This is a genomic window from Desulfurococcaceae archaeon (assembly GCA_038845865.1).
In the GTDB taxonomy this organism is placed as follows: domain Archaea; phylum Thermoproteota; class Thermoprotei_A; order Sulfolobales; family Desulfurococcaceae; genus UBA285.
This window is the reverse complement of sequence record JAWBQJ010000003.1, coordinates 57,672-114,603: the sequence shown is the minus strand read 5'-3', so window position 1 is coordinate 114,603 and position 56,932 is coordinate 57,672. Positions and strand designations below refer to the sequence as shown.

Genomic DNA, 56,932 nt, shown 5'->3' with positions numbered 1-56,932 from the left:
GAACATCGACATCGTATCCACGAAGTGCATAGTGCTGAAAAGAGAGGAGCTCGGGGAGTGCGAGATGATCGTGGATATGGGGAGAAGCGGGATATCGGACATCGACACGATCGAAGACGGGCTCAAGACCCTTGAACCGGTTAAAAACGTCGAAATAGTAAAGATGGTGTAGCGTTGGGAGGCCTAATGAAGCGCGTTCAAGTGGGGTGTTGTGGGTTCCCCACGGCGAGGAAAAGGTACTACGAGCTACTCGGCGTGGTTGAACTCCAAAATACCTTCTACGAGTTACCTAGCTTGGAATGGGCCCAGGAAATTAGGCGTGAAGCCCCTGAAAGCTTTGAATTTACCGTTAAAGCGTGGCAAGTCATCACTCACCCCTACACGTCACCGACTTGGAGAAAGATGAAGAAGAGGCCCGCGGGTAGCTTGGAAAACTACGGTTACTTAAAGCCCACGCGCGAGAACATTGAGGCGTTTGAGAAGACCTTGGAAATAGCGAAAGCCCTCAAAGCGAAGATAGTAGTTCTTCAAACGCCATCAAGCATGCCCGCAACGGAGCAGACAATTAAGCAGGTGAAGGAGTTTTTCGAAAATGCTGCGTCTTGTGCCGGAGGTAATGTAGTCATCGGCTGGGAAGTGCGGGGTCCCTTGCTCAAGCTACCGGAATTGAAGGTGGTCTTCGAGAAGTTCGATGTATTGCACGTAACCGATATATTTAAGAGTAAGCCGCTTTACAGGCACAACATGGGCGTGCTCTACACGAGGCTTCACGGAATAGGTCCAGGCGAGGTGAACTACAGCTACAACTACACTGACGAAGACCTGGTAAAGCTCTGCTCCATGCTACTAGAAGAGGAGTTTAAGACCGGCTACGTAATGTTCAACAACGTGAAAATGCTAGACAATGCTATAAGGTTCAAGGAAGTAGCGTCGCAAAAGTTCGCCTTAAAAACCGAAGGGTTCGCCTCTACGGTTTAAATAAGTTCAATATGTTTTCTGGAATTGGCGGGCGGATTACCCCTCGCTCAGTAATTATGGCTGACACCAGGTCGGGGTCCGTTACGTCAAACGCGTAATTGAGCACATTGACGTCTTTTAACGTTATCAGGTTGCCCTGCACACGCTTGACCTCCTCGGGGTTCCTCTCCTCTATGATAACCCGGTCTATCGTCCTCTCCAAGTCAATAGTGCTTGTTGGTGCAGCCACGTAGAACGGTACACCGTGCCTCTTGGCTACTAAAGCCACCATGTAGGTCCCGATCTTGTTAACGACGTAACCGTCTTTGGTTATCCTGTCAGCGCCAACGACTACGAGGTCTACTAAGTTCTTTCTAACCACCATGCCTACGGCGTTGTCCGTTATGAGCGTTACGGGAATGCCCTCTCTCATTAACTCGTAAACAGTTAAGCGCGCACCTTGCAAAACAGGCCGCGTCTCTGTCGCGATGACCCTGATTTTCTTGCCTTTGTACCAGGCTATTCTAATAACTGCTAGCGCTGTTCCATAAGCTGAAGTGGCCAACGCGCCGGCGTTACAGTGCGTTAGTATAGTAGCGTTATCCGGTACGAGCTCGGCACCGTATTCACCAATCCTAATATTGGCTTCCACATCTTCGCGGTACACGTTTACGGCTTCCCTGAGCAGGGACTCCGCCAAGTAGTGCGTGTCGTTCGACCTCGCCGCCGCGTCTTCTAGAGCTCTGCCAAGTCTCGATACTGCGTAGAATAGGTTGTATGCGGTCGGCCTGGTCTGTAGCAGCGTTTCCATGGCAGACCTCATGTACTTCATGAATACCTCTAGCGGGTAGTCGGAGATCTTGAGGGCATAGGCACCTAGTACGAGGGCAGCGGCAACCCCTATGGCAGGTGCCCCTCTAATTTCCATGTCTATTATAGCCCTTGCAACTCTGAAAGGGTCGTTCGAACACACTACTTCCTCTGTGTGTGGTAGTTTCAGGGTGTTCATCCAGCAGAGGGTTTTCGAAGACTCATCGAACCAAACGCCCTTCACGATTAAAGGGTACGAGTGCTCCATATTCAACTCCCAATTCGTTACTCATTGCAGTAGAAGGAAAATAGTGTTTTGTAAGGACTTTGAACTGTTTAAACGAGGGTATTGCCGCGCGAAGCTAAAGAATGAAGCCTCCTATTTTGTCACTAAACCTCATGATCTCCAGGAACACCAGCTTACCGTCCTTGAAGCCTAGCGCGATGTCGCCGTCTTCGCTCAAGACCTCCTCGTCAGCCACCCTCTCGTCGCCGAAGTATATGTACAATATGTCGTTTTGTCTATCATACTCCAACTCTATATTTGCGGGGACCTTAACCGTGTACAGCCTTTCCTCCAAGAACTCCACCTAGAGCGGCGATAGCACGACATCCGTGAAGTCCAATGGAAGCGGCTTGTTCTTGGCCCTGTACTCTTCGTACTTTCTTTCGAGGAAACTCTTAAATACTGGGCACGCGTCGAACTTCCCCTCCCTATCGCACCTGGCGCCCATCGCTATGAAGCACATTTTAGTCCTCTTGTCGAAGTATGGGCACATTTTGTGGTACTGCTTCGCGCTTTTAAGAATCCTATTTACCCATTTCTGCTTCTCGTCAGCCTTCTTCTCCTGCTTCTCCATCAAAGCCTCTACGAGGTCCTTTTCAGATATTCTCGTTGAAGACATCTTCGCATCACCTCATTGCTCAACTTCAATAATTTTCACATACTCCTAAATATAATTACCGGTAGGTGTGCTCTGCCGTGCTTAAGGACGGCGTGCTAAATCAGCTTAGAAGAGCGTATGGAAGCCTAGCGCTTAAACTCGTGGAGCTACTAGCACTCCCTTCTAAGAGGCTCTACGTGCGCGTGAACACCATCAAGGCCACTAGGGAGGCTGTGATCGGGTTACTTGGTAAAGAAGGCGTAATAGCGCACCCTGACGAGTACGTTCCGGACGCAGTGTACTTCGAAATCGAAGGTCCCTTCGCACTGGAGTGTCCTAGCAGTAAGACCATAACAGTAGACGTGAAGACGGCTGTATCACTACTACTTGGTGCAAACCTGTACAGACCAGGCGTGTTAAAGGCCAAGCCGTTTAAGGAGGGCGAGCTCCTGCTGGCCGTTACCGGGAAGGGGGTCCCCGTGGCCTGCATTAAGGCAGTACACTCGTACAGCGAAATACTGTACAAGCAGCGTGGCCTAGTTGGCATAAATGTCTGTTCTCCCTATAAAGCACCCAGAATAGCTGATACGGAGGCCTACATTAAGGGGCTGATCTACCCGCAGAGCGCTCCTAGCATCATCACGACGCACGTGCTTAAACCCCGTGCTGGCGAGCTGGTCATCGACATGAACGCCTCTCCCGGAGGCAAGACAAGTCACATCGTTCAATTAACGCGCGGAAGATCGCGAATAATCGCGATAGACAGGAACGAAAAAAAGGTCGAAGAACTGCGAACAACCCTCACTAAGCTCGGCCTCTTCGTAAACGTGATCGTGGTGCCAGCAGACTCCAGGTACGTTCACGTGGATTTTAACGTGCATAACGCGGACAGAGTACTTATAGACCCTCCGTGTAGTAACCTGGGGGTCCGGCCACTCCTAGATTATACTAGGACGCTCAAAGATGTAACCAGTCTATCGAGTTACCAGAAACAGTTCTTGAAGGCGGCGAGCGGCATCCTCAAGCCGGGAGGCGTGTTAGTGTACTCGACGTGTACCCTGACCGTGGATGAGAATGAGGAAAACGTCGTATACGCAGTGGAAGAGCTTGGTCTCACCCCTATGGAGCCCGAAGAACCCCCACCCTACGCCGAGAAGGTGTCGTATAAGGGAATAGTGGCTTACAGGTTTTCGCCCTTCACCGAGGACATGCCCGGGTACTTCATAGCAGTTCTTACTAAGTAGATCTTCTCCTCGAAATCTCTGTACCGCATAGCGGGCACGTCTCCTCGCCTGGCTTACCGGGTACGTAGCCGCACGTTGGACACATAGCTATGAATCTTCTCAGCTCTCGGATTCCATGCGTCCTTAATGGCTTGAAGCTCACTCCTAAGTGTGCAAGAAGGTTCTCGAGCTCATAGTCATCTGTTATGACCACGACCTCCGGATAGGAGCTCCGTAATTGTACTGCCAAGGCGGCTACATCCAAGTCAGTTATCGAGAGCTTGTGTACGCTACCTATTTTAACGGCAGCCTGCATTACTGTGCTTACATAGGGTTGCCGGGGAGCTACCGCTTTCACAAGGCCCAGATCGATAGCTTCCGCGAGGGCGGTCCTGTTCTCGTGGTCTTTGACTTCACAAACAGCGCTAGGAGTCGTATACGTGTCAATGTCCAGCCTCGGGATAAGCCTATAGTACTTCGCCAGTAGCGCCCCCGTATCCAGTACCACTGCTACTCTTCTGCTAGAAGATGTGTCTACGTGACTCAAAAACAGCCCTCATAAGGTCTCTGAAGGGTTTCAGCCTTATAACCTTTACGTAGCCCAGGTTTCCAGGCAAGTCTACACTATCGTCTCTTTCGAGGACCGAGAAGAGGTCTCCATCGAGGTACGCATATGCCCTGTTCCTCACCTTTATCGAAACGTTAGCGAAAGCCGGTATTACCATGCTAGTTACTCCGACCTGGAGGGGGTTTATAGGAGTTACTGTTAAGGCCTCTAGGAGCGGCGTTATTAAAGGGCCCCTGGCAGATAGGTTGTGCCCGCCTGAACCCCCCGCAGTGCTCACAATGACGCCGTCTCCTTCGAACGTTAGAGTCGTTCTTATTAGCGGCGACGTGATCTCAACCGTGTACTTGGAGACTTTGCCCAAGTCCGTGCTGACCACTACTAGGTCGTTGAGAAACGAAGCGCACTTCTGATCGTGGCAAGCACTCGGCATAGGTAAAAACTCCAGGTAAAAAGACCCACTTAGCGCGCTTTCAACCACATCGCCTATCTCCGGTAGCTCGTGTTCGTAGTAAACGTTCCTTCTACCGCAGGGGTACGGTAAGATGAGGGAAACGCGTGAAAACGCCTTGGCGGATCTCATGAACGTGCCGTCGCCCCCAATACTAACCACAAGGTCGGCGTCCTCTAAGCCGCTAAAAAACGTGCCTCTCGGTGTTGAGATGTCGTCTACGGTTAGCGTGAATACCTCGATACCACGTTGCTTAAACTCCCTTGCCGCTTTTTCTGCAATGCTCATGCACTTGTCTATAGGCTTGTAAACCACCACTACTTTGATGAATGGGCCCGCCAATACGAGCACCGCTACATCCTTTAAAATCTCCATTTAACAAATTATATTTGCGCCATTAACCATGTAGTATACTCCCAGAAGCGGGGTCGAGTCCGTGCAATGCCTCTATGTATAAGTATCGAGAGGACGCTTGCTGAGAGGGCTATTAAAGAACTACGAAGAAGGGGCATCCTCGACCGCGAGCACTTGATTACGAGAGCCGGTAATAGCGTAATCGTCCCAGTCAGGGTGAACGCGCCCGGCGAACTGGAATTATCGTTTACGAGACTACCCGTTTTTGAGTGCTCTCCCCCACTACGAGAAATCGTAAAGGCGCCCCTTCCATCACTCGACGTAGTTGGAAACGTCGTTATACTTAGAGAAAACGTACTGAAGCTCAGAAGAGCGGAAGACATCATTGCGGCCATTAAGCAGGTTTATCCACGCGTTAAAGCCGTGTGGGTTAAGGAGGAAACTAATGATGTTTTTAGAATACCCCTCCTAAAGCTCTTATGGGGTGAAGAGGTTAGGGAGATCACCGTGAAGGAGTATGGGATCGAAATGAGAGTCAAGCTGGGTGAAGTCTACTTTAATCCGAGGCTCGCGGAAGAACACCGCAGTGTAGCCCAGCTAACCAAGAACGGCGAAGTCGTGGTCGACGTGTTTAGCGGTATTGGGGGCTTTACGCTTCATATAGCCTCAATGAGAAGGTGCCTAGTAGTTGCCAACGATCTTAACCCAGTAGCATACGAGCTGCTCGTCGAAAACATTAAACTGAACCGGAGGAAGCTTAAGAGCACAATTATTCCATTAAACTCCGATGCGGTAGAGCTACCACATATCCTGAGGCAGGGTGTAGCCGACCGGCTGATAGCGGATTTCCCAATGAAAAGTACCGAATACTACGAGGTGTACGAAAAGCTTTTAAAACCACGAGGTATACTCCACCTGTACACGGTTTCAACGTGCTCTCCGGAGTACGCGAGAGCGAAGCTAGCCGGTGTTTTCGAAAACTGGCACATTGTACAGTGTAAACCGGTGCTCGAGTATGCGCCTAGAACGGAGATCTATAGATGCGATCTCGTTAAGCCCGATAACGTATAAATGAGCTGTGAGTACACTACCGGGATCCCTAAGCCTGTCTACCAGTTCACGTTTTAAGTCGGCAGCGGCTTTATTAGCCCTTATGCCTAGAGTTGCTGGTTCTATGTAAGCACTCTTACGGACAATAACCTTACTTCTATCACTTAAAATGAGGTCGGGGTGGCCTTCGGCTAGGACGAAGTCTTTGACGCCGCCGTTAACTTCGAGCACTATTACGAGTATGGAGTTAATCGTTTTCAAGCAGTTTTTAAACTCGTCACTTAGATCAAGGGCGCCCTTATCAGCCGCCAAGCCTATTATGCACTCTCCCCGCAACGTCAAGTGCGGGTCTTTTGTTATTTCCATGGTAGTCCTATGGGTTGCGGTGATGTTTTTATGACCCCTAGCTCGTATCACTTCGTAGCATATCATTGCGTACTCCGCTCGAAATCCCCAATTCTCGTACAGAGTATTAAGGAGGAATAACTTTATAACACTATAACGGTGTTAGGTAGTGAGTTTTGAAACGCAGAGAAAGAGAGTAGTGGAGCAATTAATTCTCATGGGGTACCTAAAGAGCCCGAAGGTGATAAAAGCGCTTCTAGCCGTACCTCGAGAGCTCTTCGTGCCTGAACACCTCGTTGAGTATGCATATGTAGACTCGCCCCTGCCTATAGGATATGGTCAGACCATAAGCGCCATTCACATGGTGGCGATCATGACGGAAGAACTTGACCCGGAGCCCGGCGATAGAGTGCTAGAAGTGGGTACGGGGTCTGGTTACCAAGCAGCAGTACTAGCCGAGATCGTGGCTAGGCATGATCCCAGCAAGCGAGGCCATGTATACACTGTTGAGAGAGTCCCGGGATTAGTGGAATTCGCGAAGAAGAACCTAGCTAGAGCGGGCTACGGCGAGTACGTTACAGTAATACATGGAGACGGAACCCTGGGATACCCGGACAAAGCGCCATTTAACAGGATAATAGTGACGGCGGCGGCCCCCAATGTACCGGGCCCCCTTGTAGATCAGCTCGCGGAAGGCGGCCGGCTCATAATACCCGTTGGCGATTTCTACATGCAAAGACTCTTGATCGCCGAGAAAAGGGGAGGCAGGCTACACAGGAGGTGGGGTATTGAGTGCGTCTTCGTTCCACTAATAGGTGAACACGGCTGGAAGATACGGGCCGAGTGAAGACCACTATTTCTTAGCGAACCACTTAGCCAGACCTTGCTGAGAACCCTTAATGTGCTCTCTATACGCTTTCATGAGCCTCTCTAAGGCATTCTTCACTCTCTCTTCGCTGAAATCGTGCTCTTTTACGAGGATCTCTACGACCCGGTTAGCGTCGGGCTCACCCCATTCAAGTTTATAGTTCCTCGTGACCGGTGGATTTAGGAAGTACTTCTTCACAGAAACCACGTCAACTTCGACGGGTGACCTGAGCATAGACTTGGGAATTTTCTCGAGGCCCCCATAGGCTTTCACTAACTGGTACGCTTTCTTCGGGCCCACGCCCTCAAACCCGTCCGGGTTGTAGTCCGTTCCAACGAGTATGCCTATGTCTATTAACGCTTCAAGCGTGATTCCCAGCTTTGAAAGCAGTTTATTCAACTCGATCACTTCGGGAAAGATCTCAACGTACTCCTCTTTCCTGGGTAGCTTTCTCTTGCCGCTGATTGTTAGGTTTCTTATCAGTCTCGGAGACCCGAAAAGTAAACTGTCATAGTCCTGCGATGCTGAAGCGTAGGTGTCACCGCACCTAGTCATGTAAGCTGCTTGGGCCTCGCCTTCTGCGGGGGCTTGCACCCAGGGTATGCTCATAGCATCTAGGAGTCTCTTGGCTTCTTCGACCATGTAGTCGGTTAATTTGGCTGCCATCACGGCATATCGGCGAGCTGCTTCGAGGTCGCCAGCTTTTATAGCTTCTTCGTATTTCTTACCGGCTTCCTCCCTTACAGCCCTACGTTTTTCTATCTCCTTAGCTTTCAGTTCAGGGGGCATGCCGTCGAAAACGTATACGGGTTTTATACCGTTCTCCACCAAATTTACCGTCCTGTAGTACAGTCCGCTGAGGTGGCTCGTGATCCTCCCCTGGCTGTCCATTAGAGGTGTGCCATCGGGTTGCCTAATGGCTGTTAGGAATTGGTAAAGGGCGTTGTAGGCGTCGATCGCTATGACCTTGCCGCGCAACGCCCTAAGATCACTTATAATTAGCTTGATGTCGGCTGGTATTAGGTCTTTTAAATCCACGCCCACGGATATCCCTCGATTCAAGTATATGCACTTAGACGCTTATTTAGCTACTCGTTGAGAACTGCTGGCGGGCGTGCGTCGTGAGCTTTATGAGAAATTCCTTGCCTACAGGCTCGACGCTAATTAGTCCTTGTAACTCCAGTTTTACGAGTACCTGGTAAAGTTCAGAGCGCGACGGCTCAACATCATACTCTTTCTTCAAACTCTCCACAAGCTTGGATTCAGTGATGCCCTCGGGTTTCGAAAGAACTATTTCTAGTACCGCTCGGTGTAAGGGCATCTTCTTCCACACATCTAAGTGATCTTTCACGAGGCACCCACCTCTACGTGTAGACGGAGGGTCTTAGGCCGACTTTGGGAGGACTACGTCTAACTCTCTCGCTCCACTCCACGTAGAACTTTACTAAGTCCTCGCTCAAGCTGGGCTTCACTGTTTCGAGTGCTTTGAGGAAATGCCTTCTTTCAATTCTCTTCACTGATATGTGTTCCCTTAAAGCCTGTATAAATGCCTCTCTGACCAGCGCTTCGAGGTCTGCACCACTATGGTTCTCTGTGAGCTTCGCCAATTCGTAAAGGTCTACGTCGGTGGATAAGGGTAAGTACCTAGTATGTATCTTCAAGATCTCTAGCCTAGCTTCAAAATCAGGTGGGGGTACGTAAACGAGCTTGTCGAACCGTCCAGGCCTCAGTAGTGCAGGGTCGACCAGGTCAGGCCTGTTAGTTGCCGCGAGGATAACCACGTTGTTGAGGTCTCTTATACCGTCGAGTTCCGTAATGAGTTGTGTAACAACCCTTTCCGTGACACCTGAATCGGCACCGAATCCCCGTACAGACGCTATGGCGTCTATTTCGTCGAAGAAAACTATGCTCGGGGCGTGTAGTCTCGCCTTCTTGAATATTTCTCTTATTGCTCTTTCGGATTCTCCGACCCACTTGCTCAGTATTTCGGGGCCTCTAATAGCTATGAAGTTAGCACCACTCTCAGTAGCCACAGCCTTTGCTAGTAGTGTTTTCCCGCATCCCGGTGGCCCGTAAAGTAGTACTCCGCGAGGGGGCTTTATACCAAACCTCTCGTAAATTTCAGGGTGCTTTAACGGCAATTCGATGTTTTCTTTCAACACCTGCTTCACTTCGTGGAGTCCCCCGATATCGTTCCAGGTGACATCGGGGGTCTCAACGTAGATCTCTCTAAGACCGCTCGGAACAACGCCCCTGTAAGCTGAGAGGAGGTCATCGTTCTTAACGACAATTCTTGAAAGTAGCGTCTCCGGTTCACACGTTTCGCACTCCTTTATTGCGCGTTTTACCGCTTTCATCGTAGCTTCTTTCACCAAGGCAGCGAGGTCTGCACCCGTGAAGCCGTGTGTTACTTCTGCGATTTTTTCTAGGTTTACGTGAGGATCGAGAAGCCCCAGTTCCCTTAGCCTCCTCGTGTGTACTTTTAGTATTTCAAGTCGGCCGTTCTTATCGGGCATCGGTATTTCTATTTCAATGTCAAATCTACCCGGCCTTCTAAGTGCTGGATCTATGGCATTAGGCCTATTCGTAGCAGCGATTACTATGACATTGCCCCTGCTTTCAAGCCCGTCCATTAGGGCTAGTAGCTGAGCTACTACCCTCTTCTCAACTTCGCCCGTAACCTCGTCTCTCTTAGGCGCTATGGCGTCGATCTCATCGATGAATATTATCGCGGGGTACTTCTTCGCCTTCTTCCTGGCTACCTTAAATATCTCTCTTAGCTTTTGCTCTGACTCGCCATAAAACTTGCTCATTATCTCGGGACCGTTAATTACTATGAAGTACGCGTTAAGCTCGTTCGCCAGCGCCTTTGCTAGTAGTGTTTTCCCGCATCCTGGTGGCCCGTAAAGTAGTACTCCTTTAGGGGGCTCTATGCCGAGCTTGTTGAATACTTTGCGGTACTTAAAGGGTAATTCAACTATATCGCGTAGTTTCTCAATGACGGGTTCCAATCCACCGATGTCTTCAAACGTGATGCGGGGTAGCTCCCCCACCGGTTCGTCGAAGACTATTACCTCAGTATCCTCTGTGACTATTGCAGGGCCTTTGGGCCTTATCGAGACAACTTTAAAGGGCACCTTTACGCCTTCAATGGTAACTAAGACTTCATTCCCTTCGTGCACGGGCAGGGTGATGATGCTGTGCTTAATTCTGCTCACAATAGTGGTGTCTACGGGGGCGTGGAAGCTCACCGGTGCCAGCTTAACAACTTTCGCGTATTTTCGCTCCACTTTTTCAACGTATACGAGGTCCCCTACATCTATTTTCGCGTTCTTCATCATTAGCTTGCTTAACCTGATCACACCTTTACCTCTATCTTCGGAATCTCCGGCATGGGCTATTGCGGCGGTTTCGTACTCTCCCTCTAATAGTAGTAAGTCTCCCAGAGCTATGCCGAACTTTTCCATGATTTCCGGGTCAAGCTTAGCTACACCCTCTAAATGCGCATCTTCAAGCTCTTCGGCCCTCAACACCAACCTCACGTGTTTTAACATAGCTTAAAACACCACTTTGACGTGTATGTATAGAAGCACTCTCATGGGCCCGCGGGGATTTGAACCCCGGACCTCCGCCTCGTCAGGGCGGCATCCTAACCAGGCTAGACGACGGGCCCACAACACCAATCCTTCAATTAACACTCTGGGTTAAAAAGTTAGTGCCGTGGAAAGGTTAGAGACTATGAAAGAGCAGTTCACAGTGGGCCCGGGGGGATTTGAACCCCCGACCTACGGGTCACCCCTTCCAGACTGATTTCATCCCGACCGGTCGACTGACCCGTAGTGGAGTCTGGAGCCCGCCGCTCTGCCTGGCTGAGCTACGGGCCCACCGCAGGTCATCCAATAAATTAGAGTTTACAACAAGGTATTAAAACCTTTAACTCAGTAGTTTTAGAAAGAGCGTTTAAGTAATGGTGTACCAGGAGTTGAAATACCCGTTAGACAAGATATGCATTAAGAGCGGTGTTTTCTGCCCCTCATGTCAACGCAAGATAGAATCTGGCGCAGTCACCGTCGACGACATTGAAGTGTTAAAGGCGCTTATAAACTTAGAAGATAAATTAAAGTTCTTAAAAAAAGGCGAATACCTGAGATCTCTCAGTATAGCGGACGAGGTGGTAGTCCTCGTAAAGAACGGCTTTGAAGGCGTTGAGATAGCAACGCTCGAAAAAGAGCTTTCAAGCAGCATAGGTAAGAGGGTTAAAGTCGTGGAATATACTAGTGACCTGAAGAAGCTCATAGAGCAAATTATAGCTCCAGCTTCGCTACTAGGAGTAAACAAAATATGGCTCCCCACGGGCGAGGAGATGATCAACATAAGGATATCTAGGAGGGACCGGAAGTACTTGGCGAGGTCAAAAGAGCAGTACGAGTTGCTCATAGAGAGAATTAGTGGAACAAAGGCTAAAATTATTTTTGAATAGCTCAGGCACCTATCCGGCTTCGAGCACTAAACCGTCTTTAAACAGCTCTCTCAAAATAACGGTAGCGTACATACCCGGCTCTAGGAAAAACTCGTAAATGACCCGGTCATGGTCGTCCCTAATAACGTTGTCAACGGGTCTAAATAAGCCAGTTCTATAGAAGCATTTAAGTTTACTAAGTAACCGCGGTTCTACATTTTCTACCCGTAAAATAGGCTCATAGTACCGTAACCCATCAATACATCCGGGCATGGGCAGCTCCGTGTCCAGGGAGCCTAGACCACTTTTCTCTATGAGAGTATTGAGGAGCATGTTGAAGAGAAAGCTAGAGTACGCATCCAAGAACATGTTATTTACTTTTGCATTTATTTCCTTAAAGCCCCTATCCAGGGGCATCTTCCTGTAGGTGTTCTCGTAAATTAGATGCTCGTACACGCCAAGGTACCTTTTAAGTGCACACTCGTAGTCTTCCCTGGGATAATGGCTTTTCAGAAACTCTTCGGCGAAGAGGTCTTCCCTACCGAGCAATATGTACTTGCCGAGTACGTGCGAATTGTACCTTTTCCAGCCGAATCGCTGATATCCATAGTACGCGGGCAACCCCATCTGGGAGATCGCCCTTACCATTTCTCCTAGCAGGGACAGAAGCCTAGTCTTATTGCCGGTGTCAGCGTCTATGAATACGCGGAACTTATTGCCCTTGAAGTAAGCCCTTTTAGGCCTCGTGCGTATGAACCCGATCAATTCTACCCTGATATTGTCCATTACCAAAGGGAGGCATTCTCTTTCCAATAGTTGTGACCTGATAAAGAGATGAGATACGGTGAAGGCATTCTTATCTTTCATACCGTAGAAGTATATGTTTGACCTCGGCACGTTCGTTCTCCTCGACACGATCTCAACGGCCTTGAGCATCTCAACGTCCTTCTTCCACAACCTTAATACGGCATATTCACCCTTCTCCTTATCAAACCCAGCTCTCTCTAGGTCGACGACCTCCAATACGTGGAAGGTTTCAGGTGAGAGCTTAAACTCATAAGGTAGCTTTTCATCCATTACGGTGTACTTCAATCCAGTCACGTAGTCGAGAAAGTGTGGGTATATAAGCATGTTTCTGCACTTTAAAGAGTCTTCAAGTGGCCGGTGATCTTATCAATTCTCTCCTCGGGTGCTGGGCCTATTGCTACGGCCGTTACCGTTCCGGGAGGAAGCTCTGTAAGGCCTGCATCAGCAATTAGCGCGGCTGGCAAGCCCGAATTCAGGGCCTTCTCGTATAGCTCTAAAAGCTCTTTCTCGTTGGATACCTTTAAGACGACTTTTCTCTGACCGCTATTCCACCACTCGTTAAACCAGTCTACACACCTATTGAGCGCTTCAATGGCTGCGGATACGGCCGCATGCGCTACTTGGACTGAAAGTTTGCCTTTGCTCATGTTAAGATCTGTCCTGACTATAATAACTTGCTTCAACTAGTTCACCATTGAGTGTAGAAGTGTTTATAAGCTCTTAAACGCATGAAAAAGCCAAGTAAGTATTAGTGCGGGGGTGTTTATAGTGAGCGGGGAAGCAAAAGAAATTGTTGCTACAGCAATCTGCACTAGTTGTAAAAAGCCCCTCATACCGGGGGAATATGGTGCGGAGTTCCCATGCCCGAACTGCGGTAAGGGTGTAATCAGAAGGTGTAAGAGGTGCCGTAAACTGGCAGTCGAGTATATTTGCCCGAACTGTGGTTTCAGAGGTCCTTGAGGTGGTGCAAGTGGCTAGAGTAGCCGTTGTATTAAAGATACTGCCCGAAGACGTGTCCGTGGATCTCGAAAATATAGTAGCTGAGATAAAGCGGAGACTACCGGCAGAGTACGGCCTTGAGGCCTGGGACGAAGAACCTATAGCTTTTGGTTTAAAGGCGCTCAGGGTCCTCGTAACTATGCCCGAAGAAAGTGAAGGAGGTACAGAACCCCTTGAACAGCTCATCAGCCAGGTACCTGGCGTTAGCCAGGTAGAAGTAGTAGTTGTCCACAGAGTTTTCTAGAATAGACGTTGCGTTGAGTGTCTATTTAATTTAAGCCCTGTCAAGGGGCTAGAAGCAGGAGCACTTGGAACCCTCTTAATGCGGGCCTTTTCAACACGTTTTCAGCGCATTAACCCGGGTTCTCTCTTCATCGGGTTCCATGTACATTTGAAAACTACGTCCTTTATAAGTAGACCTCGTGAAAGGGTGAGCTGAAGTACATTGTGCTCTTAGTGCTCTTAAAGCTCTTTACGTCTCCACAACTCTGTCATTCTCCTCCTTCTCAGCGAAAACATCTCGCGATCTACGTATTTATATACCGTTGAATGCATCCTGCCCTCTATTAACATTTCAACTGCACGTTTAACTATGCTGGCAGTTTCGTAGTCGCCTATTATGGCGACATAAGGCTCGTAAACCGATATATACGTACCGGTAAGTTCTTCGAGTATCCTCCGCGTCTTTCCCTCCTCGCCTATTATTCTACCGAGTACTCTCCTCAGATGATTGGGCTTGTTGCTGACGTACTGCCTCACGTCGACGACTTCCAGTATCTGGTCGTCCTCCAGCAACCTGAAAGCCCTCTCTGGGCTGAAGCCGTAGCCTACTGCCCGGACAACGTTCTGCGCTTTAATAAGCTCTAACGCAGTGGTGTTCGGGAATGCGGGTTCTATTATTACGGCCCCGGTGCCGGGGTCGATCGATACGATGGTCTTAGTTTTTTCTTCAATTTCCCTTTTAACAGCCCCATTACTGCCAAGTAGAACTCCTATACGCTCCACGGGAATTTTTTCATAGATTCTTGTTACACCCATTATTAAGCGGCCTTTTTCCTCTCCAGACACGGAATCACCTTGTTTAGGATTGCCTGTAAATCCCCAACTTCAAGTTTAGCTTCTTTGGTAAAAAACCTATAAATGTTCTCCACGTCTCGTTTTAGGAATTCAAACGCACTAGGGTGATTTATGTCGATTGCCTGGCTCACGTCGATTATCGCTATGTCCAGGTTGGGTTTCACCATAATGTTGTACTCCGAAAGATCGCCGTGTACCAGCTTTGCACTGCAAGTTATTTTTTCCACCTCCGCCACGACCAGCTTATATATCGAGTACAGTTCTTCTTCTGTAAGCTCCTTGAAGACTTCTATAAGTAACGGGTAGCGTACACGGTTCTCTCCGAGAAACTCCATCACGAGGACGTTGTTTAGGCAGGCTATGGGTTTTGGGACCTTGACGCCCGCTTCGTGCATTCTCGTGAGGTTTCTATACTCTTTACGGGCCCAGGCAAGTATTAAAGACCTCAAGCTCCTGGACTTTAGTTGTTCGAACCTGGGATCACCTATGATGTACTTGCGTATGCTTTTTCTAAACTCCGCCGTAGTAGTTAGGAATATCTTAATGGCTACGGTGTTACCTAACTTATCGTAGCCTAAGTATACCCGAGACTCCTTGCCTGAGCTTATAACTCCATTTATTTTCCTAAGCACGCCCCTCCTGTGTAGTTCGATAATAGTCATCAGGGTAAAGCTGTCAAAAACCTCATCCACTACTTCGAAGAGGTCCCTGTCCTTAATTCGTTCTTCCCAATACTTCGTCTTCTCCTTAATCAACCGGTCTATTTCATCTAGCCTCATACCAGTCCACTAATGGCGTTAATGAACTCTCTCGGCACAACTCCCTGCTCGACTAGTTTGTTGATTTCACCTTTACTGTACTTGTGTATTACGTCGCCCTTATCTGAACCTGGACTCCACAAACCCAGGAGTACTATGTCTCCTTCCATGATCCACACTTTTTTACGGAATTTTCCGGGTATCCTGGCCTTCCTGTCAAGCCCGTCTAAACACTTAACTAGTATGTAATCTCCCCCGAGGTGCTTGATCACCCCACATATAATCGTTGCTTCCTGGGGGTTCGGTAACGGTATTTCGGATGGTTTTTCTTCAACGGGTTCTTTCTTCTTTTTCAACAAATCACCCTAAGACCTTGGCGTAAACGTTTCAAGCCCATCTACCTTGACCAAGTTTACTGTATCACCTGGTTTTAGGTTTTTAAGCCACCCCTTTAGCTTAACCCGCTTAACGTCACCTGTTGACGTGTTTTCGAGCAGTGCCATGTCCCCATTAATGTCCTTTACGGTGTAAACCTCTCTCTCTATTCTACTAGCGGGCTTAAGAAGACCTCTCCAGTACTCTTTAATATCGATTTCCTCGTACAAGTCGGTGGACGGAAACCATAAAATGAGCTTGCCAGGGTTCATGAACTTGACTAGCCCTATTCTACCTCTATACGTAACTATGCCATTCTCGCTGAAGACGGGTATCCTAGCAACGTACGTTGTCACGCCGATCCACCTACCTTGATGCGCATCGTACCTCGTAGCTCTAAATGAGGTGTTTATGCGTGCAGCGTACTTCTTATGAAGAACATCAAGTATTTTCTTAACGGTGGAAATGTCGTCGAGCTCTAAGTCAACTCCTTCGGGGACCTCTCTCGCGTTTATTAGCCCGTCGCGATCGACATGTGCGAGAACAGCGGAGAGGACCCCTCTCAGTAGTTCGCCGGGTAGGTCTTTCTCGGTAAACCTGATCTGAACTAGGTAGTTGTACTTGCCAGTAGACCTTGCAACGCAGCGCGGGCACTGCTTACGCGAAATTCTAGCCGTCAGCTCGTGGTCTAAACTCAATGACCTGCCGTTAACGAGTACGTTTAATACTACGTTAAATTTCACAGTATTAAAGCTCACGTATTCCAAGTTACTTACGCGTAGCGCTTGCAATTCGGCGTCCTTAACCAGGTACTTTCTAAGCTCGTGCCTCGTCACGCTCTCCAAGATCTCGCTTTCTGGTAGTGGCAAATTCCACTCGCCTTGATAAAGCCAAGAACCGCACTTGGGACACACCGTTAACTTTATCTCGGGTACACGCTCCAGGAGACCGATGTTACGGGTAAAGCAATCAATGCAGTAGCCCCTTATTAGCTCCTCTTTCGGGACTCTTTTACCGCACTTCACGCAAAACCACATGCTCAGAACCTAGTAAAGAAGGCTATTAATACGCCGTTGACGTTTAACACTGCATCATTGTGCACTAACCTTGCTTGAATAGCGGCCTCCACGACGTCCTTACCGACGAGGTTTGCGCTACTCGCTTTACTGAGTATTTCGAGGAAGGCATTTATGTCTTTAAGCTCGCCCCCGAAGAAAGCAGGGTCTACGTAAAGGTGTATTTTTCTAGAAGGGTCCTTTACAACGGAGCCTAGAAGCTCCTTGTCACACGCAGCAACAATGATCTCGGGCCCGACCACGTGGACCTTTACGTACACTTCCCTGGACATTCCAACCACTTTAAAATGCCTGAAAGGTTGTCTCGGCGCCGCAGGCCTCGCACTTTAACGTGAAGATCTTTCCCCTCTTAGCCAGTTTCGTGTGGAAAGACCCGCACGTAGCGCACTTCACGTATTTTTGGGTGAACCTCTCCAGTAGCTGGTTTATTGCGATCGCGCTGAATTTTCCGCGAAGCTCCAGTTGCCCGGCCTCATTAACGGATCCGGGCACGTTGAGCTCCTTCATGAAGTACCTCTTTAGCAACTCTTCTTCTCTGTTCAGCAATTGTGCAATATCCCTAAAATTCTGTATTATTGTCTTGCCACCAATAACTAGTACGCTAGCCTTGGGTACTTCAAACACCTCTCCGCTACCGCGCCTACCTGCGAGCCTTATAAATGCCCTTTCCAGTAGCTCTTCGTACGTGTAGTCGTGTATTTTCTTCAACGAGGTCACTCTCGACGTAGCCTACCTGAATCTTAAGGTAAATAGGGACTATTATATAAGACACAGCTAGGTTAATCGGTATGCGTGCTTCAAGGGCTTACCACGATGCCATTAAAAGTTTACATCGAGACTTACGGATGCGCGCTTAATAAGAGTGACGAGGCTTTGATGATCAACAGCTTGGAGAGTAGAGGGCATAAACTAGTTAGCACTCCTGACGAGGCAGATGCAATCATAATCAATACCTGTACTGTAAGGCTCGACACGGAGTACAAGATGCTAAGTAGAATTAAACAGCTAAGAGGGCTTTGCGTCAAGAGTGGCAAGAAGCTAGTTGTGGCCGGGTGCATGGCCAAGATACAGCCATATACAATTAGCTTAATAGCGCCCGAGGCCTCGCTCATTTCGCCGCAGAATTCCGATAAAGCTTACATGGCCGTTGAAGCCCGTGATAGGGTTTTACTGCTGGAAGGTAGACGCACGCGGGACCTTATTGGGGTGTGTGGTGGCAGAAGCGTAGTTCCCATACCCGTGCAGGAAGGTTGTCTAAGCAACTGTAACTTTTGTATAGCAAGGCACGCGAGAAGGGAGCTGATTAGTCATAGCATTGAAGCCGTTTTTTCAGCTGTTAAAAAGGCCGTTGAAAGCGGGGCAGTCGAAATAGAGCTCACGGGCATGGACCTCGGCGTGTACGGAATCGACTTGTATAGAAAAAGGGCGTTACCGGAATTACTAAGAAGAATTGTAGAGGGGCTGGAAGGCAACTACATGATCAGGATAGGGATGATAAACCCGGAGCACTTGAAGTACATGCTAGATGAACTGGTAGACGTTGTTAAAAACTCCGAGAATCTATTTAAGTTCCTCCACATACCGTTGCAGTCTGGCAGTGACAGGATCTTAAGGTTAATGGGTAGGAAGTACACCGTGGACGAGTACAGGAGTATTGTGAAGGAAATAAAGAAGAAAATCCCTGGTGTAAGCATAGCCACGGACATCATCGTGGGGTATCCGGGCGAGGACGAGGAGGACTTCGAAGAAACTCTAAAAGTGATGCGGGAACTCGAATTTGAACGCGTACACCTAGCCGGTTACAGCATTAGGCCGTTCACGCTAGCAGCATCAATGCCTCAAATAAACACGAATATCAAAAAGGAAAGGCTCCGAAAGGCCCTCGAAGTCGTTGTGGATGTTGGGCTAAGGGTCAGAAAAGGATACCTCTACAAGCTAGTAAAGGGCTTCATCACGGAAAAGACGAATACGTGGATCGCGAGACTCGACAATTATATCCCGGTGGTGATCAAGAAAAGCTATTGCGGGAAGCTCGACTACGGAATGTGGATTCAGGTATACGTTGATGAAATAACATTTTTCGACCTACGGGGATACGTCACGTGGTCCGGGGATCCACCTTAACGCGTATAGGTTTCCCGGTGAACTGTGGTAACGGCTTACTACTCGTAGTTTCAACGTACTCTGAGCGCTCGCCTCGTTTCCACTTACTTGCATATATTTTACCTGGTCTTTCAATATAATCGGTATACTGATGGTGACACCGTTGGCTAAATTAAAGCTCTTAATAGCTGGTGGTGGCTCAACTGCCGAGATCTTGTTGAGAGATCCCTCGATCAGAGAGCTAGTTGAGGAGGTCATAGTGATAGAGAACGACCCTGGACGCAGGTATGTGCTTGAAAGACTGGGAGACGTTTACGTAATAGAAGGGGACGCCGCTGACACCTCAATATACGGTAATATAAACCTCCGCGAAATAACGATAGTTATCGCCTCAACGAGCAAGGATGAAGTGAACTTTTTGGTACTTGCCATTGCAAAGTTACATAACGTACCCATTAGGATAGGTATTTTCAGGGACGAAAATGTAGCGGGGGTCGTGAGCAACCTTAAGCTAGGTATACCGGTGGTTAAACCCGCTATAACAGCCGGTGTGGTAAAACAAATAGTTTCGTCCATAACTACCGCGAAGAAGTACGTCGATTTACCGGTAGCGGAGTACAAGCTCTACGCGGTTACAGTGAAAGAGGAGGACCTGGCTACTAACATGAAAATAGAAGAACTCAACCTGCAGGAAGAGGGCGCGTACCCCATCATGATCTTTAACGGGAAAGAGCTTGTACCCGCAACTCCCGATACCACATTACACCCAGGAAGCACGTTATTCGTCATGGCGCAGAACGATAATTTCATGAGGAAGATTAAAGGCTAATGGGAAAGAACGAGGTAGGCGCTCATAATCGTAAACAGTTATGGATCCTTGAAGGACTTTCCTAGATTTGCTATTTAACGTAGTTCACTAACGAGCCTATATGTTCTATCTCGGCCTCTATAACATCTCCCGGTTGCAACCCTTGAGGCGGCCCAGCCGGGGGGCTCCCCAGGGAGATCACATCACCGGGTTCAAGGGTCATTATTTCGCTAAGGAACTCTATTATTTCCTCTATTTTGTAAACCATGTTCTTCGTGTTCGACTCGCCTTCTACGATTCCATTGCGTTTTCGCGCCATTTTCAAGTTGTATACGTTAATCCCCTTCTCGCGTATTTCATCCATTGTCACTATCCACGGTCCCATCGGTGAGAACGTGTCAAATGCCTTGGCCCTTTGTTGGTATAGCACGAACCCAGGTTGTATCATCTCTATATCGTGTGCTGTTATATCGCTGAAAATAGTAAAGCCGTATACGTAGTTAAACGCCTTCTCCTTCTCCACGTTTTTAGCCCTCTTGCCGATTATAATCGCTAACTCGTATTCGTGAAATACGATGCGTGAAGCGGTCCCCGGCCACTTCCCACCTCTGGGTATTATGACGACGTCCTTGTGGCCGATCAAGGTATTTGATGGCTTGAAGAAGAACAGGGGTACTTCAGGTTTTGGGTATTTAAGCATTATTCTATACTCTTCGAAGTTCTGCCCAATGCCTATTACCTTGAGGGGGTCAAATACCGGCGGGAGGAATTTAACTTCGTCAACGTATTTTATGAGCCCTTCCTTCACCAGCTCCTGATCATCCATGTTGAGCCCCTTAACGGCATTGTTTACTAGTTCTCTTAGAAAGGAGATCCTTTGAATGACTAAGCGGCTTCCCCCATCAAGGACTGACCTTACAAATGAACGTGAATTTTCTCGCGTAAAGTCGTATTTTTCCACTAGCACGACTTCTAAGAGCTTCTGGAGGTCTACTATCTTACCCTCTCCGGCGAGGAGCCCATACCGTGGTTCAAGGCTGGGCCAAACCATGTAAGTTACCAGTCTCAATGCATCACACCTACGTGAGGAGCTTTAAAGTCTGGGCATCGTAAAGCCTTATCTTATCGGGCTTGAACAGTAAGTATAGTTGCTGGCCTGCCGTCACGTTAAGGCTTTTATCAACTACCACTCTAAAATTGACTCCGTTAACCTCCAACGCGATAAGCTGGTTTCTGCCCATGTAGTTCACAGTGATCACCTTTCCCTTTAAGGCGCTAGTTCCGCCAGCACTGCTTATGGCTATGTCCTGCGGCCTGATCGCAACGATGACGTCCCTACCTGGTTCGCAGTCGCGCGGCCCCGGTATGACGTTCAATTTTAAACCATTCAGTGAGACCACTGCTTCCCCATCCATACAAGCGTATAGTACACCCCTTGAAACGTTCAGAGCCGGGATTGATATATACTCGTCGACTTCCAAGTCGGTAGGCCTCCTGAGCAGTTCAAGCGGGTCGGAAAGCTGTTTTTGAACTCCATTGAGTAAGACCATTACCTTGTTTCCCACCGAGAGAGCCTCTAGTGGGTCGTGTGTCGCGTAAATCACGGTTATTCCTATTCTTTTGTGAAGTCCTTTTATCCAGCCGATCATGGCTTCTCTTATTTTCGCGTCAAGGGTTTTGAAGGGCTCATCTAGTAGTAGTAACTTGGGTTCTGTAATTAGCGCTCTGGCTATAGCCACTCTTTGGTATTCTCCACCACTATAAGTGTGCGGTTTCCTATCTAAGATGTGCTTTATTCCCAGCAAATCTGCAACGGCGTGTACCCTACTCTTGATCTCTTCTTCGTCAAGCTTTTTCAGCCTTAACGGGAATGCTATGTTCTCAAACCCCGTTCTATCGGGGTATACTGGAGGGATCTCGAACACCATCGAAAAGCCTCTCTCGTGAGGAGGAACGTGGGTTATGTCCTTTCCCTCCAGGTAGATCTTTCCCGTCGTCGGGGGCACCAGTCCCGCCACGATTTTAAGTAAAGTTGTTTTGCCTGATCCCGGCGACCCGGTTATTGCCAGCACTTCGCCTTTATTAAGCGATGCATTTACACTGCGTAGAACAAGCTTGTCGCCAATCTTCTTGCTGATGTTCTCAATGAACAGGTAACCCACGGGCGGCACCCCTCATAGAATTCTGTTCCCGGTTTTCTTGTCGAATACGAACAGCTTAAATGGATTGATCTTGATATTTACAGGGCCTCCCTCCTGATAGCTCGCAAAAAGATCTCCGAAAACCCTTATTTTCATGTTATCTACGTCAACGTGTATTACTTTCCTATCTTCCGAGATCTCCACTATATCTATTGTCCCCTTAACGGTTCCATCTGTAGCGATTTCCGCGTCTTCGGGCCTAAATCCTACTATCACCTCTAGCCCGGATAGGTCCTTCAACCGGCTTACGTCAATGTTGGTTGCTAGTACATGGGTTCTCGTGTCGGTTTTGAACACTAACTCCCTATCGCTTACTTCTAGTACGCCTTCGAGAAGGTTAATGGTTGGACTACCTACAAACGTCGCGACGAATAGGTTAATGGGGTTATCGTAGACCTCGCCTGGCGAGCCTATCTGTACTATTTTACCCTTCCTCATAATAGCTACTCTGTCTGATATCATCAAGGCCTCAAGCTGGTCATGGGTAACGAAGATTACCGTTAGTTCAAGGTCTTTTAAGAGCTTTTTGAGCTCCCTCCTCATTTTTTCTTTTATCTTAGCATCCGCTAATGTAAGTGGCTCATCTAGTAGGAGAACCTTGGGTTTTACCACGAGACATCTCGCTATGGCCACTCTCTGCTGCTCGCTTAGTCCAAGCTTGCCGCCTTTGAAAGAAAGGTAATTAGTCAGGTCGAGCAGATCAGCAACTTCTTTTACTTTCTCATATATTTCGGCTTTGGGTATTTTCCTATTTGTTAAACCGAACGCGATGTTGTCGTATACACTCATGTGTGGGAAGACCGCATATTCCTGGAACACTAGGCAAACCTCTCTTTCCCTGGCGGGCCTGCCCGTTACGTCTACCCCGTCTATGTAGACCCTTCCTTCATCGGGTTTTTCTAACCCTGCAATAATTCTCAGTGTCGTTGTTTTTCCACAACCGCTTGGGCCGAGAAGGCTAAACAGCTCTCCTTTGTAAACTTCAAAGGACACTTTATCGACGGCCACCACGTTTTCGAATCTCTTAGTAACGTTTTCCACCTTGACCATGACGTTCCTCATCACGCTCTCACCAGCCCGAAAGTAAAACCAGTTATGAGGTGCTTCTGTATCATATAACCTATAATCACGGGGATTATTGAACCTAGTAAAGCGGCAGCGGCTTGAACGCCCCAGAGAGCCCCCACCGCTGTAACGTATTTACTCACTTGAACCGGTAACGTAACGGCCTTAACGCTGGTTAAGACGAGGGCGAAGAGTAGCTCTGTCCATGCCATTAAGAATATAAACAACCCTGAAACAACCAGTCCTGGCCTTATCAACGGAATAACCACCTTCCACAGTACCTCGGTTGGTTTTGCACCTTCTAGTAATGCAGCCTCTTCCCATTCAATTGGTAACGCGTCAATGTATCCTTTCAGGATCCATATGGCATAGGTCACCGTTGTCGCGGAGTACAGCAGGATCAAACCCGCTAGGTTATCAAGTAGGTGTAGCGTGGTAAAGTATACCATGAGAGGGGTTAGAAACGTAGCGGGGGGCAGCATTCTCGTCATTAATGTGAAGAAGAGCGTGAATGGGCCTGGCGTATTGTAACGGCTAGCACCGTACGCGGTGAAGAAGCCTATAATAACAGCGATGACCGTGGCAACTGCTGCGACTATGAGGCTGTTAGCCAGCGGGCCTGCAATCGGTTCTAATATGGCTGTATACGCTATGAACACCGCCACGGATTGGGGAGAGAAGAGCGTTAAATAGTTTTCAATTGTGGGTTTTCTAGGGAGTAGGGATGGAGTTCTCCATTCCACATACGGCTTGAAGGATAGCGATACTATCCACATTACCGGTATAACGGTCCAGACCACGAAGATCAGTAGAATGCAGATCATTACTATTTTTGATAAAGTGGATGACGCGCCCACGCCCATCACCTCCTCTCGAGAAGGAATTTAATCGCAATTCGTGAAACGGCGAATATTATTGCTAGCACGATCAACGACACCGCAGCCGCGTAGGATATGTCAGAGTACATGATCGCCAGCCTGTAAATGTATAGTGAGATGCTTTCAGTAGCCGTGCCGGGACCTCCACCCGTCATGACGTATATGTAATCGAATACCTTAAATGCCTCCAGGCAGCGTAATATAATCGCTATTGTTATCAGTTGCTTGATTAATGGTAGTCTAATTTTCCAAAAAATCTTCCACTCACTAGCGCCGAGAACCTCGGCGGCTTCAACCAGCCTTTTCGGGACTGCGGAGAGCCCTGAATATAGAATTAAAAACATGAATGGTGTCCACTGCCATATCTCAGCTATTATTATCGTTATGAAGGCGAGGTTTCGATCAAGGAACCAGTAGATGTCGAGCGCTTTTTCACCAACTAGGTATTTTAAGAAGATGTTGTTAACGGGTCCGTATGGTTGGAAGAATAGGTAGAATACGGTGGCAACAACGACCGGTGGTAACATTAATGGATAAATTAACAGGGAAACTGTGTATTTTTTACCTACGAATTCCCTTTGCATGAAATACGCCAGCGTTAATCCAAGAACGAATTCCAGCGGCACTGATACTGCAACAAATAGTGCAGTCCTACCTAGTGCGCTTAGAAATCTTGCATCAGAAACCGCCCTAGCGAAGTTCTGTAAACCGTAAAACGGTGCTTCCCACCAGTTCATGCCCATTAGTGGTGACCACTTCAAGAAGGCCAAGTATATCATTATAATGAACGGAACTATTAGTACACCGTTCAGTAGCAAGTTGAGCGGCAACGATGACAGTACTTTAATTGATTTAGGCGGGTTCTCGGGCAATAAGCATCACCTATACTTTCTTCTAAGGAAGAAGACGAAAGATAAGTAAAAAAATGCAAATAAAACTTGTTTTATGGGAAATGCGCTATTTTATATACCCCTTAGCTTTCCACGCTTGTTGAACGGGGTCTGGGAATAGTTTGGCTAATGCCCTCCACGCTTCGAGCTGCTCGGATACCCCATACCTCTTCGTTATGGAGTCCCATTCTGCCGCGACACTGCTTAACGCGGTCTCAGGATCCATCGTGCCCGATACAACGGCGTTCACAGCCGTTGTCAGCTTCCCTGCGTATTCAGGTCCTCCTCTAATGATGAAATCTGGGTACGATATCTTCAGCGCCTCCATGTAGGCGTCAACGAATTCCTCTCCATATCCTTGTATGGACTTACCCCTGTAAGCCGGGTCGGTGAACCAGCATAGGCGGAAGAGGTCTAAGATCACGCCACTCAGTATAACCTCTAAGCCGATGTCGGGGGCTGTCATGAACTGAAGGAACAGGTATGCTGCCTCCGGGTATTTTCCGTAGCTATTGACTATTCCAACCCAGTTAACGGGGTTTGGTGCAGCGCGCACGATCGTCGGCTTCCCGCCAATTTCCAGTCTTACACCAGGCATTAGTGCGGTCCCCGTCTTGTCCCTTACCACGGAGTCTGGTGATGATATGGCCATCTTGGTTAGCGACGGCCACGCCGCGGTGAGCACGCTCTCTCCCTTTATGAACTTGTCATACAGGTCTGCCCACGAGGCCGAAATAGCTTCGGGTGGCATGTACGGCTTAAGCTTTAACAGTATGTCGAATGCGTACCTCCCCTCGGGAGAGTCTATTTTAGGATCCATTGTTTCGAGGTCGAAGTATATTCCACCGGCTTCTAGGAATATGTTAGTGAACGTGATGTAGGCTGCAAATGCCGGCTCTACGTAGAAGTATGCTCCCCACACTCTTCCGCCGGAAGGCGACGTTAAGCGCTTTTCTGTGAAGAACCTTGCTATGTCAATTACCTCCTCCCACGTGTCAGGAACCTTTAAGTCGTATCCGTAAATCGATCTGAACTCCTCCTTGTACTTCGGATCATTTATTAAGTCCTTCCTATACGTTAAGGTAAATACGTCCGAGTCTAGGGTTAAAGCATATCTCCGTCCTTTGTAGAGAGTAGTGTATGAACCAAGTGGTTCGATGGGTGCGCAAGCGCCCACGTAGCCTGGATCGTACTTATTGAAATACTCCGTTATGTCTTTTGCGAGGCCCGCCTCTACGGTATCACCCAGCCACGTGCTAAATATTGTTATAATGTCGTATTGTCCGGTCTTCGTCACGGCCTCGCTCATAGACTTAGAGTAGACATCCGGCTCCGTGCCCATGGTAACTAACTCGACCTTGATTTCTGGAACGTATTTACTCCAAAGTTCAATCGCCTTTTCAAGCTGTGCTTTGGATCCAGACACGTGCAGGATTCTAAGAGTTGCGCCTCTGGGAACAACACCACGCTCTATTAGGTCTTTAACTCCATTAATGGCCCTTACAGCTACTTCACTTAGTCCAGGGATGGGGGTTGTTGGTGTTGGTGTAGGAGTGCCCGTGGCGGTGACGGTACGCGTTACGGTAACGGTTCTCTCTATGGCTTTTTCAACGACCTCAGCGGGCTTAGTTAAGTACCCTATAGCGTAGCCTATTCCGATCGCCACGATAGCCGTTCCAATAGTAGTTATGAACTGTCTTCTCGAAGGATCGAACTTTTTATCCTTCTCATTACCCAATTCTATCCCCAATAATGTAGAATAACTCGGAGTAGTAGAATATGCTAATCTGCTAATAAATGTATTTTAAAACAAGTTTTATTGAAGACATCACTGCCTACAGCAACTTCTACCCTTCTCGCTCGCCTTCCTCTTAGCTAGTTGAATGACTATTTCGAAGAGTACTATGATGGGGATAGCTAGTATTGCGCTACCCATGGATCCGCCGTCAGGAGTTATTATTGCTGCTATAACGTATATAGCTACATAGATTGGTGCCCTGTACTTGATGAAGGGCTCGACCGGGATCAGCCCTACGGATATAAGTACGTATATGATAAACGGGGTCACCATGAATATTCCTGAGAAAACTACCGTAGATAGAATAAATGCTATGAAGTCCATGTAGCTCACCATTGGTTGTATGTTAAACCACGACATGATTGCTAGGAAAGCTCGCAAAATAATGGGAACTAGTATGAAGTATCCGAAAAGACATCCTCCCATAAAGCTCCCCACGATCGGCACGAATGCTTTTTTAAACGCCTTTTTCTCGTGCTCATATAATCCTGGCTCGATAAACCTCCATATCTCGAATAGGAGCACGGGAATCGCTACGAGCAATGAAAGTACGAAAGCGGAGAGGAACCAGAGCTCAAACCCAACATTTAGGCGCTCCGCGATGAACACTACCCGTGCGTTTGATAAAAGTGAAGATTGCAAGACGTAGTTAGACACCCTCTCAACTATAAAGACCGCCAGAGGGACGTATTCTCCCGAGAGAAATGTTTCTAAATTTAAAACAGATGCGGGAAAAGATATGAACAGTAAGATCGATACGAACCAAGTAACGAAAACTCTCCGAAGCCTCTTCGTGAGCTCCTTAATGTGCCTTTCATAGTACTTGAGAAGGGATTCTTCAGCCAAAGTATCGCCTAAGATACGCAGTAATACATTCCTAGTCTACTCGAACTATTAATTACTTTACCGCGTATTACGTTCCTTTACGGGATTTACCAGCCACTTTTTTAATTTCGTCTAGGATTTCATCCATCGATTTTCCCTTCGTGTCGATCCCCAGTTCCCGCGCTAGGGCAATGATTTTCTCTTCATCTTTTTCAGCCTCTTCCCCCTTAGCTGCTTTCTCGTATTCACGTCTAGCCCTGCCTATGGCCCTGGCTAGCTCGGGAATCTTCGAGGGGCCGAAAATGAGTAGCGCGATGATAAGTATCACTATCACTATCCACTCAGTCCCGGATATCATAGAGATACCCTTTTTCAACTGTGCTCTGCTCGCCTAAAATACTTTGTTGTGCGCTGTACTGTTATACCGGTAAGTTGAATACTTTCTTAGCGTTTAAATACAGTAGCTTTTCCTTGATACTCTCTGGTAGCCTTAATCCCTCCAGTTTAGCGTACTCCACTGGGATGTTTTCCACGAGGTCTGTCCCGAATAGGACCTTATCAGGAACCACGCTAGTAAACGCGGCTATGTCGAACACGTGGTTCCATGATAATTCTAGGTAGACGTTATCGTACTTCTTAGCCATAAATAGAGCCCCATTTGCATATATACCGAAACCTGCATGTGCTAGGATGATCTTCACGTCCGGGTATTCTTCGGCCTTGCTGGCCGCTAACATCGGGTCTGAGAAGGGCCCCGGCCCCGTATGTATCATTACCGGTACCTTGTACTTGCCTGCAATCTTGAACAGCATGTCAGCTCTAGGGTTCGTAGGCGAGATAGCGTGTCCCGCGGTGTGTAGCTTCACTCCTACGAATCCGAGCTCGCCGAGAGCTCTTCCGAGCTCTCTTCTAACGAGTTCCTCGTCGAGAAACGGGTTCATACTAGCTAATCCAAAGATCCTTCCTTTAAATTTCTGGCTTAAGTTATATATCTCGTTGTGGGTTGAAATGGGATCCGGTGAGCCGGGAAACGGCTGGACGATCGCTGCTACGACGTTGTACCGATTTAGGTAGTCTATAATGTCCTGCTCCGTTACCCGTAACCCAAAAATACGACAAGGACCGAGATGCACATGCGTGTCTACTACTTTCAAGGTGTCACCTATTTATGTATTGCATCACTAGTATTAATTTAAATGAGTATTCGAACCAGTTCTATATCCAAATTAAATCCTTGTAACTGGTTATTACAAAGTGAAAGGTGGTGTGATGGTAAGGGGTAGAGTAGCTTTTTTCGTTAAGCCGAAAGAACCTCTTGTTATAAAGGAAGTAGAGTTCCCTGAGCCTAAATACGATGAAGTATTAATTAAGGTGAAGGCGGTAGGGGTCTGTCACACCGATCTTGCAACAATCGACGGGGAATTCCCCCCTCCACCATTAATGCCTACTGTGCTGGGACACGAAATCGCGGGAGAGATCGTAAGTACCGGTGAGGGGGTTAGAACAGCCAAGCCAGGTGACCGCGTGGTTTTGTCGTGGCTGTGGTACACGTGTGGAAAGTGCAAATACTGCACTCGAGGGGATGAACAGCTATGTGATAACCTAGTCGAGACGGGAAGGCATGTATACGGCGGTTACGCCGAGTACGTTGTCGCGAAGGCTTCACATGTCCTTCCGATACCCGAAAACGTCCCCTGGGAATACGCTCCAGCTGCAACGGACGCTATAGCGACCCCCTTCAAAGGCCTGAGAGTAGCAGGCGCGAAGGAGGGCGACGTCGTCGCCGTATGGGGCATCGGATCTCTAGGGTTCAATGCGATACAAGTAGCGAAAGCTAAGGGTTGCACGGTAATAGGGCTTGGTAGAAGCGAGGTAAAGCTGAAGAAAGCACTGGAAGTAGGAGCCGACCACGTTGTGAATACGAGTAAAGAAGACCCGGTTAAGAGGATCCTCGAGTTAACGGGGGGAGTGGACGTCGCGTTGCAGTTAGTGCCTACGGATATTAAAACGTATGAACAAGCATTTTACTCTCTACGAAAGGGTGGAAAACTCGTACTGCTAGGTTACCCCCCGGGTAACCTCTGTCTACCGGTAATCGAGTGGGGTCTCACGGAGAGGTGGGTTATCGCGTCCCTGGCTTTCACTAGGTATGACATATCCGAGAGCCTTAGGCTACTATCACAGGGAAAAGTAAAGCCGGTAATAACAGTGTACAGGGGGGGACTAGATAGAATACACGAAGCATTAGACGATTTAAGAAAAGGTAAGGCTTTAGGCAGGCCGGTTATACTGTTCGATTAGCCCATCCCCTACCTCAGGGCTTCTACTTTTTCATCAAAATACCTCTTCAAGGCTTCTAGCGCGTTCCAGTCGGGCTGGGACTCTATATCCCCTCTCGTCGTCACTACGATCATTCCCGCCAGGTTTGCTAGCCTGGTGGCCTGCTCGATGGGTAACCCTCTTTCAATGCTCGCTATAAATACAGCATCGAATGAGTCTCCTGCCCCTATAACGTCCTCTACTACGGGGGCCTGGTACGGTCTCCCCTCGATTACCTCTCCGCTACGGGTGTATACGGTACTACCCTCTTCGCCCTTCTTCACGACAACCATTTCTACATTCATGTCAAAAAGCTTCGCAGTAGCCTGGTCTATGCTGAGGCCCGGAAAGAGCAGTTTCAGGTCCTCCTTATTTGTGAAAACTATTTTAGAGTACTCGAGAAGGGGCAGTAGCATGCTTCTAGCCTTCTCAACCTCGCGCCACAGCTTGAGCCTTATGTTCGTATCAAAGTACACAGTTACGCCGTTCCCCAAGGCTATTTCTCGCATTTTCTTAACCGCTCTATAGCACGTTTCGCTGAGAGCGGGCGTTATACCCGTGAGAAAAATTGCTTTTGCGGACTTCACGTAGTCTTCCTGGACATCCGTTTCATCCATGTACGATGCAGCAGAGCCGTGTCTATAGTAGAAGACAGTGGACTTTCCCGGTATCGGATAGTGTCGTTGAATAAAGTATATGCCCGTTGGCGCGTTATCCATGAATTTCACACGTGAAACATCTATTCCCTCTCCTCTCATCGTCCTTATTATCATTTCACCGAATTCGTCCCTGCCTAAGCGTGTTATAAACCCGGTTCTGTATCCTAGCTTTGATAAGGCGACCATGACGTTGAACTCTGATCCTGCAACGTGCACCTCGAAGTACTTGGAATACCTCAACGGGCCCGGCGTTAAGCTGTTCAACTGAATGAGGACTTCGCCGATCGAGAGAAAGTCTAGCCCTCTATGCAAGGACATCACCTAGCAGGTGCGTTAAACCCGCTTCACGGTATATGTTTTTGAGCGCGTTCTTCACGATTTCAAGTTCTTTTTCACTTAGACCCCTTATAGGGGGGTACGGCTCACCCACGTCAATGCCTCTGATGTTTAACGTCGTCTTGGTCAGCACGAATCCCTCTACCTGAAGCTCCTTGGCTAGATCCCGGAACCTCGAAATAAGCGATTGCATCAACAGCGCTTTTCTCAAATCACCGTTTTCAACGCTTTTAACGAGCTCAACGGCGAGCTCGGGTATCGCGTTGCACACACCACATATGTGCGCATCAGCGCCATACAACATCGCGTTTAGTATTAGAGAGTCGCTGGCTATCCCCACGAATAGTTTATTAGATAACTTCGTTACTATGTCAATGAGCCTCTCCACGGACCCCGATGAGTCCTTCAACCCTGCAAGGTTTGGAATGTCGTTTTTCAACTGGAGTATCATAGAAGGGGTGATGTCTACGTGTGTTTTAGCGGGGTTGTTGTATACGAGCAGGTTACAGTCATGTTTACCTAGGGCCATGTAAAAGCTCCTTATTTCAGAAATACCGGCCTTGTAGTACATTGGTGGGAGAGAGGCTACGTTATATACCCCTAGATCGAGGGAGTGCCTGGTCAGTTCCAGCGCGTCGCTAAGGCTAATGGCCGAGACGTTATTTATTATTAGTAGGTTGCTGGGAACGCGCTCAACTATGAGCGATAGAATCCTCTTCCTTTGATTGATAGACAGTAATAATCCCTCTCCATAAGTTCCCAGAGTGTAAAATCCTCTGATACCGCTCTTTACCTGAAAATCAACTAGTTGCGATATAGTATCCCGCATTGCTTTCTCTTCTTTGCAATTTGGCGTAATAAGAGCGGTCATGATACCGCGGGGGGCTCTCAGCCCATGCATTCAATTGCACCAAGTAGGTTCAGAATGACCCTAGTTAAACCGAGGATATTAAATAAAACATTTAACTACGTTTCATAACTCACGTAGGGCTTAATCTATCAGGTACACAAGATCTTTAATTACCTTCCTGAAGGCCTTCCTTAAGTGTATGCTAACGGTAACTTTTGATAAACCGAGATAAGAACCTATTTCGTCTTGACCTGCGACCTTAGGGTATTCGAAGTAGCCTCTTTCATACGCGTTCTTTACTATCTTCCGCTCTGCAGGAGTCAACTTATCGAGTACTATGTTCATAACGGAGTTCTTCATTATGCCCGCTACTACTTTCTCAGGTATATTTAGGTTCACTACGTCGACGTTCTCGCGGCCGTAGTACTCTGCAACCCTTTCAATGTAATCCGAGAGATAGTCTGTTTTACCCACAACTAGGTAGTCTCTGCTTCCCTTGGTGAAGATGTATGGTGAAATTATATGAACGTTACATGCTTGAGCAAGCCTATAGAACTCGCACTCGCGTTTCAACCCGTATATCACGTATATGTCGTCTACTTTCCGGCTCTTCACGCTAATTATCTTACTTCTACGTAGATAGTAGTCGTTCATGAGTAGCTGTTTCACTATTTTGTCCACGTTTACCCCGTATGTGAGAGCGATAATTACGTATAAGCTCTCCTTGGGAACTGGGTATACGTTAACCAGTATCTTAGAACCACTCAGCTCACTAATCTTCCCTAGAAAGCTACTTTTCGTCGTTCTAATCCTCACGTTAAATATGCCGATATTGTAATCGTACAACGAGTTAAGTCCAGAGATCAAAGGTATTCCCAGTAGTATATTTGTAATTATAACTAATAAAATTATTAAATATAAGGCTCAGATAGCGCGCACGTGCACGCTTCAAGAACCACTAGCACTTCTTCGAAACCAAGACGTTTTCCGGCCGGAATGGACCCCGCCCAGTAGAAGGGTACGCTGGCATCCGCCCCCAGCTAACCTAATACTTTTATAATACCCTTATTTTTTAAACATCACAGGGAGCCCACTAGGGCCCGTCGCCTAGCCAGGATAGGGCGCCGGCCTCCTAAGCCGGAGGACCCGGGTTCAAATCCCGGCGGGCCCGCGATCCTCTCAACCGAGACACCTGTCCTCTCTAAGGCGGAAAGGGGCTGGTTTGCTGGCTATAAAGGATAAGCTATAAAAGACTACATGGTTACTATAAGAACAGAGTACTATGGTGTCTAATCTTGGTTAGAACGAGGTTACAGAGAATCAAGGACTATGAATGGCTCATTCCGCGGAGTGCCAAGTCCTGTATGAGAACTGATGCGATCGTGTTCGCAGATGAGTACTTGTTGGAAAAAATGGAGTCGGACTTAACGCTCGAACAGGCAGCAAACGTGGCCTGCTTACCCGGCATAAAGTTGTACTCTTACGTAATGCCGGACGGCCATCAGGGTTACGGCTTTCCCATAGGTGGGGTAGCTGGGTTTGACGTGGAGGAGGGCGTGATCAGCCCTGGGGGTGTAGGCTACGACATCAATTGCCTACCCCCGGGAACCAAGGTCCTAGTATCTGATGGTGCTTGGAAACCTATCGAGGAGCTGAGAGTAGGCGACGAGGTGGTGGTTAACGATGGAAGCGTTAGGAGAGCTAGAGTGGTATCCTGGTTCTACAGGCATGAAAACAAGCTATACGTAGTGAAGACCCGTGCAGGGTTCACGATAAGAGCAACGGGCGATCACCCCGTCCTCACCGAGCACGGGATGTTACGCGTAGATGAACTTGAGCCCGGACAGAAAGTAGCACTATATCCATTTATTGGCGTGAAGTACGAAAAGCCACCGAAGTTTCTAATTCTTGACGTAAGGGATTTCGATAGTGACGTAGCCGAGGAGCTCGCTAAAAGAGGGCTCCTCCCACTATATTCTGATAACCCCAAATTACCAGCACTAGTAAAACTCCTAGGATACCTTACAGGAAATGGTTTACTCGACGGCAGGAAAGCCTGGTTCTATGGGGATGCGGAAGGGCTTAGAGAGATCGCCGAAGACATTAAAAGACTAGGATACACGCCATCTAAAATAACTACAGGGGCCGCGAGGCCCCCTATCAATGGCTGGAGGCCCACTGAAGGGGAAAGCTCACTGTACGTGCCGGCTAAGAGCCTTAGTGTCCTGCTCGAAAAGCTTGGAGCACCCAGAGGAAATAAGGCTGTAACTGAGTACAGGGTCCCCAGGTGGTTGAGTAAACTACCGTTATGGGTGAAGAGGCTATACCTAGCGGCGTACTTTGGCGCCGCAATGAGCAGGCCGCAGACGATTAATGGCTACGACTTCGAACAACCCTTCGTATCAATAGCTAAAACCGGGCCATCTGTACGTAGTGGTATAGAATTCCTGGAAGACATAGAAAGGCTGCTAGGCGAGTTCGGGGTGGAGACGAGCGGTATAGAGATCGAGGAGCTAGAGGGGGGTGCTGTAAGGTTGAAGCTGAAGGTGTCAGCTAGGCCGGAAAACTTAATAAAGCTATGGTCTACAATCGGGTATGTATACCACCCTGTAAGGCAAAGACTCGCCTTAGCGGCAGTAGCTTGGCTTAAATGGAAACAAGTCACAGAGGAAGGGGAAGAGGCTGTACAAGTAGCTGGAACACTCCATAGAACGGGCTCTTCACTGGTACTACTATTGGGCCAGCGGGTTTATAGGCGATCGGCTGAGAGAATGTATGAAGGCGCGTCCGGGTTCGAAACCCCCGAAAACCTCCCACCCTTCGAAGAGTGGGTCCGAGAGAGCCTAAACGGTGATATACTGTGGGATATCGTAGAGGAAATAACGGTAGATGACTACGATGGATTGGTATACGACATAACAGTTGACGATCCAGCCCACAACTTCGTGGCAGACGGGTTCGTAGTATCTAACTGCGGGGTGAGGATTTTAAGAACGAACTTCTCGATAGACGACGTTAGGGGTAAGTTAAAGGAGTTAGTTGAAACAATATTTAGAAACGTGCCAAGTGGTGTGGGTTCAACCGGGCAGCTCAGGCTCTCTTTCAGAGACCTCGATGAGGTACTTGAAAGAGGCGTTAAATGGGCCATTGAACAGGGTTTCGGCTGGGAGAGGGATGCTGACCACACCGAAGAGCAGGGCTCCATGAAGGGGGCTAGAGCCGACAAGGTTAGTAGAGTGGCTAAACAGAGAGGCCACGAGCAGTTAGGTACTCTCGGAGCCGGCAATCATTTCTTAGAAATACAGGTGGTTGACAGGATTTACGATCCACACGTAGCCAAGGTCATGGGCATAACTCACGTAGGCCAAATAGCGGTCATGATACACACGGGTAGTAGAGGCCTGGGACACCAAGTTGCAAGTGACTATTTGATGGTAATGGAGAGGGCGATGAGGAAATATGGAATTTCAGTACCCGATAGGGAGCTCGCGGCCTTGCCATTTAGTAGCTCAGAAGCCCAAGACTACTTCGCCGCGATGGCGGCAGCAGCCAACTTTGCGTGGACGAACAGGCAAATAATTACACATTGGGTTAGAGAGAGCTTCAGGAAGGTGTTTAAAGAGGAGCCCGAAGCGCTCGGGCTTGAAGTGATTTACGACGTAGCACACAACATCGCGAAGATCGAAGAGCACGTTATCGACGGAGAAAAACACAGAGTGGTCGTCCACAGGAAGGGCGCAACCAGGGCGTTTCCACCAGGACACCCCGATATTCCGAGAGATTACGGGTCTATTGGTCAGCCAGTATTAATACCAGGTAGCATGGGTACGGCAAGCTACATACTGACCGGCATACCTGAAGGCGCTAGAACCTGGTACAGTGCACCCCATGGTGCTGGTAGATGGCTAAGTAGGGGTGACGCGATAAGATCATACTCACCGGACAGGGTAATAGCAGAGCTTTCAAGTAAGGGGATAGTTGTAAGAGCAGCGACTAAGAAGGTTGTAAGCGAAGAAGCGCCCGAAGCCTATAAAGACGTGGACAGGGTCGTACTCGTAGCTGAAAAAGTCAAGATCGCCAAACCAGTTGCCCGGTTAATACCCATAGGCGTCGTTAAAGGCTGAACAAGATTACGCGTTTTTGAACTTATTTATGGAAAGCGCTCTAAATGCCGGCATTTAGTCATAAGTACGACTTACTTAGGCCTGGAATAATCCCCGCTACGTAAAATGCTTAAAACAGCATCTAGCACTTCATTCGTGCTTACTACCTTCTGCTCGCCGGTTTTCATTTCCTTTACTAGTACTACGTTATCCCTGTACTCTTTCTCGCCGATCACGATAACGACGTCGCACCCGATTCTACTACCATACTCTAGTCCACGTGTCAAAGAACGCGGCCTATACGTAAACCCCTTAATCCTAGTGCCCTGATAGCCTGTAATACTTTTCAGTACTCTATAGCCAGCGCTTAACGGCACGTTACCGAGTACTACTACCATGACTGTTTTTGCCTCTGGGTATTGCGGGTTCCCGGAGAGAGCAAGGGCTATTCTGTCTATGCCGAGTGCTAACCCCGTAGCGTACTCGAAGGGACCACCGTACACGGCCGTCAGCCCATCATACCTGCCCCCTCCCCCAATGCTCGGTGATTCCTCGGCACCTAGAACCTTGTACTCGAAGATCAAGCCAGTGTAGTAGGCCAGTCCTCGCACTAGCTTAGGTCGATATCTAGCGGTGTAGCCTAGTTCTTTTAATGCAGTTATAAAATTATATAACCTGCTCTGCTCGTACATCACTACATCGTATAGTTCACTTAATAGCTCCTTGTAGTCTTGTAGTAGGTCTTTAACTTTATCCGGGTCCTCCGCGGAGATTATGCGCTTGAATACCTCAACGCCCTTCTCTCCTACGAGAGCTTGTAGCTCTTTAATGGCCTCATCCACGCGGTCCTTGTCGATCAGATGGAGCACTCGGTCCTGCATTTCTTCCACGATGCCCATCTTCTTCATAAACGCCCGGTATAAAGCAACATTACCAACCTCGTAAACGTGCCTAACCCCCACTCTGTCTAGAAACTCGCTCGCCGTAACCGCGACCAAAGTATCTGCGTTCACGTCCTGGTCCCCTATAACCTCGAGACCTCCTTGCCAAAACTCTCTATACCTAGCGTACTGGGGTTCTTCGTAGCGAAAGCACTGCGCTACGTAGTATAGTCTTATAGGCTTTGGCCTGGCCCTCATTAATTTTAAATACGCCCTCACGACGCTAGCGGTGACCTCGGGTCTAAGGGCGAGTAGCCGCCCAGCCTTATCCTCGAAAACGTACATCGACTTCTTTATCTCCTCGCCACTCTTGGCCTCGAATAGTGCAAAGTGCTCTACGGTGGGGGTTATGATCGGCTCAAAGCCGTATTTCTTTGCGGCGTTTTTAAACTCGGAAAAAAGGTACTCGTATAGTTCGGCTTCCTGCCAGACGATATCTCTCATGCCGCGCGGCGGGCTGAGCTCAGTCAACACGGTCAACCCTTATATCAGCCGGTACGATATCGTAGTAGGTTAACTCACCCTGGAGACTTACAATCGCAAGGGTTACTTTAAGGTTATTTCTACGCGCCTCGTCTACTATGTTGTGTAAGGTCTGCATATCTATGTTAAGCTTCTCCTCTAAAACGTATATTAACCTTAAGTCACCGGTCTTATCCTTTACCAGGAACTTACACTGATCTAAGACGCGCGTCCTCCTTCCCCGTTCTCTCAGGTCCTTGAAGACGGCAAGCATTGGCCAGAAGTACTTGTCGAAGCAACTTCCACGTTTTTTAATAAGTTCCTCCACTTCCCTGACTTCACTACCATCATCTAGCCTAACTAGTGCCTTGCTCGTGGATAGCAAATAAGCCACTTCTACTAAGTTTAGTACCAGTCTGTCGTTGTGGTATACGCCAAACCACCTTTCCGCGAGCTCGTCTGCCCTAGGTGACCTATTTAAGTATCCTTTACAAGACTCGCTGTCAAAGTGTATTTTTGTCATAGCATTCAAGCCTTCCAGAGCCATGTGAACTCCCCAAACCTACTTTACTCTACAGGCATGCCTCGCTCAAGAAGCCTTATCATCAGGTACCGCCTTGGTAAAACCCTCAGTAACTCGTTGAATAAGTCTTCAGCGCCGAGGAGGTCTAGTAGTAGCGTTTCCGCGACACGGTATGCGTGAACAACGCTATTGCCGCATAGGTAGGTAGACAACTTTAATTCCTCACTGTTAAAAACCGGTTTACACCTCTCCGAGAGAATGCTCTTTACTGCTTGCTCAACGGAAGCATCCTCGTCCAGAGCATCCACTACGATGTGGCTTACCAGCAAGCTCAGCACCCTATGCGAAGACCTCTGCCACGAACTCGCGTACTTCGCGCTTCTTCGTGAGCTCTATCTTTACACCCATGTCCCTCAACACCTCGCTGACCTCCGGTGAAATGTACTCGGAGACTATAACCCAGGGATCCAGGCCCTCTAACACGTCCTCTAGTAGAAGCGGGTTTTGAGGCTTCCTAAGCCTGTACACTATCTTCTTGACGTCCATGTCGTAAACTACCAGCTCGTCGGCCTCGTCATAGCTAACTATAAATTCTCCTTTACACGTCATTATAACCGAGCCCAAAGTCACCAGCTCTCGTAATGCCGTCTAGTACACTTATTTCATGGTGGTTAATATAGGGGTTAAGCTAAACTCGTCGAGAGCGGCAGTGATAGCTATATCGTTAAAGCCTTTAAAGGACGTCCTCGTAAACCTCAAGTATAGGGATCCCCAATACCTCGCGGTGAGGAGACTAGCCAGTGCTTTCGATTTTAATGTAGCGTCCTTACTGGTGGTACTGAACGGCATTATTAGCTATCAACTTGGCATTCCAGGAGAGAAGTACTGGCTTGAATTTGCTGATTTCTTTTCCAAGGCTGGCGATGTTAACGCCGAGCTCTTCAAGTCCTTTCTCGTGGAAGCTAGGTGTACACGTCTTTTAAGTCAAAAGCTTGAAAGGGTAAAGCGCGTTTTATCATCGGACCTAGCTGTCAGACTGTTAGAAGATGGACTACTGTATTGCAGCAACCTGAGGGTCCTGGTTAGTGAGCTGGCAAGGCTACTCCGGTCTAAAACGACATCTAAGACCATATTATTCGCTACCAAGATGTACGGGTACCTCTGTGACCTGGCCGGTGCTGAGCCTAACTACGCGGACATACCTATACCAGTTGATTACAGAAATGCCATTTTATCGCTAACTAGTTGCATTGTTGAGGACTGTAGGGGCAAGGATAGTATCGAGGAGTGCGCCGTGGTTTTAACTACTACGAAATACGCAAAATACGTACAGGAGGCGTGGAGCACCGTCTGCAGTCACCTGAGCACTCCCTGCTTACTTCTAGACGTTTTCACATGGCTCTTCGTGGGAAAAGCTATAGAGGCTAACTTCAAACCACGTGAAGCGGTGAAGCTCTTTAAAAGAGATTACGGCATAGATGTCCCAGTAGAGACTGCCGAACAACTACTTGAATGTGCTGAGAGGTATGTGCGATCCACACAAACTAGAAATCCTAGTTAGCATAGCCAAAGCGCTGTACGAGAAGTCTATAGAGCATGGTATACATCACGTAGAGCGTGTTTTCAAGTGGGCTCTCCGAATAATTAAGGAAGAGGGCTTAAACGTGAGCTTCGAAGCTGTAAGGATCGCCACTTACTTACATGACCTTGGAAGACTAGTTGGAGATCCACACGCATATTATTCATCCCTCATAGGCGAAGAGCTCCTCAAAGAAGCTGCGTGCAACGACAACGTAATCAGGGAGATTATATTGGCGGTAGAGGCCCATAGCTTTAGCCGAGTAAAAAGCGCAGAGAAAGTAAATGAGCTTGGAAAAGTGCTGAGCGATGCCGATAAACTAGATGCACTCGGTTTAGTGGGATTTTTGAGAGTATTCATGTATAGCGAGAGGCGGGGGAGAGACGTCGTCTCTACGCTAAAACACTTCAATGATAAAATAGTTAAGCTCCACAAGTACATGTACTACGAATACTCTAGGAAAATGGCAGAAAGGTATAGTGAGAGGACGAATCAGTTACTCAAATGGCTAGAGGAAGAACTCACGTAAGTAGATATAGCCTGGAGCTACTTCAAACCCTCAAAAGAACCGAGTGCGCTAGTAAGAACTACTAGTTCGGTGGCCCATTCAAAAGAGATCCTGTTCTTCCTGAACAGGATGTCCAGCTCGTACATTAGTTTAGCGCATTCAGGCGTACCCATATATTTACATGCCTCCGCACTCCGCACCCTATCTTGGAACTGTTGCGGTATATGCAATTTAATAAGGTCCATGTAAAGGGAGATCGCCGCCAAGTCCAGGCCCTTATACTCCTTGTACAAATCACTTAGCTTCTTGAGATGGCCGAAGACTGCACCCTCTCGGGAATCTATAATTGAAAATCCGCGCCATCGCGAACTAAGCGACCTGTATAGCTCGTTAAAGTTTACGCCGGTTTTCAGTAAGGTTATTTGCGTATACCCAAGTCCCTGTAGGTGGTTGAACATGTCTTCGCGCCCGACGACCTTCAAGAGCTCTATAAACTGCTTAATGTCAGACCACCTATCTACGGCGTTTACAGTATCTAAAGCTTTTTTGAACTTGGCGCTTTCCTCGAGAACGCTTTCCACCCCGCTAAGACCTATTGAAAATCCTATAATGGTCAACGGCACTATGTACTGTGGGTGCACGGTGCCGCAAGATCTGAACGAATCCTTCATAATTCCTGAAAACATTTTCCCGTAGTCTATACTCGTTACCGCGATCTCTCCCTTTCTAGCCTGCTCGCCCATCGAGACGGCGTCGGCAATGTAGTCTACTGACGACACGATGTTGCAGAGCACCTCATCAAATAGCTTAACCGGCATTAACCTGTGCAGGCCTCCAGGTTTTATGTACGCATTTAAACCTATAAGTGCACCCCTTACGAGCGCTTTTGAGACTTGAATGTGTTCATTCAACTTCGTTTTCCACCTGCACGTTTTAAAATACGTCCTATAAACCTATATTCTAACTTCAACGAGTTTCCTCCTAGCAGGCAGGGAGACGTTGTAAACGGGAACATCTCTCACGTGTACCACTTCCAGTGAACCCATGTGAACGTGTCCGTGAATAACCATGTCTATGAGCTCTTTTCTCAGGATTCTTTCGAAGCGGGAAGATGCGAGGTAAGGGTATACCTCCTGTTTTTCTCCTATGAGGTTTTTACGTGTTACCCCGTAGTGCGAGAGGAGTATTATCTTCTTGCAACCTGCCCTTCTAAGCTCTAACGCCATTTGCTCCACTTTAAATGGTAACTCGATGTAGTACTTTTCAATACCCGGTATGTTGCGCGTCTGCCACGTAGTCGGCTTATCCAGTCCCCCGCGAGTACCTATAATGCAGAGCTCCCCTTCACACAGTTTCGTGTAACTGTCATTCAGCCACGTTATGTCCTTAAATAGCTGTTCGTAGAGTTTTTCATATCCCCTGTACTCCTCGTTGCCGAAAGTAGCAATTACTGGGGCGCTGGGAAACCTCCTCTTCGTAGCTTCGTACACGCGTTTAAACATAAGGACCTTGTTCTTATCAACCATGTCGCCCGCGAACAGCACTACTTCGGGCTCGGTGAGGGTGTTTCTTAAAGCATCAAGGTAGAGGGGAAGGTACTCTGGGCTATGCACATCTGAAGTAGCCAAAATGAGCATAGACATCTCCTCAATCTTAAAAACCCCTTAACTTACTAAGAGCAGTTAGGGTGTAAAAAATGACAACCGGCCTGCTTAGAGGGGTAAATAAATCGGGTCACAAGGGGTGGACTACAGAAAAGTGCATAATGTGCGCCACGACGTTGGACTTCTTTCAAGGTTACGACATGAAGAACATATACTATTGTCCCAAGTGCTTAGAAAGCGGTATAAAGGCGTATTTTTGTACAGCCGATGCCAGGAAGGTCCATTACAGGTGCCCATATTGTAAAAGTGAATTGAAACCATACTTCTGAAGTACAAGGAGTGGACTCCGGGCAACTACCCGTAAACCCCGCCCTTAATACCCGGGAGAGCCGTATACGATCTTCGTGATGCTCGTGGAGTTGTTTGCCATTCGCGCCTTCAAGTAGATTGGCGGTTTACGCCGGTGCTTGTAGGCTCCTGCGGCCTGGGCTTCTCGTCGCCACTCTTAGTGGCAAAATCCACGAGTGCCCCTTCTAGTACCTCAATGGCTATTGCCTGAACGGGGCACAGGGGGATGCATCCATAGCATTCAATGCACCTGCTACTATCAGCCTTAACCGAACTATTTTGAACCACAAAAACGTATGCGGGACAGTACTCTACGCAGAGCTTGCACAGAGTGCACTTTTCACTATCTACTTTTACTAGCACGCCCACCTCACTTTACACCCAAGGCCAAATAACCCTGAACTTGATATTAAATAGACACCGGTAACTTGTATACTTACTTGAAGCGGTGATGTCCGTGCTTATACGTGCAGACTTGCACACGCACTCTACCTTTAGCGATGGAAAGGCCAGTCCCCTGGAGATCGTCTACGTTGCTGGAGATAGGGCTCTCGGCACCGTCTCGATCACCGATCACGACACGTTTCGAGGGAGCATCGTCGCTAAAAAATTGGCCATTACGTACGGTATACTGGTGATCCCGGGAGCGGAGATGAGGACGGATCGTGGAGACATCCTCGTGTACTGTGACCGGGAAGTAGACTTACCAAAAAGAATAAGCCTCCTCATTGAAAAAGCCCATGAAGAAAACTGCTTGGTGGTTCCGGCGCACCCCTTTGACTTTATAAGGCTAGGTATTGGTGACCTCGTATACGAATATCAGGTCTGGGACGCCATCGAGGTGTGGAATGCCTCAAGTACGAAAGGCGCTAATTACCAAGCTCTCGAAGCTGCGAAGATGCTCAATAAGCCGGGTATAGCTAATAGTGATGCCCACATCCCAGAGGAGGTGGGGTCTGCGTACACCCTCATCGAAGTAGACGACCTAACCGTGGACAGCGTCCTAGAGGCGATTAGAAGAAACAGGGTTAAGCCCTTTCTGGGAAGAGTGCCACTTAAAGCGCGTTTTAATAGACTTGTGTGGAGCATAGAGCGCTCGTTAATAGATGCGCTTAGATAGTACTGGCCGGTTTCCTGTAAACTCCACTGCCCATATCTACGGCGTCCTCCGGCGGCCTCTCTTCGTAAAACTCCACGTATTTTAACCCGTGTAAGTCCATAAGCTCCTCTAATGCGGGTTCTAGTGTGCGCGGTAGGTATATCCTCTCCATTATAGGGTCTGAGAGCTTCAGTCCACTTTGCTTTTTGTACTTCCAAATAGCATGGTTTACTTCGCAGGCTCTGAATATCAGTTCTGGAGACTCCTCGAGGAACTCTTCATCGGGTTCTGGAAACCTCTCTGAGTGAACGCTCTTACCATAAAGCTCCCTGTAAATTGCGTCTGTTACGAATGGCATTATTGGAGCAAGCATCTGTAGGATTCGTTTCAAAGTATAGTGTAACGCGTACCAGGCTCCCCGTTGCTCGGCCTCGCTATACTTGTTGTTAACGTTATATGATCTGCTCTTGGTCAGTTCTAAGTAGTGTGAAGCGAACTGGTTCCACGCGAACTGGTAAATCTCTGTTATGGGAACATATACATCTAGGTTCATGTAAGCATTATCTACCGTTACTACTAGCCTGTTCACGGCGGCGAGCATAGACCTGTCCAGTGGCCTTAACACATAGTCTTCAGGTTGAGGAAAGCACGATATGTACCTAGCTATGTTCCACAACTTAGTGGCAAATAGCATCCCCGTCTTAATCATGGCCTCACTATACCGGTAGTCATAGCCGAGCTTGGCGCTCGCCGCGGCCCAGTACCTGAAAGCATCTGCACCGTACTTCTCAAGAATGGGCTCAGGATCCACTATGTTCCCTTTAGATTTATGCATCGCTTCCCCCCTTTCATCGAGACCCATACCGCTTAACCTGATCCACTTAAACGCAGGCCTCCCTGTGAGCTGGTAAACTCTCAGAATAGTGTAGTAAAGCCACGTTCTAACGATGTCTACTCCCTGGGCTCTAAGAGCGCTTCTAGATGCCTTTTCGAAGAGCTCGTTGTTTCTCATGTAGCCGGTAACGTAAAGCACGGAAATACTGCTATCAAACCAGGTGTCAAACACCTTTCTCTCACCTTCAAGCTCTGTGAAGGGTGCACCACACTTCGGGCACTTGTCCCAGACCGGTGGGTCGATCCACGGCCTATAGTACCTACCTGGTTCCGGCACGAGAACGGTACCGCACCTTTTACAGCGCCAAACTGGTACCTCCGTGGCGTAGTATCTGTCTTTACTTATCGGCCAGTCTGTCGTAATGTTCTTAATCCACTCTACAAGCTTTACTTTGTGGAACTCGGGCTTGAACTCCATCTGGTCTAGTATGTTTAGGAGGGCATCCTTGAACTCTAATTGCTTTAAGAACCACTCCCTTGCATGTACTATTTGAATTGGTGTTTTACACCTCCAACACACAGGCACATTGTGCCTGGTTTTCTCCTTTTTAACGATGTAACCCCGCTCTTCGAGTAGTTGTACCGCCTTAGTTCTTGCCTCATCGATGCTGAGACCTGCCAGCGGGCCGGCTTCCTCGGTGAGGTAGCCGCTCCTGTCAACGATTACTGTTGGTTCTAGTTTAAGGTCCCTGAACATGGCTACATCCGCGTGATCGCCGTAACTGCAAATCATTACAAGCCCCGTACCATACTCCGGGTCAACTGCTTCGTGTTTGAGTACTGGCATTTTATGCCCGTAGAGGGGATTAATGGCGTTTCTCCCCTCGAGGTAGGCGTATCTATGGTCCTTAGGATTAAATGCAAGTGCTTTACATGATCTAAGTAGCTCCGGCCTCGTAGTTGCTACTACGACATGCTCGCTTGAGTTTTCAAGTGGAAATTTTACGTAATACAGGTACGTATCTTCCTCGCTATACTCGAGCTCGGCATCCGCTAAGGTGGCCTTGCACCGAGGACACCAGTTAACGGGCCTTTCGGCCTCATACACCAAGCCCTTTTTGAAGAGCTCTATGAATGTTGCCTGCGTGATCTTCCTGTATTCTTCGCTATCCGTCCCGTCCTTCCAGTATTGAAAACTGCAACCCAGTCTTTTCCATACCTTTACGAGCTCTTTTTCTATTTCATCGAGAAACTCCTTGCATAGACTTAGGAACTTTAACCTACCTTCAGACGTTGACGCCACTCTATGAGCACTTATCTTAAATGCCTTTTCAACTTGTACTTCGACCGGTAACCCATTTCGGTCAGCGTAGAACGGTACTAGTACATTATATCCTTTCATTCTGAAGTACCTGGCTATCATGTCTATCTGGACGTAGTGAGCTGCACCGCCAACATGCCACTTCCCACTAGCATATGGTGGAGGCGTATCTATCGCGATTACTTCCCTGGGGTCTTGGGGAGAGTACTTGAATTCGTATGGCCTCTCCTCTTCCCAGGCTTTCAAGACCTCCAGCTCCCTCTCACACGTCCACCTAGTTGAGGCCATCTTTGGCCGATACTTCCTCTCCATGAAGACTCCTCGATTGCTAGTGTATTAAATTTAGACCAAAAATGATATTAAACTGCGTAACTACTAATAAACACCACCTAAGCGATCTCTCCCTGCCGTCAAGTTAAACTTAAACGAAATAGGGGATACCCCGGTGAAATTAGTGTATCGTAAAAAGCCTCCGAAGAAGGGAGAATAAAAAATACATGAATGGGTGTTATGCGAGGTACTTTTTGAAGTACTTGTTGTACAGCTCTTCTCTATATAGTTTTATGTGCTGGTCGAATTCATCCCTTAAGGCTGTGTCATTGAAAATCACGTAGAGCGCCCTCGTTATGCCGAGGTTTTCTAATACCTTGATCCCGGTTAGCCCTTTTCTTTTAATGAAGTACTTGGCTATTCCGAGGTCAATTATGCTGTAGCAGATACTCCCCAAATTTACGGAGCTCAGCACCTCGTCGACGGTGCCATGTTCGCTTTTCAAGTATATTGGTAGGGAATCTATGGGCTCTCCGTACCTGTAGCCCCTCATTACCCCCAATTTCAAACCTTCCTGCTTTATGTACTCGATAAGCTCTCTTAAATCGTTGAAGTTGTGACGGCACCTCTCAGATGCTACTATGATTTCCTTAGCATCTCTTAGTTTTTCGCTAGAAAAGATCCATTTCTTTTCTCTTTCAGGTGTCTTGGTTACCTGGAAAGCGATGTCAAGCTTTTTCCGGTTAAAGAGCTCTTCAATAATGCCCCATTCCTGAATTACGAAGACCCCTGTGTAGCCCATTGAGTTTATCACGTCACGAATAACCTCGTAATCTATGCCCTTCAATTCGCCGTTTTCAATAAATTGGTAAGGAGGGTACGGGTCGGCACCAACGAGGAGTACTTTTTTCACCATTAAACCCCTAAGCGGCTACTCTTTACCCAGTTGCCTTGCCAGCTCTTTTAACTCTGGATGTACTACCCTCCCGCTGTCCCATACTTGTACATCGTCAAGCCACACCGAGCAGTTAAGACAAACACCGTCAATGTGGCTCTTGGCCTGGAAAGGTTTACCGTACATTGGCCCTCTTGAACCAAACCCGAAGTTTATTGCCCCCCATATCCTCTCGTTCTCCGCAGTGACCGGCCCTAACTTAGCGTAGGGGTGAACGCCGTAACATACATGGGCAAGGCGGTACATGTTGGGGTCGTTTAACGATTCGAACCACTTCTTGGTAATGTTAGCCACAATGCCTCCTTCTATTTCGACTATACACCCTCCTTTAACGATGAAGGTTACTCTTTCTCCGGGTGGTAGTGGTGCGAACTCTACTGGCTCACCACCGCTTAGCGACGCGTCGAACACTATTCTACCATTCACGGTCTCTTCTACGGGTGCCCAGCCAATTTGACCTACCAAGAAGTGCGCGCCCGGCGTACTGTAGTCTATTTCGTTTGTTATTGGGGAGGCAGGGTCCATTTCAAACGTTACATCGGTGCCTGCTTCGCACTTTATGCGCATCTTTCTCGCTTTCCTGGTTAGCTCGACAAGCTTATCTTGGAATGCTTTTTGTACATCGAAGTTTATGCTCCCTATCAGCTTCACGAATTTCTCCGTGTCCAGTCCTCCTAGCATTATCTGGCGGGTTCTATTGTTCGTTACAGCTCTAAACCACATAGGAGAGTATAATAGCCACTGAACGTTGAACTCTACCCATACATCTGTTTTATCGGCAGCTAAAACCAAAGGCTCTGGTAAGTATTCGACGGTAACTGCCCCGTAGCCTTTAGGCGTAGAATGCCACGCAAGAAGCACTTTTCCACCAAGCGCATCAGCCATTTTGGCTACTTCCATCGCGAGCTTAACGTCACCCACAGAGTCCACGGTTATTAAGACACTTTCTTTGGGCTTCAGTTTGATCATGTCGTGGAGGAATATGTAAGCCGCTCTACTTAACTCGAATTCGTATTTCATAACACCCCCTCCATAGAGTTACATAGCTTCGGGTTTAAATAGTTTACAACAGTAGGTTTGAGGTATTCGTATATATTAATAAGGATCATATAAAGATCTGAGATTAAAATTTATAAATTCCCCCCTTCTCAATAAATAAGGGTGTGATTGACACATGAGCAAAGAAGAGCACAAAATAGTACAGATCCTCGAAGACTACTCCTTGGTAAGCGTTCCCCTACATGAGAGACGAGGGTTCCTAAGCCAGTTCTTGATAGTCTCCGGCTACATCATATGCATAGCTGGGCTATTCGCTGGAGGGACGCTAGGGTCGGGCATGAACATATCCACTGCAATAACAGCACTAATTATAGGATCAATAATATTAGCCCTGTACTCGTCGCTAGTGGCGATACCTTCCGCGAAGTATGGTGTGTCTACTTACGTCTTAGCTAGGCATGCGTTTGGGAGGTACGGATCGATGATCGTCGCGCTAATAGCGTTCATACTCAATGGTGCGGGTTGGTACGCGTACGAAACAGCACTATTCGGGCTAACCATGCAAGAGTTAATACCCGGACACCCCGCAACACACTGGCAGGTTGCAAGCATATGGGGCGGAATAATGATGATGATCACCTCTATAGTAGGGTATAGGGGAATCAATGTGCTAAGTTATCTGGCAGTACCATTAATGGTAATACTATCCTTAGCAGGCCTGCTTGCGTCAGCCCAAATGGTTGGAGGCTGGGACACCCTCATGGCCCTGCAACCCCCGCAGACTATCCCGCTAGCAGTGGGTATAACCATAACTGTAGGCTACTTCGCCATAGGTGCAGCAACCCAACCGGATATTGCGAGATATGCTAAAAACGAAAAGGTAGCAGTTGGATCTATCTGGGCAGGCTTCCTACTAGCCAACCCCTTCATAATGTTTTGCGGCGTAGCAATGCTACTTGCAACCATGTACCACTATGCTGAGCTAGGACTAGTCGGCTCGACGCCTAACCTACCGCTTGCTATGAAGGTTCTCGGCCTAGGTCTAGGTGCATTAATAGTAGCTGCCCTTGCGCAGTGGACCACTAACGATAACAACCTCTACACGGGTTCCCTTGCCCTGGTAAACATAATTCCCCTACCGAGGTGGTTGCTTGTGTCGATTACAGGCATAGCTGGAACGATCATAGCCGCGATCGGGATATACGAGTACTGGGTACCGTGGCTAATATTTCTCGGAAGCTTCGTCCCCGCCATGGCTGGCGTGATCATCGCGGATTATCACGTCATCTCCAGGCTACTTAGAAGGAAAGAGTACAAATTCGGCCCTGGCACAGCGTATAGTGGATTCGACGTTGCAGGATTGCTAGCAATGTTTATAGCCGGGTACATAGCTACAATACCTGCTATATCGGAGATAATTCCTGGAGCAATAATAGGCTTAGTTCTGGGATTCGTACTTCACATAGTACTAACACTAATACTAGAGCCCTTGAAGGCGGCAAGGATAGGAAAGTACGTAGAGAGAGCATACGGGTTCTGATGGTGATCCGCCGTGAGCACGGTTAAAACAATAAAAGTAGATAGAGGATGGCTAAGAATGCAACTAGCAGTCAGCGTGGTGTACTTTATAATATCAATAGTCATGGTCATCGCCTCAGCGTATACCATAGCGCAAGGATTCCCTATACAGGGCTCAATATACATGATTTCGTACATTATAACCTTAATAGTATCCATGGCAATGATGGTTAAAATACAGGGCTTACTGAGGACCCGCTCCACCCATCTGATTGAAGGAAGGGAAGAGCAATTCCTCATACTGCAGCAAGGGGGGTGGTTAATATTTGCGCTAGGCTTCTCAATAATACTCTTAATACAGTCCCCGGCATTTGAAATATCAGTAGCATTCATGGCCTTGAACGTAATTGCCTCGGTACTGTTTCTCGTCATCTCGATAGTCTCGGTGGTAGGGAACAAGGTTAAGTACAATATAAGAATTTCCCCTTAAAGGAAACCCTTTTTATCCAATCCTCTCCTTACGCTGCGTTGTAAGCGGCCACGAGTTATCGGTCCTTCGTATAGCGAAATACATTCGCACTACAACACGCTATCAGTGAACTCGTTCATGGGTAGCCCGAAGATAACTGATCACATGTGCGGTCTCTCTACAAGCATATCCGCGCTCCAGATCAGCGCTTTCGAGAGGCGGCTGAGAAGCCCTTCGCAATATTCCAGGAGTCCATGTAGATACTTGAAATCTCACTACTACTCGGCTTACGGACCATTATCCACTTGACATTGATGGTTTCGTACCTACCCCCCACCCTTGTTCCGATCACCAAGACCTTCACCACGCCATCCACACTTACTTTAACCTGAGAAGGCGCGATCTCCTTGACTAGGAGGCAGACTTCTTCGATGCATAGCTCTCTGTGCTCACTATACTCCCAGTTCGCATAGTACACGTCAACGGAGACTACATACCTACCATCTTCATTTATAACTAGCACCCTATAGTAGTCGTCAAAGTAGTACTCTTCCAGGACATTACCTACTTCTCCGTTCACGCCGTTTCAACCCCTGGCCTTTAATCAGGAAACGGGCTCGTAAACAATACCTAGTTCCTCCGCAATTTTATAGGCTCTCTTCATCTCTTCGCTTGTAGGCCTTCTCGCGATATCCGGGTACATGTGGGGATACCTGGACACGATGTGCTCTGGCCTGTACTGTTCCATTATGTTAACCAAGGCTCGGGGGGTATTTTTCGCTATCCACTCCAGTACAGGCCTGGTACAGCACTCTATGTGATTAGGTAGCACGAGGTGCCTTATTATAATGTCCCCCGTATCATGTGCTTTTTTAATGTTCCTCGTGACGACCTCCTTGTAACATCTAACTTTGCTAAGCCTCCACGCACACTCGTCGTTTCCGTACTTGAAGTCCGGTAACCATATGTCCATGACATCTGCTAGGAGATTCATTGACTCCTCCGTCATGTACATGTTACTATTCCAAAGCTGGGGGACGTTCACATCTAAGTACTTTAAGCTCTCGAGGATGAACGGCATATGAGGCGTGGGCTCTCCACCCACGTGGTTAATGTTCCTAGCTCCGCGCTTCCTGAGATAAGCTTGTATGGCTCCAAGCTCCTTTGGTGCGAGTTTTTCACCGCCCCGCGCGTTAACCTGGCTAATGTCGTAGTTTTGGCAGAAAACGCACTTGAAGTTACATCCACCGTAAAATATAGTTCCGCTTGGAACGAGAGGGGCCTCCTCGCCCATGTGGTGAAAATAGCTGTGAACGATCGCCTCCTTATCCATGGTGCACGTTCCAGGCTTACCCTCTAACCTGAGGGCTCCACATCTCCTTTCACAAAGACTGCAAGGGCTCATAAACCTGTACGCCAGGGCTACCTTAACGTCGAGGTAGCTGTATCTAGGCCTTTCAAGCCTTTCTAGCTTAGCGACGTTCTCGGTACTGAGGTCCCTATAAAAAAGCTGGAACTCTTTTGCCAGTTTATCGTGCACGTTCAGGAGGTCTTTTAACGCGATCTCACCCGAGTAGGGGTCTAGGTCGACGGGCATGAGCTTGGCCACTAGGAATCTCGCCGGCCTTTCATTCCTCATAACGCTATAGTAATGGAATAGCCTCTCCCTCACCGTCATATTTGACCATACTGAAAGGGCGTCCGGCCTATAGCTGATCAGCGTAATAAACCAGTCAGCCAAACCCCATCCCAGGAAGTAGGTGTTCAAAAGTCCCTAATAGCTAACGAGTACGTGTTGTCTATGATGTACCCCTATAAAATGCCAAGTTCAAGTATCTCTTCGAGTTCCCTAACCACGTATGTCGCGTACTCACATGCCGTTCCGCAGGGCTCAACCGCTATCGAAACGGGCACTAGCTTGAAGACATCTATGTCCCACTCGTCGTCGCCTACGTACACCGTGTTCTCTAACCCTATGCCGGTTTCTTCGGCGAGTTTTTTGACGACAAGCTGTTTATCTTTAAGAGGCACGTGTACCACGCCCCCGGGAATTAGTTCTTCTCCTAGGAATACTAGCTCGTTATAGAAGCACAGCTCTATATTCAGCTCTTCGCAGACTCGCTTGACTACGAGGTCGATGCCGCTACTCACGACAGCGGGGATATGACCTCTTTTAACCACGCCTTCAACGACCTTCTTCGCCAACGGCCGCGCCCTAATCCTAGAGGCCGCCCTTTCCACCTCGCCTCTCGTTAATGGTTTACCATGACTATGTATCATGAGGGCGATGTCTATCTTCATCCAGTCCAAGTACGAAATCGCTCCACGCCGGTAGAGATCCGCGAAATAGAGGTTGCCCTTGCTTCCAAAATACTCGTGGAGTGCTTTCCAACTGCTTTTTTCATAGGTTAAAACCCCGTCACAATCAAATACTACCAACTTCTTCCGCAAGGCTTAACACCTTTCCAAATAGTGCTTCAAGTACATGCTTGCCAGTTCTCTTGTTGACTTTGAATATGAGCTTTACGTGATGTTTAAAGATGTACACCTCTAGTTCAAGTACGTTGCCTAGTCTCGCGTAAACACTATTAGGGGTGGCTAAGACCTCGGCGTTGAGTCTGTCCTTTAAAGCACTAGCTACTTTTTCTAAGTTTAAATCCAGCACATTACTGGTTCCCGGCGAGGAAACGTGCTTTAAAGGCCCCCGCTCTAACAGCTCCGCTACTTGTTCTACGGTATCCACCAGCTCGCGTATATCGCTATAAGACCTTTTAACCTCTTCTAGAATCTCCATTAATGCTTCTTTGGCATTACACGATTCAAGCAGGTTGGCGAAGGCCTTAAACTCCTCTGACTTGAAGTAGGTTACGAGGTTCGCCGGATCCCCGTCATATACGCTAAATTTGTACCTTTCCTCAGCCGCAAAGACCAACTTCTTTGCCTCAATGGCGTCTTTGAGCGCTAGTTTACCGGGTTTAATGTAACTGTCAATAACTGGGTTGACGATGTGCCTTAAGAAATCGGGTTTCATTGTTTCACCGAAAAGTTTTTAAGGCTATTTCGTGCTTTTAATACTCGCGTGTTGATAGTGTGTGAACGTGTCACGAAACAGTAAAAAGCAGGGTTGGAACCCCTATACGAGCGACTTGCAGAGGTTTAGCGTATACCCCTCCATTAAAATGGTTGAAGGTAGAGGAATTAGAGTAGGCGATATCATCGTCGTCAACGTCTACGATGTGGATGAGCGAGGACGCGGGGTAGTACACTACAAAGACCTAAAAGTAATCATACCAAACGCTACTAGTGGTTCGCGTGTCAAGGTAAAAATAGTGAGGGTGCAAGGGGAGGTGGCATTTGCCCATATAATTGGGGTATTAAGTGAATCGAGTACAGAGTACTGAAGCCCCTTTGCTGTACAGGTACCGGCTACTTAGTGTGCAACTAATTACTACTTCTTATAGCCTATTTTTCTTAAGAACTCCCTTCTTTCGCGTTTATCCTCATCAGTTTCCACGCCGAGAGGTGAGTAACCGTCTACCGCCCCCATTACGGCTCTTCCCTGCGATGTTTCAGCAACGATGACTTCAACGGGGTTGCCCGTTACCACGTACAGGGAAACCAGCTCTTGGACGTTCTTTAGCTGGTTTAATATGTTTATCGGGTACGCATTTCTTATGAACAGCACGAATGTATGCCCGGCTCCAATGTTAAGGGCTGTTTCAATAGCGGCTTTTACCAGTTCCTCGTCGTTTCCCTCGTACCTTACAAGCCTCTTTCCGCTTGCCTCGTTAAATGCCAGCCCGAATTTAATGCCTGGAACGCTCGTTACGAGTACCTCGTATATATCTTCAACGGTTTTTATGAAATGGCTTCTCCCAATAATCACATTCGCGCCTTCGGGTATTTTTACAGGTACTTTAAGTACTTTAACATCCATTTGAACTCCCCTATAAATAGAGAAATAACTGGGACTTAATTAATAGTAAGCGTGTAACCCCCGGCGAAACCCATGAACGTTATCGTGAAAGTGCTTAAACTCTTCCCGAAGATTGAAGATAATGGCGTGGTCGGCATAAGTGGTTATATCATTCGCGAAGAGAAATGGGCTCTTCGTGAAATACCCGGTAACATGCAAGTCAATGTAATTGACCGATTGCTGGAAGTAGCGGCCGAGTATAATGTCAAGGAAAGGAGTCCCGATGCGTTTACCCTATCTGAGGTGGAGGCACCTGGACTGAGAGTAGTGCTGGGCGATGGAGGGAGGTTCGAGTCCTCTACAGTCCTTACTCCAAAACCTTCATACCTTCGTAGAATGGTCTTCGTGAAGTGCGATGACGTTAGTAACTGCAAGGCGGTGTACGAATTTAAGCCCAGATCACAATTGATCGTGTATGAGGGCTCGATTAGCGTTAGTAACCTGGATTACGACCTCATAGTACTCGAATGCGACGATCACGCCCGGGTGCTATTTCCCCACGAACTCTCTCAACCGAGAGTAAAGCATGTGGTTAAAAAAGCTAGAAAAAAGCGTAAAAGGAAACCATCCTCTAAGAACTAAGGGGGTTTGAACCATGCCTATACATATTAAAGCATCGAAAGGCGACATAGCTAAAAACGTCATTGCTTGTGGGGATCCGGGTAGAGTAGACCTGCTATCTAGCCTTCTAGACGACGCAAAGGTCGTGAATACCCATAGGGGGTTAAAAGTCACCACGGGACTCTACAAGGGTACCTCAGTAACGGTAGCCACGCACGGGATCGGCGGACCTAGCGCAGCTATAGTCTTCGAAGAGCTCCACCAGCTAGGTGCAAGGAGAATTGTAAGGCTCGGGACAGCGGGAGGCGTAAGAAGAGACACCAAAATAGGCGACGTTATCGTTGCCACCGCTGCCTCGTACCACGTGGGAGGATGTACCCTTGGACAGTACATGCCAGGAATGTGCGGCGCCACAGGGGCCCATCCCAGGTTAACGACCCGCGTAATGGACGTTCTCGAAGAGCGTGGAATACCCTACAAGTACGGGCCCGTGTTCTCCAGTGACGCTTTCTACGCTGAATCACCGGATTTCGCAGTAAAAATGGAACATCACGGAATAGTAGCGGTCGAGATGGAAGCAGCGGCGTTGTTCGCTCTCGGGTGGATGAGGGGCTTTGAAGCGGGGTGCGTCCTAGTCGTAAGTGATGTACTTCACGGCGAGGAGGCGTTTAAGAAGTACCTTACCACGGAGGAGCTCAGCGACATACTTGTCCGGGTTGGAAAAGCTTTAATGGAAGTATTCAATAGATTCTATGGAGGTGATTAGGGCATTGTGTCATCGAGTTACAAGATTAGACTACACGACACCCTGAGCAGGGAGGAAAAGGAACTGATACCCATAGAGCCGGGCACGGTCAAAATATACGTTTGCGGCCCGACAGTATACGACTACACACACATCGGTCATGGAAGAACCTACGTGGTTTATGACTCGTTGAAGAGGTATCTCAACCAGCGGGGTTATAACGTCATCCACGTAATGAACATTACCGACATAGACGATAAGATTATCAGGAGAGCAAATGAGGAGGGGAGGAGCTGGAAAGAAATCGCAGATGAATATACAAAGGACTACTTGGAGGCATTGAACCTACTGGGCATTAAGATAGACCACCACCCGCGTGTAACAGCCCATATCGGGGAAATCATAGAATTCGTCCAGGTACTAATTGAAAAGGGCTACGCATATGTGGCGCCCAGTGGAAGCGTTTACTTCGAAGTGGACAGGTACGACGACTACGGCAGGCTCTCGGGCAGGCTTGAAAAAGAGCTGTGGAATCAGGAAGTAGAGTTCCTGAACGAGAAGAAAAAGCCTTATGACTTCGCGTTATGGAAAGCCGCAAAACCCGGAGAACCCTACTGGGAAAGCCCGTGGGGTAGAGGTAGGCCAGGCTGGCATATAGAGTGTAGCGTTATGAGTTCTAGGTATCTCGGTGGAACATTCGACATACATGGTGGTGGCACGGACCTTATATTCCCACACCACGAAAACGAAAGAGCACAAAGCGAATCATTCTTCGGCAAGAGGCCGTGGGTTTCCATATGGATGCATGTAGGGCTCGTAATGGTTGGATCAGACAAGATGAGTAAGAGCCTGGGAAACATAATACCGTTAAAGGAAGCATTGAAGAAGTGGGGTCCCGGCGTCATCAGGCTGTGGTACTTGCACGTACATTACCGAAAACCAATAAACTTCTCGGATGAAAGCCTAGAGCAGATCGAGAAACTCTACAATAAAGTGATAACGGCACACGATTTGCTGCTAAAACTCAGTAAAGAGGCACGTGACCTGCACTATTTGAAAGACAGCGACCTACTGCTCGCTAAGAAGCTCGTAGAGGCGATCAACGAATTTCACAATGCCCTGGGAGAGGACTTTAACACGCCTCGAGCACTAGCCGTTGTAAGCGATATACTATCTTTGACTTTTAAAGAGTTACAATATAACCCCAAATACATGCTTGTATCACTAGCGCTAAAAGCACTTAGAGCATTCAACCAGGTATTTGGGCTATTCGAAGAAAGGGAGATCGCGAGTGAAAGCGAGGCTTTACTAAACGATGTCATGAAGATACTGTTAGATGTTAGAAAAGAGCTACGTAAACAGGGAATGTACGCGCTCGCCGATACCATTAGAAGCGAGCTACTAAAAATAGGAATTCAGCTAATGGACCGGGGACTTGAAACTACTTGGATACGCGCAAAGGGCGCTAAAACCTAGACCTGCTTAACTATTTCTAGCGCTAAGTTAGTAGCCTCTTCACGAGAGGTTATGGCGTTAACCTTTCTCTTGCTCCTATACAATATAACTTTGCCTACTTGTTTATTGTACGCCCTTATTACATCGTGGTCTTTAAAACTATAAATATCCAGTAGTTCAATGTTGAGTTTCCTGAGCTCCTCTCTAAGCACTTCTGTAGGGTTTTTCGGCATAAGATCTGCACCCGTCGGGTTTAAGTGAACCCCCTCGTAGTACTGTATAGTACACTTACATACTTATAAAAGTTAGTGTAAAGTGATGTCTTGCAATCTTATAACTGAATTCAGAGTTTCAGGGAGCATTTATATGCTTTGTAGACTATGTGAAAGTGCTGGGTGGCGAGGGGGTGGAGCTCTGAGCTACCTTGGGTTAGACGTGGATGGAGGCTTTAACCCCCGCTCATGACACCACGGGGGTGTACGGGTCCCCATGGATGAAGTGGGAGTTCCTGAATGCTAAAACACCCAGAGGCGAGTGAGAGAGATCAGGGCGGTGTAGTGCTTTGCGGGGGTACCTTGTTGGATTTAATGAAGAGTGTTTTGAAGTAGAATTTACTAGCGATGCCATACGAGTCCGTAGCGGGTTAGAGCTCGAGGTCCGGGAGAGAATGGTGATGGTTCACGGGGTGCTAAGTAGTGAGGTTCATGGTATCAGAAACGGTAGGAAAAAAGCGGTTTACGTGCGCCACGTAGGTATTACCATGAGGTGTAATAGTTTCCGAGAGATAGTACAGGAGATCTCCAGCCCTCTTGCCCAAATCAAGTACACGAGGAGCCGCCTGGGCGGGTATTTGACGATCATAACATCAGGCC

General features: G+C 48.0%; 68 protein-coding genes and 3 tRNA genes (2 of these 71 only partly in view). 24 read left to right on the top strand and 47 right to left on the bottom strand.

Annotation, left to right across the window (positions count from 1 at the left end):
• Nucleotides 1–172 carry the final stretch of an ACT domain-containing protein gene (locus tag QXU03_05015; GenBank protein MEM2171098.1) on the top strand. It extends 236 nt beyond the left edge of the window, so the window shows 172 of its 408 coding nt (coding positions 237–408); the start codon falls outside the window, past its left edge; it ends in the stop codon at nt 170–172.
• 2 nt (nt 173–174) lie between these two features.
• The gene (locus tag QXU03_05010; protein MEM2171097.1) at nt 175–978 is read left to right on the top strand and encodes a DUF72 domain-containing protein; all 804 of its coding nucleotides are present in this window, start codon (nt 175–177) and stop codon (nt 976–978) included.
• Here the strand turns inward: QXU03_05010 and mtnA are convergent.
• The 3 genes from mtnA to QXU03_04995 all read right to left on the bottom strand — a co-directional run bounded on the left by mtnA (nt 968) and on the right by QXU03_04995 (nt 2,672).
• On the bottom strand, nt 968–2,035 hold the full coding sequence (mtnA, locus tag QXU03_05005) for an S-methyl-5-thioribose-1-phosphate isomerase (GenBank protein ID MEM2171096.1): 1,068 nt from the start codon (nt 2,033–2,035) through the stop codon (nt 968–970). The genes QXU03_05010 and mtnA overlap by 11 nt on opposite strands.
• Before the next feature lie 94 nt (nt 2,036–2,129).
• Nucleotides 2,130–2,357: a DUF2283 domain-containing protein gene (locus QXU03_05000; GenBank protein MEM2171095.1), complete on the bottom strand. Its 228-nt coding sequence runs from the start codon at nt 2,355–2,357 to the stop codon at nt 2,130–2,132.
• Nucleotides 2,358–2,672, bottom strand: a complete 315-nt coding sequence (locus tag QXU03_04995; GenBank protein ID MEM2171094.1) for a hypothetical protein — start codon at nt 2,670–2,672, stop codon at nt 2,358–2,360.
• A gap of 77 nt (nt 2,673–2,749) precedes the next feature.
• Here QXU03_04995 and QXU03_04990 point away from each other — a divergent pair, with 77 nt between their 5' ends.
• Nucleotides 2,750–3,895: an RsmB/NOP family class I SAM-dependent RNA methyltransferase gene (locus QXU03_04990; protein MEM2171093.1), complete on the top strand. Its 1,146-nt coding sequence runs from the start codon at nt 2,750–2,752 to the stop codon at nt 3,893–3,895.
• Here QXU03_04990 and QXU03_04985 read toward each other — a convergent pair.
• Nucleotides 3,888–4,421 (bottom strand): nucleotide-binding protein, encoded by a 534-nt coding sequence (locus tag QXU03_04985; protein ID MEM2171092.1) that lies wholly within the window; start codon nt 4,419–4,421, stop codon nt 3,888–3,890. The genes QXU03_04990 and QXU03_04985 overlap by 8 nt on opposite strands.
• Nucleotides 4,396–5,265: an NAD(+)/NADH kinase gene (locus tag QXU03_04980; GenBank protein ID MEM2171091.1), complete on the bottom strand. Its 870-nt coding sequence runs from the start codon at nt 5,263–5,265 to the stop codon at nt 4,396–4,398. The genes QXU03_04985 and QXU03_04980 overlap by 26 nt, the downstream gene beginning before the upstream one ends.
• A gap of 66 nt (nt 5,266–5,331) precedes the next feature.
• Here QXU03_04980 and QXU03_04975 point away from each other — a divergent pair, with 66 nt between their 5' ends.
• On the top strand, nt 5,332–6,315 hold the full coding sequence (locus tag QXU03_04975; protein MEM2171090.1) for a methyltransferase: 984 nt from the start codon (nt 5,332–5,334) through the stop codon (nt 6,313–6,315).
• Here QXU03_04975 and QXU03_04970 read toward each other — a convergent pair.
• The gene (locus QXU03_04970; protein ID MEM2171089.1) at nt 6,205–6,660 is read right to left on the bottom strand and encodes a DUF371 domain-containing protein; all 456 of its coding nucleotides are present in this window, start codon (nt 6,658–6,660) and stop codon (nt 6,205–6,207) included. The two genes, QXU03_04975 and QXU03_04970, sit on opposite strands and share 111 nt — an antisense overlap.
• A gap of 148 nt (nt 6,661–6,808) precedes the next feature.
• Here QXU03_04970 and QXU03_04965 point away from each other — a divergent pair, with 148 nt between their 5' ends.
• Nucleotides 6,809–7,486, top strand: coding sequence for a protein-L-isoaspartate O-methyltransferase (locus tag QXU03_04965; GenBank protein MEM2171088.1), 678 nt, complete (start codon nt 6,809–6,811; stop codon nt 7,484–7,486).
• 6 nt (nt 7,487–7,492) lie between these two features.
• Here QXU03_04965 and fen read toward each other — a convergent pair whose 3' ends face one another.
• The 5 genes from fen to QXU03_04940 all read right to left on the bottom strand — a co-directional run bounded on the left by fen (nt 7,493) and on the right by QXU03_04940 (nt 11,391).
• Nucleotides 7,493–8,551 carry a flap endonuclease-1 gene (gene fen / locus QXU03_04960; protein MEM2171087.1) on the bottom strand — a complete coding sequence of 353 codons (1,059 nt, stop codon included), beginning with the start codon at nt 8,549–8,551 and terminating at the stop codon, nt 7,493–7,495.
• 40 nt (nt 8,552–8,591) lie between these two features.
• Entirely contained in the window at nt 8,592–8,858 is a 267-nt protein-coding gene (locus QXU03_04955; GenBank protein ID MEM2171086.1) for an ArsR family transcriptional regulator, read from the bottom strand.
• A 13-nt stretch (nt 8,859–8,871) separates the two neighbouring features.
• Nucleotides 8,872–11,061 (bottom strand): CDC48 family AAA ATPase, encoded by a 2,190-nt coding sequence (locus QXU03_04950; GenBank protein MEM2171085.1) that lies wholly within the window; start codon nt 11,059–11,061, stop codon nt 8,872–8,874.
• Nucleotides 11,062–11,105: 44 nt separating this feature from the next.
• Nucleotides 11,106–11,180: transfer RNA gene (locus QXU03_04945), tRNA-Val, on the bottom strand.
• Between the two features lie 84 nt (nt 11,181–11,264).
• Nucleotides 11,265–11,391: transfer RNA gene (locus QXU03_04940), tRNA-Trp, on the bottom strand.
• Nucleotides 11,392–11,474: 83 nt separating this feature from the next.
• Here QXU03_04940 and QXU03_04935 point away from each other — a divergent pair.
• Nucleotides 11,475–11,987: a transcription elongation factor gene (locus QXU03_04935; GenBank protein MEM2171084.1), complete on the top strand. Its 513-nt coding sequence runs from the start codon at nt 11,475–11,477 to the stop codon at nt 11,985–11,987.
• Nucleotides 11,988–11,996: 9 nt separating this feature from the next.
• On the opposite strand, the gene truD is transcribed toward QXU03_04935, so the two are convergent.
• A complete protein-coding gene (gene truD, locus QXU03_04930; GenBank protein MEM2171083.1) occupies nt 11,997–13,067 on the bottom strand; it encodes a tRNA pseudouridine(13) synthase TruD in 1,071 nt (356 codons plus the stop codon).
• Nucleotides 13,068–13,108: 41 nt separating this feature from the next.
• The gene (gene pth2 / locus QXU03_04925) at nt 13,109–13,456 is read right to left on the bottom strand and encodes a peptidyl-tRNA hydrolase Pth2 (protein MEM2171082.1); all 348 of its coding nucleotides are present in this window, start codon (nt 13,454–13,456) and stop codon (nt 13,109–13,111) included.
• Between the two features lie 85 nt (nt 13,457–13,541).
• On the opposite strand from pth2, the gene QXU03_04920 reads away from it, so the two are divergent.
• Nucleotides 13,542–13,733: a zinc finger domain-containing protein gene (locus QXU03_04920; protein ID MEM2171081.1), complete on the top strand. Its 192-nt coding sequence runs from the start codon at nt 13,542–13,544 to the stop codon at nt 13,731–13,733.
• Nucleotides 13,734–13,743: 10 nt separating this feature from the next.
• Entirely contained in the window at nt 13,744–14,016 is a 273-nt protein-coding gene (locus QXU03_04915) for an elongation factor 1-beta (GenBank protein MEM2171080.1), read from the top strand.
• 218 nt (nt 14,017–14,234) lie between these two features.
• Here QXU03_04915 and QXU03_04910 read toward each other — a convergent pair whose 3' ends face one another.
• The 6 genes from QXU03_04910 to QXU03_04885 are packed head-to-tail and all read right to left on the bottom strand — an operon-like array spanning nt 14,235 to nt 17,775.
• Nucleotides 14,235–14,840: a KH domain-containing protein gene (locus tag QXU03_04910; GenBank protein MEM2171079.1), complete on the bottom strand. Its 606-nt coding sequence runs from the start codon at nt 14,838–14,840 to the stop codon at nt 14,235–14,237.
• Nucleotides 14,813–15,628 (bottom strand): serine protein kinase RIO, encoded by an 816-nt coding sequence (locus tag QXU03_04905; GenBank protein ID MEM2171078.1) that lies wholly within the window; start codon nt 15,626–15,628, stop codon nt 14,813–14,815. The genes QXU03_04910 and QXU03_04905 overlap by 28 nt, the downstream gene beginning before the upstream one ends.
• Entirely contained in the window at nt 15,625–15,966 is a 342-nt protein-coding gene (locus tag QXU03_04900; GenBank protein MEM2171077.1) for a translation initiation factor aIF-1A, read from the bottom strand. Before QXU03_04900 ends, QXU03_04905 begins: the two co-directional genes overlap by 4 nt.
• Before the next feature lie 6 nt (nt 15,967–15,972).
• Nucleotides 15,973–17,019: a 60S ribosomal export protein NMD3 gene (locus QXU03_04895; protein MEM2171076.1), complete on the bottom strand. Its 1,047-nt coding sequence runs from the start codon at nt 17,017–17,019 to the stop codon at nt 15,973–15,975.
• A gap of 2 nt (nt 17,020–17,021) precedes the next feature.
• A complete protein-coding gene (locus QXU03_04890) occupies nt 17,022–17,330 on the bottom strand; it encodes a DUF424 family protein (protein MEM2171075.1) in 309 nt (102 codons plus the stop codon).
• A 10-nt stretch (nt 17,331–17,340) separates the two neighbouring features.
• The gene (locus QXU03_04885) at nt 17,341–17,775 is read right to left on the bottom strand and encodes a translation initiation factor IF-2 subunit beta (protein MEM2171074.1); all 435 of its coding nucleotides are present in this window, start codon (nt 17,773–17,775) and stop codon (nt 17,341–17,343) included.
• 75 nt (nt 17,776–17,850) lie between these two features.
• On the opposite strand from QXU03_04885, the gene QXU03_04880 reads away from it, so the two are divergent.
• Nucleotides 17,851–19,182 (top strand): tRNA (N(6)-L-threonylcarbamoyladenosine(37)-C(2))-methylthiotransferase, encoded by a 1,332-nt coding sequence (locus QXU03_04880; protein ID MEM2171073.1) that lies wholly within the window; start codon nt 17,851–17,853, stop codon nt 19,180–19,182.
• A gap of 142 nt (nt 19,183–19,324) precedes the next feature.
• Complete coding sequence (locus tag QXU03_04875) at nt 19,325–19,990, top strand: NAD-binding protein (GenBank protein MEM2171072.1); 666 nt, start codon at nt 19,325–19,327, stop codon at nt 19,988–19,990.
• A 70-nt stretch (nt 19,991–20,060) separates the two neighbouring features.
• Here the strand turns inward: QXU03_04875 and QXU03_04870 are convergent, their stop codons facing one another.
• The 9 genes from QXU03_04870 to QXU03_04830 form a co-directional block, all read right to left on the bottom strand.
• The gene (locus QXU03_04870; protein ID MEM2171071.1) at nt 20,061–21,038 is read right to left on the bottom strand and encodes a fumarylacetoacetate hydrolase family protein; all 978 of its coding nucleotides are present in this window, start codon (nt 21,036–21,038) and stop codon (nt 20,061–20,063) included.
• Between the two features lie 10 nt (nt 21,039–21,048).
• On the bottom strand, nt 21,049–22,131 hold the full coding sequence (locus tag QXU03_04865; protein ID MEM2171070.1) for an ABC transporter ATP-binding protein: 1,083 nt from the start codon (nt 22,129–22,131) through the stop codon (nt 21,049–21,051).
• Nucleotides 22,132–22,143: 12 nt separating this feature from the next.
• Nucleotides 22,144–23,232, bottom strand: coding sequence for an ABC transporter ATP-binding protein (locus tag QXU03_04860; protein MEM2171069.1), 1,089 nt, complete (start codon nt 23,230–23,232; stop codon nt 22,144–22,146).
• Nucleotides 23,232–24,092, bottom strand: coding sequence for a carbohydrate ABC transporter permease (locus QXU03_04855; GenBank protein ID MEM2171068.1), 861 nt, complete (start codon nt 24,090–24,092; stop codon nt 23,232–23,234). The genes QXU03_04860 and QXU03_04855 overlap by 1 nt, the downstream gene beginning before the upstream one ends.
• Before the next feature lie 5 nt (nt 24,093–24,097).
• Nucleotides 24,098–24,985, bottom strand: a complete 888-nt coding sequence (locus QXU03_04850; protein ID MEM2171067.1) for a sugar ABC transporter permease — start codon at nt 24,983–24,985, stop codon at nt 24,098–24,100.
• A gap of 85 nt (nt 24,986–25,070) precedes the next feature.
• Nucleotides 25,071–26,741: an extracellular solute-binding protein gene (locus QXU03_04845; GenBank protein ID MEM2171066.1), complete on the bottom strand. Its 1,671-nt coding sequence runs from the start codon at nt 26,739–26,741 to the stop codon at nt 25,071–25,073.
• Between the two features lie 90 nt (nt 26,742–26,831).
• Entirely contained in the window at nt 26,832–27,647 is an 816-nt protein-coding gene (locus QXU03_04840; protein MEM2171065.1) for a twin-arginine translocase subunit TatC, read from the bottom strand.
• A gap of 67 nt (nt 27,648–27,714) precedes the next feature.
• Nucleotides 27,715–27,984, bottom strand: coding sequence for a twin-arginine translocase TatA/TatE family subunit (locus QXU03_04835; GenBank protein MEM2171064.1), 270 nt, complete (start codon nt 27,982–27,984; stop codon nt 27,715–27,717).
• A 61-nt stretch (nt 27,985–28,045) separates the two neighbouring features.
• Nucleotides 28,046–28,780, bottom strand: coding sequence for an amidohydrolase family protein (locus QXU03_04830; GenBank protein ID MEM2171063.1), 735 nt, complete (start codon nt 28,778–28,780; stop codon nt 28,046–28,048).
• 115 nt (nt 28,781–28,895) lie between these two features.
• Here QXU03_04830 and QXU03_04825 point away from each other — a divergent pair, with 115 nt between their 5' ends.
• Nucleotides 28,896–29,927 carry an alcohol dehydrogenase catalytic domain-containing protein gene (locus tag QXU03_04825; GenBank protein ID MEM2171062.1) on the top strand — a complete coding sequence of 344 codons (1,032 nt, stop codon included), beginning with the start codon at nt 28,896–28,898 and terminating at the stop codon, nt 29,925–29,927.
• 8 nt (nt 29,928–29,935) lie between these two features.
• Here the strand turns inward: QXU03_04825 and QXU03_04820 are convergent, their stop codons facing one another.
• From QXU03_04820 to QXU03_04810, 3 genes are all read right to left on the bottom strand, one after another.
• Entirely contained in the window at nt 29,936–30,916 is a 981-nt protein-coding gene (locus QXU03_04820) for a sugar kinase (protein ID MEM2171061.1), read from the bottom strand.
• Nucleotides 30,909–31,841, bottom strand: a complete 933-nt coding sequence (locus tag QXU03_04815) for a dihydrodipicolinate synthase family protein (GenBank protein ID MEM2171060.1) — start codon at nt 31,839–31,841, stop codon at nt 30,909–30,911. The genes QXU03_04820 and QXU03_04815 overlap by 8 nt, the downstream gene beginning before the upstream one ends.
• A gap of 90 nt (nt 31,842–31,931) precedes the next feature.
• Nucleotides 31,932–32,657 carry a helix-turn-helix domain-containing protein gene (locus tag QXU03_04810; GenBank protein ID MEM2171059.1) on the bottom strand — a complete coding sequence of 242 codons (726 nt, stop codon included), beginning with the start codon at nt 32,655–32,657 and terminating at the stop codon, nt 31,932–31,934.
• A 229-nt stretch (nt 32,658–32,886) separates the two neighbouring features.
• Between QXU03_04810 and QXU03_04805 the strand changes: the two genes are divergently transcribed.
• Both QXU03_04805 and QXU03_04800 read left to right on the top strand, forming a co-directional pair.
• Nucleotides 32,887–32,961, top strand: a tRNA-Arg gene (locus QXU03_04805).
• A gap of 124 nt (nt 32,962–33,085) precedes the next feature.
• The gene (locus QXU03_04800; protein MEM2171058.1) at nt 33,086–35,914 is read left to right on the top strand and encodes an RtcB family protein; all 2,829 of its coding nucleotides are present in this window, start codon (nt 33,086–33,088) and stop codon (nt 35,912–35,914) included.
• A 71-nt stretch (nt 35,915–35,985) separates the two neighbouring features.
• On the opposite strand, the gene hisS is transcribed toward QXU03_04800, so the two are convergent.
• From hisS to QXU03_04780, 4 genes are read right to left on the bottom strand one after another with little or no spacing between them, the layout of a single operon-like run.
• The gene (hisS, locus tag QXU03_04795; GenBank protein MEM2171057.1) at nt 35,986–37,308 is read right to left on the bottom strand and encodes a histidine--tRNA ligase; all 1,323 of its coding nucleotides are present in this window, start codon (nt 37,306–37,308) and stop codon (nt 35,986–35,988) included.
• A complete protein-coding gene (locus QXU03_04790; protein ID MEM2171056.1) occupies nt 37,298–37,819 on the bottom strand; it encodes an endonuclease in 522 nt (173 codons plus the stop codon). The genes hisS and QXU03_04790 overlap by 11 nt, the downstream gene beginning before the upstream one ends.
• 44 nt (nt 37,820–37,863) lie before the next feature.
• Nucleotides 37,864–38,148, bottom strand: a complete 285-nt coding sequence (locus QXU03_04785; GenBank protein MEM2171055.1) for a hypothetical protein — start codon at nt 38,146–38,148, stop codon at nt 37,864–37,866.
• 10 nt (nt 38,149–38,158) lie between these two features.
• On the bottom strand, nt 38,159–38,443 hold the full coding sequence (locus QXU03_04780; GenBank protein MEM2171054.1) for a hypothetical protein: 285 nt from the start codon (nt 38,441–38,443) through the stop codon (nt 38,159–38,161).
• Between the two features lie 40 nt (nt 38,444–38,483).
• On the opposite strand from QXU03_04780, the gene QXU03_04775 reads away from it, so the two are divergent.
• Both QXU03_04775 and QXU03_04770 read left to right on the top strand, forming a co-directional pair.
• Entirely contained in the window at nt 38,484–39,380 is an 897-nt protein-coding gene (locus QXU03_04775) for an N-glycosylase/DNA lyase (GenBank protein ID MEM2171053.1), read from the top strand.
• A complete protein-coding gene (locus tag QXU03_04770) occupies nt 39,334–39,927 on the top strand; it encodes an HD domain-containing protein (protein MEM2171052.1) in 594 nt (197 codons plus the stop codon). Before QXU03_04775 ends, QXU03_04770 begins: the two co-directional genes overlap by 47 nt.
• A gap of 17 nt (nt 39,928–39,944) precedes the next feature.
• On the opposite strand, the gene QXU03_04765 is transcribed toward QXU03_04770, so the two are convergent.
• On the bottom strand, nt 39,945–40,817 hold the full coding sequence (locus tag QXU03_04765) for a hypothetical protein (protein ID MEM2171051.1): 873 nt from the start codon (nt 40,815–40,817) through the stop codon (nt 39,945–39,947).
• A gap of 42 nt (nt 40,818–40,859) precedes the next feature.
• Entirely contained in the window at nt 40,860–41,549 is a 690-nt protein-coding gene (locus QXU03_04760; protein MEM2171050.1) for a metallophosphoesterase, read from the bottom strand.
• 53 nt (nt 41,550–41,602) lie between these two features.
• On the opposite strand from QXU03_04760, the gene QXU03_04755 reads away from it, so the two are divergent.
• Nucleotides 41,603–41,839 (top strand): hypothetical protein, encoded by a 237-nt coding sequence (locus QXU03_04755; protein ID MEM2171049.1) that lies wholly within the window; start codon nt 41,603–41,605, stop codon nt 41,837–41,839.
• A gap of 109 nt (nt 41,840–41,948) precedes the next feature.
• On the opposite strand, the gene QXU03_04750 is transcribed toward QXU03_04755, so the two are convergent.
• The gene (locus tag QXU03_04750; GenBank protein MEM2171048.1) at nt 41,949–42,227 is read right to left on the bottom strand and encodes a 4Fe-4S binding protein; all 279 of its coding nucleotides are present in this window, start codon (nt 42,225–42,227) and stop codon (nt 41,949–41,951) included.
• Between the two features lie 82 nt (nt 42,228–42,309).
• Between QXU03_04750 and QXU03_04745 the strand changes: the two genes are divergently transcribed.
• A complete protein-coding gene (locus QXU03_04745) occupies nt 42,310–42,978 on the top strand; it encodes a PHP domain-containing protein (protein MEM2171047.1) in 669 nt (222 codons plus the stop codon).
• Here the strand turns inward: QXU03_04745 and QXU03_04740 are convergent.
• The 3 genes from QXU03_04740 to QXU03_04730 form a co-directional block, all read right to left on the bottom strand.
• Nucleotides 42,971–45,424 (bottom strand): valine--tRNA ligase, encoded by a 2,454-nt coding sequence (locus QXU03_04740; GenBank protein ID MEM2171046.1) that lies wholly within the window; start codon nt 45,422–45,424, stop codon nt 42,971–42,973. The two genes, QXU03_04745 and QXU03_04740, sit on opposite strands and share 8 nt — an antisense overlap.
• Nucleotides 45,425–45,620: 196 nt before the next feature.
• Nucleotides 45,621–46,295 (bottom strand): transporter substrate-binding domain-containing protein, encoded by a 675-nt coding sequence (locus QXU03_04735; GenBank protein MEM2171045.1) that lies wholly within the window; start codon nt 46,293–46,295, stop codon nt 45,621–45,623.
• An 18-nt stretch (nt 46,296–46,313) separates the two neighbouring features.
• The gene (locus QXU03_04730; protein ID MEM2171044.1) at nt 46,314–47,357 is read right to left on the bottom strand and encodes a hypothetical protein; all 1,044 of its coding nucleotides are present in this window, start codon (nt 47,355–47,357) and stop codon (nt 46,314–46,316) included.
• A gap of 154 nt (nt 47,358–47,511) precedes the next feature.
• On the opposite strand from QXU03_04730, the gene QXU03_04725 reads away from it, so the two are divergent.
• Complete coding sequence (locus QXU03_04725; protein MEM2171043.1) at nt 47,512–48,876, top strand: cytosine permease; 1,365 nt, start codon at nt 47,512–47,514, stop codon at nt 48,874–48,876.
• A gap of 12 nt (nt 48,877–48,888) precedes the next feature.
• Nucleotides 48,889–49,344, top strand: a complete 456-nt coding sequence (locus QXU03_04720; GenBank protein ID MEM2171042.1) for a hypothetical protein — start codon at nt 48,889–48,891, stop codon at nt 49,342–49,344.
• A 181-nt stretch (nt 49,345–49,525) separates the two neighbouring features.
• Here QXU03_04720 and QXU03_04715 read toward each other — a convergent pair whose 3' ends face one another.
• The 4 genes from QXU03_04715 to QXU03_04700 all read right to left on the bottom strand — a co-directional run bounded on the left by QXU03_04715 (nt 49,526) and on the right by QXU03_04700 (nt 52,354).
• Nucleotides 49,526–49,903: a hypothetical protein gene (locus tag QXU03_04715; protein MEM2171041.1), complete on the bottom strand. Its 378-nt coding sequence runs from the start codon at nt 49,901–49,903 to the stop codon at nt 49,526–49,528.
• A gap of 24 nt (nt 49,904–49,927) precedes the next feature.
• Nucleotides 49,928–51,064 carry a radical SAM protein gene (locus QXU03_04710; protein MEM2171040.1) on the bottom strand — a complete coding sequence of 379 codons (1,137 nt, stop codon included), beginning with the start codon at nt 51,062–51,064 and terminating at the stop codon, nt 49,928–49,930.
• A gap of 71 nt (nt 51,065–51,135) precedes the next feature.
• Nucleotides 51,136–51,774, bottom strand: coding sequence for an HAD-IB family phosphatase (locus tag QXU03_04705; protein MEM2171039.1), 639 nt, complete (start codon nt 51,772–51,774; stop codon nt 51,136–51,138).
• Nucleotides 51,749–52,354, bottom strand: a complete 606-nt coding sequence (locus tag QXU03_04700; protein ID MEM2171038.1) for a hypothetical protein — start codon at nt 52,352–52,354, stop codon at nt 51,749–51,751. Before QXU03_04700 ends, QXU03_04705 begins: the two co-directional genes overlap by 26 nt.
• A 61-nt stretch (nt 52,355–52,415) precedes the next feature.
• Here QXU03_04700 and QXU03_04695 point away from each other — a divergent pair, with 61 nt between their 5' ends.
• Nucleotides 52,416–52,724, top strand: a complete 309-nt coding sequence (locus QXU03_04695) for a deoxyribonuclease (GenBank protein ID MEM2171037.1) — start codon at nt 52,416–52,418, stop codon at nt 52,722–52,724.
• A 47-nt stretch (nt 52,725–52,771) separates the two neighbouring features.
• On the opposite strand, the gene QXU03_04690 is transcribed toward QXU03_04695, so the two are convergent.
• The gene (locus QXU03_04690) at nt 52,772–53,260 is read right to left on the bottom strand and encodes an adenosine-specific kinase (protein ID MEM2171036.1); all 489 of its coding nucleotides are present in this window, start codon (nt 53,258–53,260) and stop codon (nt 52,772–52,774) included.
• Nucleotides 53,261–53,332: 72 nt separating this feature from the next.
• Between QXU03_04690 and QXU03_04685 the strand changes: the two genes are divergently transcribed.
• From QXU03_04685 to cysS, 3 genes are read left to right on the top strand one after another with little or no spacing between them, the layout of a single operon-like run.
• Complete coding sequence (locus QXU03_04685) at nt 53,333–53,881, top strand: hypothetical protein (GenBank protein MEM2171035.1); 549 nt, start codon at nt 53,333–53,335, stop codon at nt 53,879–53,881.
• A gap of 13 nt (nt 53,882–53,894) precedes the next feature.
• On the top strand, nt 53,895–54,626 hold the full coding sequence (locus QXU03_04680) for a purine-nucleoside phosphorylase (protein ID MEM2171034.1): 732 nt from the start codon (nt 53,895–53,897) through the stop codon (nt 54,624–54,626).
• A 6-nt stretch (nt 54,627–54,632) separates the two neighbouring features.
• Nucleotides 54,633–56,081 (top strand): cysteine--tRNA ligase, encoded by a 1,449-nt coding sequence (cysS, locus tag QXU03_04675; GenBank protein ID MEM2171033.1) that lies wholly within the window; start codon nt 54,633–54,635, stop codon nt 56,079–56,081.
• Here the strand turns inward: cysS and QXU03_04670 are convergent.
• The gene (locus QXU03_04670) at nt 56,078–56,293 is read right to left on the bottom strand and encodes a hypothetical protein (GenBank protein ID MEM2171032.1); all 216 of its coding nucleotides are present in this window, start codon (nt 56,291–56,293) and stop codon (nt 56,078–56,080) included. The two genes, cysS and QXU03_04670, sit on opposite strands and share 4 nt — an antisense overlap.
• Nucleotides 56,294–56,622: 329 nt before the next feature.
• Between QXU03_04670 and QXU03_04665 the strand changes: the two genes are divergently transcribed.
• Nucleotides 56,623–56,932: the 5' portion of a hypothetical protein gene (locus QXU03_04665; protein MEM2171031.1), read on the top strand. The gene runs 116 nt beyond the window's last position; the window shows 310 of its 426 coding nt (coding positions 1–310); the start codon lies at nt 56,623–56,625; its stop codon lies beyond the right edge, outside the window.

Bases quoted from the DNA above. Each gene is read 5' to 3' on its own strand.
- QXU03_04950 (MEM2171085.1), bottom strand. From the start codon at position 11,061: ATGTTAAAACACGTGAGGTTGGTGTTGAGGGCCGAAGAGCTTGAAGAT.
- QXU03_04700 (MEM2171038.1), bottom strand. From the start codon at position 52,354: ATGAAACCCGATTTCTTAAGGCACATCGTCAACCCAGTTATTGACAGT.
- QXU03_04725 (MEM2171043.1), top strand. From the start codon at position 47,512: ATGAGCAAAGAAGAGCACAAAATAGTACAGATCCTCGAAGACTACTCC.
- QXU03_04975 (MEM2171090.1), top strand. From the start codon at position 5,332: ATGCCTCTATGTATAAGTATCGAGAGGACGCTTGCTGAGAGGGCTATT.
- QXU03_04890 (MEM2171075.1), bottom strand. From the start codon at position 17,330: ATGTCCAGGGAAGTGTACGTAAAGGTCCACGTGGTCGGGCCCGAGATC.
- QXU03_04980 (MEM2171091.1), bottom strand. From the start codon at position 5,265: ATGGAGATTTTAAAGGATGTAGCGGTGCTCGTATTGGCGGGCCCATTC.
- QXU03_04775 (MEM2171053.1), top strand. From the start codon at position 38,484: ATGGTGGTTAATATAGGGGTTAAGCTAAACTCGTCGAGAGCGGCAGTG.
- QXU03_04755 (MEM2171049.1), top strand. From the start codon at position 41,603: ATGACAACCGGCCTGCTTAGAGGGGTAAATAAATCGGGTCACAAGGGG.
- QXU03_04995 (MEM2171094.1), bottom strand. From the start codon at position 2,672: ATGTCTTCAACGAGAATATCTGAAAAGGACCTCGTAGAGGCTTTGATG.
- QXU03_04860 (MEM2171069.1), bottom strand. From the start codon at position 23,232: ATGAGGAACGTCATGGTCAAGGTGGAAAACGTTACTAAGAGATTCGAA.
- QXU03_04815 (MEM2171060.1), bottom strand. From the start codon at position 31,841: ATGCATGGGCTGAGAGCCCCCCGCGGTATCATGACCGCTCTTATTACG.
- QXU03_04670 (MEM2171032.1), bottom strand. From the start codon at position 56,293: ATGCCGAAAAACCCTACAGAAGTGCTTAGAGAGGAGCTCAGGAAACTC.
- QXU03_04835 (MEM2171064.1), bottom strand. From the start codon at position 27,984: ATGATATCCGGGACTGAGTGGATAGTGATAGTGATACTTATCATCGCG.
- QXU03_04790 (MEM2171056.1), bottom strand. From the start codon at position 37,819: ATGACAAAAATACACTTTGACAGCGAGTCTTGTAAAGGATACTTAAAT.
- QXU03_04690 (MEM2171036.1), bottom strand. From the start codon at position 53,260: ATGGATGTTAAAGTACTTAAAGTACCTGTAAAAATACCCGAAGGCGCG.
- mtnA (MEM2171096.1), bottom strand. From the start codon at position 2,035: ATGGAGCACTCGTACCCTTTAATCGTGAAGGGCGTTTGGTTCGATGAG.
- QXU03_04740 (MEM2171046.1), bottom strand. From the start codon at position 45,424: ATGGAGAGGAAGTATCGGCCAAAGATGGCCTCAACTAGGTGGACGTGT.
- QXU03_04825 (MEM2171062.1), top strand. From the start codon at position 28,896: ATGGTAAGGGGTAGAGTAGCTTTTTTCGTTAAGCCGAAAGAACCTCTT.
- QXU03_04680 (MEM2171034.1), top strand. From the start codon at position 53,895: ATGCCTATACATATTAAAGCATCGAAAGGCGACATAGCTAAAAACGTC.
- QXU03_04730 (MEM2171044.1), bottom strand. From the start codon at position 47,357: ATGAAATACGAATTCGAGTTAAGTAGAGCGGCTTACATATTCCTCCAC.
- QXU03_04970 (MEM2171089.1), bottom strand. From the start codon at position 6,660: ATGGAAATAACAAAAGACCCGCACTTGACGTTGCGGGGAGAGTGCATA.
- QXU03_04745 (MEM2171047.1), top strand. From the start codon at position 42,310: ATGTCCGTGCTTATACGTGCAGACTTGCACACGCACTCTACCTTTAGC.
- QXU03_04905 (MEM2171078.1), bottom strand. From the start codon at position 15,628: ATGAGGCTAGATGAAATAGACCGGTTGATTAAGGAGAAGACGAAGTAT.
- QXU03_04760 (MEM2171050.1), bottom strand. From the start codon at position 41,549: ATGTCTATGCTCATTTTGGCTACTTCAGATGTGCATAGCCCAGAGTAC.
- QXU03_04685 (MEM2171035.1), top strand. From the start codon at position 53,333: ATGAACGTTATCGTGAAAGTGCTTAAACTCTTCCCGAAGATTGAAGAT.
- QXU03_04895 (MEM2171076.1), bottom strand. From the start codon at position 17,019: ATGTGGTTTTGCGTGAAGTGCGGTAAAAGAGTCCCGAAAGAGGAGCTA.
- QXU03_04935 (MEM2171084.1), top strand. From the start codon at position 11,475: ATGGTGTACCAGGAGTTGAAATACCCGTTAGACAAGATATGCATTAAG.